The sequence below is a fragment of the Allomuricauda sp. d1 genome (assembly GCF_039592695.1).
In the GTDB taxonomy this organism is placed as follows: Bacteria; Bacteroidota; Bacteroidia; order Flavobacteriales; family Flavobacteriaceae; genus Flagellimonas_A.
The window spans coordinates 1035518-1093188 of the sequence record NZ_JBBUTK010000001.1 but is presented as its reverse complement, the minus strand read 5'-3'; the positions used below and the strand labels follow the sequence as shown (position 1 = coordinate 1093188).

The 57671-nt window shown below is 42.9% G+C and carries 52 protein-coding genes (2 of these 52 running past the window's edge); 26 read left to right on the top strand and 26 right to left on the bottom strand.

Annotated elements, in window-relative coordinates; all coding sequences use genetic code 11:
- Positions 1-1139, bottom strand: the 5' portion of a protein-coding gene (gene ggt / locus AAAH86_RS05095; protein ID WP_343486432.1) for a gamma-glutamyltransferase. It extends 559 nt beyond the left edge of the window; only the first 1139 of its 1698 coding nucleotides appear in the window; its start codon is at positions 1137-1139; the stop codon falls past the left edge of the window.
- Positions 1140-1286: 147 nt separating this feature from the next.
- Positions 1287-4436 carry a glycosyl hydrolase gene (locus tag AAAH86_RS05090; RefSeq protein WP_343486430.1) on the bottom strand — a complete coding sequence of 1050 codons (3150 nt, stop codon included), beginning with the start codon at positions 4434-4436 and terminating at the stop codon, positions 1287-1289.
- A 179-nt stretch (positions 4437-4615) separates the two neighbouring features.
- Between AAAH86_RS05090 and AAAH86_RS05085 the strand changes: the two genes are divergently transcribed.
- Complete coding sequence (locus tag AAAH86_RS05085; RefSeq protein WP_343486428.1) at positions 4616-7720, top strand: hypothetical protein; 3105 nt, start codon at positions 4616-4618, stop codon at positions 7718-7720.
- Positions 7721-7976: 256 nt separating this feature from the next.
- Positions 7977-8363 (top strand): hypothetical protein, encoded by a 387-nt coding sequence (locus tag AAAH86_RS05080; protein ID WP_343486426.1) that lies wholly within the window; start codon positions 7977-7979, stop codon positions 8361-8363.
- A gap of 4 nt (positions 8364-8367) precedes the next feature.
- Here AAAH86_RS05080 and AAAH86_RS05075 read toward each other — a convergent pair whose 3' ends face one another.
- The 12 genes from AAAH86_RS05075 to AAAH86_RS05020 form a co-directional block, all read right to left on the bottom strand.
- A complete protein-coding gene (locus AAAH86_RS05075; protein WP_343486424.1) occupies positions 8368-10578 on the bottom strand; it encodes a DUF5916 domain-containing protein in 2211 nt (736 codons plus the stop codon).
- Between the two features lies 1 nt (position 10579).
- A complete protein-coding gene (locus AAAH86_RS05070; RefSeq protein ID WP_343486423.1) occupies positions 10580-12010 on the bottom strand; it encodes a DUF3526 domain-containing protein in 1431 nt (476 codons plus the stop codon).
- Between the two features lie 2 nt (positions 12011-12012).
- Positions 12013-13419, bottom strand: coding sequence for a DUF3526 domain-containing protein (locus tag AAAH86_RS05065; protein WP_343486422.1), 1407 nt, complete (start codon positions 13417-13419; stop codon positions 12013-12015).
- On the bottom strand, positions 13416-14132 hold the full coding sequence (locus AAAH86_RS05060; RefSeq protein ID WP_343486421.1) for an ABC transporter ATP-binding protein: 717 nt from the start codon (positions 14130-14132) through the stop codon (positions 13416-13418). Before AAAH86_RS05060 ends, AAAH86_RS05065 begins: the two co-directional genes overlap by 4 nt.
- A 492-nt stretch (positions 14133-14624) precedes the next feature.
- The gene (locus AAAH86_RS05055) at positions 14625-15179 is read right to left on the bottom strand and encodes a type 1 periplasmic binding fold superfamily protein (RefSeq protein ID WP_343486419.1); all 555 of its coding nucleotides are present in this window, start codon (positions 15177-15179) and stop codon (positions 14625-14627) included.
- Between the two features lie 15 nt (positions 15180-15194).
- A complete protein-coding gene (locus AAAH86_RS05050; RefSeq protein ID WP_343486418.1) occupies positions 15195-17594 on the bottom strand; it encodes a TonB-dependent receptor in 2400 nt (799 codons plus the stop codon).
- Between the two features lie 435 nt (positions 17595-18029).
- The gene (locus AAAH86_RS05045; protein WP_343486417.1) at positions 18030-18548 is read right to left on the bottom strand and encodes a DUF6787 family protein; all 519 of its coding nucleotides are present in this window, start codon (positions 18546-18548) and stop codon (positions 18030-18032) included.
- 28 nt (positions 18549-18576) lie between these two features.
- Positions 18577-19065, bottom strand: coding sequence for a DUF6146 family protein (locus tag AAAH86_RS05040; protein WP_343486416.1), 489 nt, complete (start codon positions 19063-19065; stop codon positions 18577-18579).
- A gap of 106 nt (positions 19066-19171) precedes the next feature.
- Complete coding sequence (locus tag AAAH86_RS05035; RefSeq protein ID WP_343486415.1) at positions 19172-19798, bottom strand: DUF937 domain-containing protein; 627 nt, start codon at positions 19796-19798, stop codon at positions 19172-19174.
- A 77-nt stretch (positions 19799-19875) separates the two neighbouring features.
- Positions 19876-20826: a D-2-hydroxyacid dehydrogenase gene (locus AAAH86_RS05030; protein WP_343486414.1), complete on the bottom strand. Its 951-nt coding sequence runs from the start codon at positions 20824-20826 to the stop codon at positions 19876-19878.
- 69 nt (positions 20827-20895) lie between these two features.
- On the bottom strand, positions 20896-21960 hold the full coding sequence (gene serC / locus AAAH86_RS05025; RefSeq protein ID WP_343486413.1) for a 3-phosphoserine/phosphohydroxythreonine transaminase: 1065 nt from the start codon (positions 21958-21960) through the stop codon (positions 20896-20898).
- 84 nt (positions 21961-22044) lie between these two features.
- Positions 22045-23088, bottom strand: coding sequence for an acyl-CoA reductase (locus tag AAAH86_RS05020; RefSeq protein ID WP_343486411.1), 1044 nt, complete (start codon positions 23086-23088; stop codon positions 22045-22047).
- A 157-nt stretch (positions 23089-23245) separates the two neighbouring features.
- Here AAAH86_RS05020 and AAAH86_RS05015 point away from each other — a divergent pair, with 157 nt between their 5' ends.
- From AAAH86_RS05015 to AAAH86_RS04990, 6 genes are all read left to right on the top strand, one after another.
- Complete coding sequence (locus AAAH86_RS05015; protein ID WP_343486410.1) at positions 23246-23599, top strand: 4Fe-4S dicluster domain-containing protein; 354 nt, start codon at positions 23246-23248, stop codon at positions 23597-23599.
- Positions 23600-23650: 51 nt separating this feature from the next.
- On the top strand, positions 23651-23776 hold the full coding sequence (locus AAAH86_RS05010) for a hypothetical protein (protein WP_343486409.1): 126 nt from the start codon (positions 23651-23653) through the stop codon (positions 23774-23776).
- 149 nt (positions 23777-23925) lie between these two features.
- Complete coding sequence (gene ychF, locus AAAH86_RS05005; protein WP_343486408.1) at positions 23926-25020, top strand: redox-regulated ATPase YchF; 1095 nt, start codon at positions 23926-23928, stop codon at positions 25018-25020.
- A gap of 224 nt (positions 25021-25244) precedes the next feature.
- The gene (locus tag AAAH86_RS05000; RefSeq protein ID WP_343486407.1) at positions 25245-27104 is read left to right on the top strand and encodes a DNA topoisomerase IV subunit B; all 1860 of its coding nucleotides are present in this window, start codon (positions 25245-25247) and stop codon (positions 27102-27104) included.
- 21 nt (positions 27105-27125) lie between these two features.
- Positions 27126-29753, top strand: a complete 2628-nt coding sequence (locus AAAH86_RS04995; protein WP_343486406.1) for a DNA gyrase/topoisomerase IV subunit A — start codon at positions 27126-27128, stop codon at positions 29751-29753.
- 58 nt (positions 29754-29811) lie between these two features.
- The gene (locus tag AAAH86_RS04990; RefSeq protein ID WP_343486405.1) at positions 29812-30777 is read left to right on the top strand and encodes a sterol desaturase family protein; all 966 of its coding nucleotides are present in this window, start codon (positions 29812-29814) and stop codon (positions 30775-30777) included.
- Positions 30778-30779: 2 nt separating this feature from the next.
- Here the strand turns inward: AAAH86_RS04990 and AAAH86_RS04985 are convergent, their stop codons facing one another.
- From AAAH86_RS04985 to AAAH86_RS04975, 3 genes are read right to left on the bottom strand one after another with little or no spacing between them, the layout of a single operon-like run.
- A complete protein-coding gene (locus AAAH86_RS04985) occupies positions 30780-31595 on the bottom strand; it encodes a TerC family protein (protein ID WP_343486404.1) in 816 nt (271 codons plus the stop codon).
- Between the two features lie 2 nt (positions 31596-31597).
- Positions 31598-31969, bottom strand: coding sequence for a DNA topoisomerase IV (locus AAAH86_RS04980; protein WP_343486403.1), 372 nt, complete (start codon positions 31967-31969; stop codon positions 31598-31600).
- A gap of 45 nt (positions 31970-32014) precedes the next feature.
- Entirely contained in the window at positions 32015-32365 is a 351-nt protein-coding gene (locus AAAH86_RS04975) for a helix-turn-helix transcriptional regulator (protein WP_343486402.1), read from the bottom strand.
- Between the two features lie 520 nt (positions 32366-32885).
- Here AAAH86_RS04975 and AAAH86_RS04970 point away from each other — a divergent pair.
- Complete coding sequence (locus AAAH86_RS04970) at positions 32886-33368, top strand: winged helix-turn-helix transcriptional regulator (RefSeq protein ID WP_343486401.1); 483 nt, start codon at positions 32886-32888, stop codon at positions 33366-33368.
- The gene (locus AAAH86_RS04965) at positions 33365-33880 is read left to right on the top strand and encodes a DinB family protein (protein WP_343486399.1); all 516 of its coding nucleotides are present in this window, start codon (positions 33365-33367) and stop codon (positions 33878-33880) included. The genes AAAH86_RS04970 and AAAH86_RS04965 overlap by 4 nt, the downstream gene beginning before the upstream one ends.
- A 2-nt stretch (positions 33881-33882) precedes the next feature.
- Here AAAH86_RS04965 and AAAH86_RS04960 read toward each other — a convergent pair whose 3' ends face one another.
- Both AAAH86_RS04960 and aroB read right to left on the bottom strand, forming a co-directional pair.
- The gene (locus tag AAAH86_RS04960; RefSeq protein ID WP_343486398.1) at positions 33883-34218 is read right to left on the bottom strand and encodes a hypothetical protein; all 336 of its coding nucleotides are present in this window, start codon (positions 34216-34218) and stop codon (positions 33883-33885) included.
- A gap of 95 nt (positions 34219-34313) precedes the next feature.
- Complete coding sequence (gene aroB / locus AAAH86_RS04955) at positions 34314-35357, bottom strand: 3-dehydroquinate synthase (protein WP_343486396.1); 1044 nt, start codon at positions 35355-35357, stop codon at positions 34314-34316.
- A 105-nt stretch (positions 35358-35462) separates the two neighbouring features.
- Between aroB and AAAH86_RS04950 the strand changes: the two genes are divergently transcribed.
- Positions 35463-36632 carry a proline dehydrogenase family protein gene (locus AAAH86_RS04950; RefSeq protein WP_343486394.1) on the top strand — a complete coding sequence of 390 codons (1170 nt, stop codon included), beginning with the start codon at positions 35463-35465 and terminating at the stop codon, positions 36630-36632.
- Between the two features lies 1 nt (position 36633).
- On the opposite strand, the gene AAAH86_RS04945 is transcribed toward AAAH86_RS04950, so the two are convergent.
- The 5 genes from AAAH86_RS04945 to tsaE form a co-directional block, all read right to left on the bottom strand.
- Complete coding sequence (locus tag AAAH86_RS04945) at positions 36634-37017, bottom strand: DUF4258 domain-containing protein (RefSeq protein ID WP_343486393.1); 384 nt, start codon at positions 37015-37017, stop codon at positions 36634-36636.
- A 5-nt stretch (positions 37018-37022) separates the two neighbouring features.
- Positions 37023-38222, bottom strand: coding sequence for an alanine dehydrogenase (locus tag AAAH86_RS04940; protein ID WP_343486392.1), 1200 nt, complete (start codon positions 38220-38222; stop codon positions 37023-37025).
- A 155-nt stretch (positions 38223-38377) separates the two neighbouring features.
- Positions 38378-38980: a hypothetical protein gene (locus AAAH86_RS04935; RefSeq protein ID WP_343486391.1), complete on the bottom strand. Its 603-nt coding sequence runs from the start codon at positions 38978-38980 to the stop codon at positions 38378-38380.
- Between the two features lie 81 nt (positions 38981-39061).
- Positions 39062-39199 carry a hypothetical protein gene (locus AAAH86_RS04930; RefSeq protein WP_343486390.1) on the bottom strand — a complete coding sequence of 46 codons (138 nt, stop codon included), beginning with the start codon at positions 39197-39199 and terminating at the stop codon, positions 39062-39064.
- Between the two features lie 187 nt (positions 39200-39386).
- On the bottom strand, positions 39387-39797 hold the full coding sequence (gene tsaE, locus AAAH86_RS04925) for a tRNA (adenosine(37)-N6)-threonylcarbamoyltransferase complex ATPase subunit type 1 TsaE (protein ID WP_343486389.1): 411 nt from the start codon (positions 39795-39797) through the stop codon (positions 39387-39389).
- A 62-nt stretch (positions 39798-39859) separates the two neighbouring features.
- On the opposite strand from tsaE, the gene AAAH86_RS04920 reads away from it, so the two are divergent.
- Complete coding sequence (locus tag AAAH86_RS04920) at positions 39860-40882, top strand: hypothetical protein (protein WP_343486388.1); 1023 nt, start codon at positions 39860-39862, stop codon at positions 40880-40882.
- Here the strand turns inward: AAAH86_RS04920 and AAAH86_RS04915 are convergent.
- Positions 40872-41255: a hypothetical protein gene (locus tag AAAH86_RS04915; protein WP_343486387.1), complete on the bottom strand. Its 384-nt coding sequence runs from the start codon at positions 41253-41255 to the stop codon at positions 40872-40874. The genes AAAH86_RS04920 and AAAH86_RS04915 overlap by 11 nt on opposite strands.
- Before the next feature lie 177 nt (positions 41256-41432).
- On the opposite strand from AAAH86_RS04915, the gene AAAH86_RS04910 reads away from it, so the two are divergent.
- The 3 genes from AAAH86_RS04910 (at position 41433) to AAAH86_RS04900 (ending at position 44525) form a co-directional block, all read left to right on the top strand.
- Positions 41433-42815 carry a hypothetical protein gene (locus tag AAAH86_RS04910; RefSeq protein ID WP_343486386.1) on the top strand — a complete coding sequence of 461 codons (1383 nt, stop codon included), beginning with the start codon at positions 41433-41435 and terminating at the stop codon, positions 42813-42815.
- Positions 42766-43392 (top strand): hypothetical protein, encoded by a 627-nt coding sequence (locus AAAH86_RS04905; protein ID WP_343486385.1) that lies wholly within the window; start codon positions 42766-42768, stop codon positions 43390-43392. The genes AAAH86_RS04910 and AAAH86_RS04905 overlap by 50 nt, the downstream gene beginning before the upstream one ends.
- A 518-nt stretch (positions 43393-43910) precedes the next feature.
- Positions 43911-44525: a hypothetical protein gene (locus AAAH86_RS04900; RefSeq protein ID WP_343486384.1), complete on the top strand. Its 615-nt coding sequence runs from the start codon at positions 43911-43913 to the stop codon at positions 44523-44525.
- A 274-nt stretch (positions 44526-44799) separates the two neighbouring features.
- On the opposite strand, the gene AAAH86_RS04895 is transcribed toward AAAH86_RS04900, so the two are convergent.
- A complete protein-coding gene (locus tag AAAH86_RS04895) occupies positions 44800-46344 on the bottom strand; it encodes a response regulator (protein WP_343486383.1) in 1545 nt (514 codons plus the stop codon).
- 52 nt (positions 46345-46396) lie between these two features.
- Between AAAH86_RS04895 and AAAH86_RS04890 the strand changes: the two genes are divergently transcribed.
- From AAAH86_RS04890 to hisG, 11 genes are all read left to right on the top strand, one after another.
- Positions 46397-47641 (top strand): HD domain-containing protein, encoded by a 1245-nt coding sequence (locus AAAH86_RS04890; RefSeq protein WP_343486382.1) that lies wholly within the window; start codon positions 46397-46399, stop codon positions 47639-47641.
- A gap of 152 nt (positions 47642-47793) precedes the next feature.
- On the top strand, positions 47794-48825 hold the full coding sequence (gene lpxD, locus AAAH86_RS04885) for a UDP-3-O-(3-hydroxymyristoyl)glucosamine N-acyltransferase (protein WP_343486380.1): 1032 nt from the start codon (positions 47794-47796) through the stop codon (positions 48823-48825).
- Complete coding sequence (locus tag AAAH86_RS04880) at positions 48806-50227, top strand: bifunctional UDP-3-O-[3-hydroxymyristoyl] N-acetylglucosamine deacetylase/3-hydroxyacyl-ACP dehydratase (protein WP_343486835.1); 1422 nt, start codon at positions 48806-48808, stop codon at positions 50225-50227. The genes lpxD and AAAH86_RS04880 overlap by 20 nt, the downstream gene beginning before the upstream one ends.
- A complete protein-coding gene (gene lpxA, locus AAAH86_RS04875) occupies positions 50224-51009 on the top strand; it encodes an acyl-ACP--UDP-N-acetylglucosamine O-acyltransferase (RefSeq protein ID WP_343486379.1) in 786 nt (261 codons plus the stop codon). The genes AAAH86_RS04880 and lpxA overlap by 4 nt, the downstream gene beginning before the upstream one ends.
- A 2-nt stretch (positions 51010-51011) precedes the next feature.
- On the top strand, positions 51012-51578 hold the full coding sequence (gene efp / locus AAAH86_RS04870) for an elongation factor P (RefSeq protein ID WP_343486378.1): 567 nt from the start codon (positions 51012-51014) through the stop codon (positions 51576-51578).
- A gap of 84 nt (positions 51579-51662) precedes the next feature.
- Positions 51663-52598 carry a UDP-3-O-(3-hydroxymyristoyl)glucosamine N-acyltransferase gene (locus tag AAAH86_RS04865; protein WP_343486377.1) on the top strand — a complete coding sequence of 312 codons (936 nt, stop codon included), beginning with the start codon at positions 51663-51665 and terminating at the stop codon, positions 52596-52598.
- Positions 52599-52655: 57 nt separating this feature from the next.
- Positions 52656-53528, top strand: a complete 873-nt coding sequence (sucD, locus tag AAAH86_RS04860) for a succinate--CoA ligase subunit alpha (protein WP_343486376.1) — start codon at positions 52656-52658, stop codon at positions 53526-53528.
- Positions 53529-53624: 96 nt separating this feature from the next.
- Entirely contained in the window at positions 53625-54371 is a 747-nt protein-coding gene (gene fabG, locus AAAH86_RS04855) for a 3-oxoacyl-[acyl-carrier-protein] reductase (RefSeq protein WP_343486375.1), read from the top strand.
- A gap of 112 nt (positions 54372-54483) precedes the next feature.
- Entirely contained in the window at positions 54484-56520 is a 2037-nt protein-coding gene (locus tag AAAH86_RS04850) for a vWA domain-containing protein (protein ID WP_343486374.1), read from the top strand.
- A gap of 10 nt (positions 56521-56530) precedes the next feature.
- Entirely contained in the window at positions 56531-57346 is an 816-nt protein-coding gene (locus AAAH86_RS04845; RefSeq protein ID WP_343486373.1) for a prohibitin family protein, read from the top strand.
- Positions 57347-57558: 212 nt separating this feature from the next.
- Positions 57559-57671, top strand: the start of a protein-coding gene (gene hisG / locus AAAH86_RS04840) for an ATP phosphoribosyltransferase (protein WP_343486372.1). Its footprint extends 742 nt past the window's final position; the window shows 113 of its 855 coding nt (coding positions 1-113); it begins with the start codon at positions 57559-57561; the stop codon falls past the right edge of the window.

The following is a 57671-nucleotide window of genomic DNA, read 5'->3' as shown; positions in this document are numbered from 1 at the left end:
ACGGTCATGTAAATGGTTTCCCCAGCAGAAATTTCTCCTGCGGAATATTTTCCCGCACGTTCCCCGATTTGTTTCCTCCTGCTATCAGCGTAATCATCCGAAAGCAATTCTTCAACGGGAACATCAAAAAAGTCCATGTCGGCATAATATTTGGCACGGTCTTCAAAGGCCAATTTCTTGGTTTCGGTAAAGAGATGCAGGTGCTCTGCGCTTCCAAATTCGATGTTTGAAAAGTCGTATCCTTTGAGAATTTGTAGCATTTGCAGTGCGGCAATGCCCTGACCGTTTGGCGGAAGTTCCCAAACGTCATAACCACGATAGTTGACCGACACCGGTTCTACCCACTCCGATTTGTGGGCGGCCAAGTCTTTGGCAGATAGAAAACCACCTTGTTCTTTGATAAACGTTCCGATAGTTTTGGCGATATCACCTTTATAAAACGCATCACGCCCGCCTTCAGCAATTTTCCGATAGGTGTTTGCTAAATACGGATTTTTATAGATTTCTCCCTCGTTGGGCAATTGGCCACCATTCTGAGCGATGTAAGTGTCCTCGATGTTGGGAAACCCCTTGGATTCATAATAAGAAATGCTACGCTGCATATACCAAGCAATCAGTTCGGTCAGCGGAAAACCCTTTTCCGCATAATCAATAGCAGGAGCTAAAATTTCTGTCATGGGCTTGGAACCAAACTTGCTATGCAGTTTAAACCAACCATCCACAGCACCTGGGACACTAACTGGTAATGGCCCAAGCGATGGTATTTTCTCCATGCCCTCCTTTTCAAAATAGTCCAAGGTGAGTTTTTGGGGCGAACGACCACTGGCGTTCAATCCGTAAAGTTTTTCGGTTTTTCCATCCCAGACAATGGCAAAAAGGTCGCCCCCGATACCACAACCTGTAGGCTCCATAAGTCCGAGTGCTGCATTGGCTGCAATAGCTGCATCGATGGCATTGCCCCCGCTTTTGAGCATATCGAGTCCGATTTGCGTTGCCAAGGGGTGGCTTGTGGCGACCATTCCATTCTGCGCCAACACTACGGAGCGGGTCGCAAAAGGTTCCCCGGTAATTCGGTCTTGGGCGGTAGTAATTGAAACGGAAAAAAGAAAACAGAAAATAACTGAAATAGTGGTTCTCATTGTTAGTTTTTTATTCCATAAAAGATATTAGACATAATTTATTTAACACCTCCCTCAGTCCCTCCTTTTTAGGAGGGAAGCCTTTAAAAAAAGGGATTAAGGGTTTGTAATACCTATGATACAATAGATTAACTGGATTTCCAGTATTTATTCCTCTCCTATGGAAATCATCTCCATTCCATTTTCATAAACACGTCCATTAATTTTGGAAACATAGTCATCCATCAAACGCTTTAAGGCATTGATCTCCACATTCAACTCATTGGTGACTTCAGTAAAAAATTCTCGGGCCTGATCTGTTGGTGGATAATCACCACGTTGGGAATCGGCCATCAAAAAGGCAAGGCGATTGTTGATTCGAATACCATAATTCAAGGGATCTTGATAACTTTGGTTCTTGGTCATGTGGATGTTGTTTTCGATTACCTCCAACTTCGACTCAAATTCCGAGATCATGGCTGCCATGTCTTTTTTCAATGTCTTTTTTCCCTTGAGATAGTCCAAGTCTTTTTTGACGGTTCGTATATCAATGATGGCTTCATTGGCTCGACTCACTTGATCACAAACAGCTATAAGGAAATCGAATTGATCTCGATAGTCACTTTCGGTATTGGGTAGCCGAGGGTCTTTTACTAGGGTCAATGTTTGTTCTGAAGTATTTCCATTGTAGTTCATACGAATCTTGTACTCTCCAGGAACGGCCTTCGGACCGCGATTGGGTGAGGAATAAAACACCATACCCTCAAATTCTTTAAAGCCAGGATAACGCATATTCCATATCAGTCTATTGCCTCCAGAGGCAACTTCCAAAGGTATATCGGCTTTCGGGTTCAATTTATCTTCCTTCGCCACATTTGAAAAGCGTTGGATGACGGTCCCATCCATTTCCAAAATGGCAATGGAAACGGTATCGGTTTCTTGAAGGTTTTTAACATAGTAATTGATGATGGCCCCATCGGGGTGGTTTTCTCCCACTAATTTCATATTTGGTTTTCCCCGTCCCCCTTGTTGCATGCGATAGGCCTTGTCTGGCTTGTACAAGTAAAAGTCGGTACTGGCCACTTCGTCAGACAATTGGTGCAATGGCGTCAGGTCATCGATCATCCAAAAACTACGCCCGTGGGTCGCGGCAATCAAATCGTTGTCCCGAACGTGCAAGTCCCGAATGGAGGTGATGGGCAGGTTCAATTGAAAAGGCGACCAACTGTTGCCATTGTCAAAAGATACGTACATGCCCCATTCGGTACCTGCGTACAACAATCCCTCACGTACCTTATCGGAACGAATGGCTCTCGTATAATGATTGGTTTTAATCCCCTTGGTAATGACCCTCCATGTTTTTCCGTAATCAGTGGTCTTGTACAAATAGGGGGTATAATCGCCAAATTTGTAGGAGGTGGCCGCGACATAGGCCGCGCCTTTTTGGAACGGACTCGGATCAATGCAATTGACCATGTTCAGTTTTGGACTCATACCTTCTGGTGGCGTGATGTTTTCCCAGTTCTGGCCATTATCCCTAGAAACATGAATCAATCCATCGTCACTTCCTACCCAAATGACACCCTCTTCCAAGGGTGATTCGTTGATTACAAAAATGTTCGAATAGAATTCGGCCCCCGTGTTGTCTTGGGTAATCGGACCTCCTGATGATTTTATGGTTTCCGGTAATCCACGGGTAAGGTCTGGCGAAATGGTCTGCCAACTTTGCCCCCCATTGGTGGTGGCATGTAAAAAGTTGGAACCCACATATAATTTATTGTCATCGTGAATACTGAACTTCACGGGAAAATTCCAATTGAAGCGGTATTTCATGACTTCGGCTCCTGAACCTGCGGGATTGTCGGGCCAAACATTGATGGAGCGGTTTTGGTCCACTGAATGGTCGTAGCGCATCATGTACCCTTTGTAGGTGCCGCCGTAGACAATGTCGTTGTTTTTGGGGTCAGGAGCGAGATGGGCACTTTCACCACCTGCAGAAGGTTCCCAATCGCGTTCGGTTATGCCATTACCCGAGGTACGATGGGCGATGCGCACAGATGAATTGTCCTGTTGTGCGCCGTAAATTTGGTACGGAAAGGCATTGTCCGTTGTCACCCTATAAAACTGTGCCGTGGGTTGGTTGTGGTAGGTGGTCCAATTCTCACCACCATCATTGGAAACCTGAGCCCCACCATCATCGGCAATGACCATACGGTTATTGTTATTGGGGTCTATCCACAGATCATGATGATCGCCATGGGGGGCGTTCTTCAATTCGAAGGTCTTTCCGCCATCGGTGGAGACCCCATAACTTACGTTCATCACGTACACCTTATCCTTATTTTGGGTATCGGCATAAATGCGGCAGTAGTACCAGGCCCGTTGCAACAACGCCCGGTCTTCATTTATTTTCTTCCATGTATTTCCCGCATCATCAGACCGAAAAACGCCACCGTCCCCCGCTTCAATAATCGCCCAAACCCTGTTGGAATCCACAGGGGAAACCGTAATCCCCACAATGCCCCAAGGTCCTTCGGGAAGGCCCTTGTATTTAGAAATGTCTGTCCATGAATCCCCACCATCCGTACTTTTGTATAGTTTGCTGTCAGGCCCACCACTGTCCATTCGGTAGCCGTTTCGCTTCATTTCCCAAGTAGCAGCGTACATAATCCGTGGATTATTGGGATCAAGGATTAAGTCGCCCGCTCCGGCCTTATCACTTTCGTAGAGAATCTTTTCCCAGTTTTGTCCACCGTCCTTGGAGCGATAGACCCCACGGGTCTCGTTGGGCTTCCAAAGATTTCCTATGGCCGCTACATACACCAAATTGGGGTCGGTAGGGTGTATTCGAATTCTCGCAATGTGTTCCGAACCTTCAAGTCCGATAAATTGCCAGGTCTCCCCGGCATCCAAACTTTTCCAAAGACCGTTTCCTGAGGAAACGTTGCCCCGCAACGTCTGTTCCCCTTCACCGACATAAATCACATTGGGGTCAGATTCGGAAACGGCCACGGCACCGATGGAACCTCCAAAATAGCCATCGGAAATACAGCTCCAGGTATTGCCTGCATCAATGGTTTTCCAAACACCGCCTCCAGCGGTTCCCATATAATACAGGTTGGGATTGTCCAATACACCCGTCGCCGTACCGGCACGACCGCCCCTAAACGGGCCTACTAGACGCCACTCAATGGAGTTGTACAATGATTCAGGATAAGTTCCAGTAGTAACGTTTTTACTTTTTTTACGTTGGGCGTTCAAATCGCCTATGGGGTGTACAAAGAGTATTATAATTGGGAGAAGGAAAAAATGTTTCATAGAGTGTACAGTGTATGTTAGTCGTTTTAAAAATAACCAATTTTATGTTTAAATGAGATATTAAAACTGTATCGGAAAGGACAAGTAGACCAACTAGTTATCGTCAAACAATTTTCTTCCTTATTATTTGGATTTTGGGTATTTTGTTGGGAATTTTCTACCGACTAATTCTATCAACCATGCAAAAATCCATTTTTCTGGCCCTTGCTTGGGGGCTTTTTAGTATTTATCCTAGTTTCTCACAAACCGAAAGTTACTCCGATGCCCTGAAATCACTTGAGTGGAGGGCGATAGGGCCTGCCAATATGGGCGGTAGGGTGACCGACATCGACGGCATTCCCGGTGATCACAGTACTTTTTATGTATCTGGTGCTGACGGGGGCATCTTTAAGACCACGAATGGCGGGGTGAGTTTTGAGCCGATTTTCGAGGGACAACGAGCCTACTCTATTGGAGCGTTGACCATTGCCCCTTCAGACCATAACGTGCTTTGGGTAGGCACTGGGGAAGGTGACCCTAGAAATAGTGTCGGCTACGGATGGGGCGTATATCGGTCTGTTGACGCAGGAAAGAATTGGACCCATCTCGGCCTTAAGGAAACAGAACGGATAAAACGGATTGTCGTAGACCCCAATAATCCTGATGTGGCCTGTGTTTGTGCCCTGGGGAAGGAATGGGGTGCCAATCCCGAACGGGGAGTTTTCAAAACTACCGATGGTGGTGCAACTTGGAAAAAAATATTGTACATCGATGAAGATACTGGTTGCGCCGATATTGCTATGGATAGAAGCAACCCCCGTATCATGTATGCAGGCATGTGGACGTTCAGACGCAGGCCTTGGCGTTTTGATGACGGTGGCAAGGAAACTGCTATTTACCGCACTATGGATGGCGGTGAGACCTGGAAAAAAATCATGAAAGGCTTGCCTGAAACTCCAATGGCTCGACCAGGCATCCACATAGCACAAAGCGAACCGAACATTATCTATTTGATGACCGAATTTCAAGGTGGCGGTACCGCATTCCGTTCGGAAGACCGGGGCGATACTTGGACGATGGTCAATGACGACCCCAATATTAACTTTCGTCCGTTTTATTATAGTGATGTGCGGGTAGACCCGAACAATCCAGATATTCTCTTTTCCATCTCGGGTAGGTTGAGCCGTTCGGTGGATGGTGGAAAAACATGGGAACGCATTGCCACCACGGTTCATGGCGACCATCAGGCCCTTTGGATCGATCCGACCAACTCAGATTACATTCTGAACGGTAGCGATGGTGGCTATCAAATATCCCATGACGGCGGTGATACTTGGGAAATCATCAACAACGTGGAACTGTCGCAGTTCTATCAGATTTTCATAGACAATAAAGACCCCTACAATATATATGGCGGTTTGCAGGATAACGGCACCTGGGTCGGCCCAAGCAATTCTTTATATGAAGCGGGCATACTGAAACGGCATTGGAAAGGATTGGCGTATGGCGATGGATATTTTGCAGTGCCCATCCCCGGCAGTGAGCATGAAGTATATGCCAATTTGCAGGGTGGGGTGATCTTTCATGTGGATTCCAGATATGGTAATGTTAGGAATATCCATCCCTATCCGAAAATCATAGGGTCTGCCGGAGATGCCATCGAAAATCACAAATACCGCTTTAATTGGGATTCCCCGATTGTCATTTCGCCCCATGACCCCAATACGGTTTATTTTGGAGGGAACGTGGTTTTTAAATCGACAGATAGAGGCAATTCATGGGAAGAAATCAGTCCAGATCTGACCACCAATGATAAATCGAAGCAAAAGACCTCAGGGGGCGAAATCTATCAGGACAATACGGCGGCCGAATTTCACTGTTCCATTCTCTACATCGATGAATCTCCTGTGGAGAAAGGGGTCATTTGGGTGGGTACGGATGATGGAAATGTGCAATTGACCCGAGATGGCGGCGCCACATGGACGAATCTCAAAGACCGCATCAAAGGGCTGCCTACTTTTGCCTGGGTGGCCAAAATACATGCTTCGGAGCATGATGCAGGAACAGCTTTTGTCACCGTTGACCAGCACCGAATGGATGACTTCAGACCGTTTGCCTTTATGACCACCGATTACGGGAAAACGTGGACGAAAATCAGTGATGGGCTCCCCCAAGATGATTATGTCAAGGTAGTTAGGCAAGACCCCATCAATCCTGATTTGCTCTATACTGGAATGGAGCATGGGATCTTTGCCAGTTGGGACAAGGGAAAATCGTGGAGCAAAATCAATAGTAACCTGCCCAATGTATCCGTCAGGGACCTTCGTATCCAACCAAGGGACAGAGATTTGATTGTGGGAACCCACGGTAGGGGTGCTTGGATTTTGGATGACATCCGTCCCCTTCAGGAAATCGCAGATACCAAAGATAAATCCACCCATCTTTTTCCGGTGCGAAGAGCTACCCAGTGGCACATGTTTTGGCGGATTGAAAACTTGGGCGACCGCCATTACAAAGCAAAAAATCCAGAATACGGTGCCAATATCAATTTCTATATTGACAAGGGCGAAAAAGAGACAGCCACAGTCGAAATTCTCGATGCTTCTGGACAAGTTATACGAACATTGAAAGACACTACCGCAACCGCTGGCGTAAACCGAATGGTGTGGGATTTAGGCCATGATGCAGCCACTAAGATGATGGGTGACAGTGGTGGTGGATTCTTTTCGGGCCAGATGCATCCCTACGTATCACCAGGCACCTATACCGCTCGGTTAAAGGTCAATGGCGAAGTGCTGGAAACGTCCATTGAAGTTCGTGCGGACCCCCGAATGGACTTGTCCCCAGCAGATTACGAGGCCAAAACAACGATGCTTTTGGAACTTCGGGAATTAATGTCACAGACCAATGTGATAATCAACAATACCAATACCTACAAATCCCAATTGAACGAATTGAAGAGCAAACTGGAGCAAAATGAATCCGCTGATGCGTCATTGTTAGGTGATATTGATAAAGCCATGGAAAAGATTGCTGCCTTACAGGATGATATTTTGAAAAGGCCACCACCTTCCATGTCGTATCGCCAAAGACCAAGGCTGCGTGAAGAGATTCGTTCCTTGATGCGCGCTGTAAATGGTGCATGGGCCAAGCCTACACAACCACAGCTTGCCAGAATGGCGCAATTGAAAGGCGAAGTCAGTGATGCACAGGCCTCACTGAACCAGATTATTGCTGCTGAAATTAAACAGATCAACGAGCAGACGAAAAGCATTCCACAGATAACGGTAAGAACAAAGCGGTAAAATATGGTACGAGTTTTTTTTATAGTTGCAGTTCTCCGTTTTTTTTGGATTTCAGGCTGCGCATGTAGATAGAGAGAATGGTACTATTGAGGTTGAAACATATACTATTGAAGATTTAGAATATCCGAAAACAGCAGTGCATATTCCAGATTCCACCCAAAATGAATTCATTCAAAATTTCTTTTTGCCATGGAACCAAAGCCCTTAAGAACTATTGAATGCTCTCGATGCTTTCCCTGGCAAGGAATTGTCTTATTTGGAAAACTACTTGAATGATGACGAATGGTATGGAGAAAACAAAAAGCCCCATGCAATAAGGCAGCGAGAAGCAATCGTAAACAATATCGACACCGAAACGTTTCCCAATTTCTTGCGAAAAGGAATCATCGTTGCCCATACCAATTTGCGAAGAATCCCCACGAACAGACCAGGTTTTGATACCTATTCAAATGAGCAACTGGCCAGTTTTTTAAAAACGTGCCCCATAGAGGGCATCCACCAAGAAGAAGATCGAACCTTAAAAGGTAGGTACATCATTGGGGAAGCAGTGATTACTTCAGTCATGGCTGGAGGGGGGAATGATAGAATTACCGTCCCCTTAATTGATGAAATCTATGCAATGACCAACATTCTTGAGCACTGACATTTTAAAACTGTTTTAAAAAAGTGATTTTACTGATAAACTGTGTGCTACGTTGAACAGGGTCGAAAACATCGGTTTGGGTATCGTTAAAAACTAGGTAAATGAACGAAAGCGGCATGTATTCCCAACTAAAACGAACGTTCCATCGCCCTTGTTCGTCAAAGCTATTATACTGGTAAAAAGTTGACAATTGCACCCTTGGATTCAAAGCCAAGCGCACACTGGCCGTGTATAAATCTGTGTTTAGATCTTCAGAAAGTATACCCACGCCATTGATGTTGTTGTTCTCATAGTCGACATTCATGGCCACATGGGGTACAGGAGCATAGCGTAATCCTGCAATGACCGAGTTTCTAACCCCATTATAAAAATTACCAAAATCATATCGTATAGAACCAGAAAACTTTTTAGACCGGTCAGAATTGTAGCGAAGGGTATAACGGGTATAGCTATACCTTCCTTCTTCAATCTCAAGACCCAACGGCGCAAAATTAAAATTGATATTTTGCCATGTTGGAGTGAAGGAGGCCTCTAAAAAGCTATTGTCCTTAAACCAAGTATAAATAGGAAAAATATAAAGATTTGCCTGTTGAAAATTTCCAAAATCCTCAAAATCATGATAGTAATTTAGAAAGGCACCTGGATCCCAACGTCTGATAAAAGGCAATCCTTTAGGTCGTAAAATAGGGTATCCCCCAGGGCTGTGGTACATAAAATCTCGCTGTACAACGAACCCCATGTCTGGATTATAGCTCTCACTAACAAAAGCGTTCACATAACCGATATAATAATCGTTAGTTCGAGTTCCGGCAAAAATACGCCCTGCATACCCATTGTCATCAGTTGCACTATCTATGGATGTGGATAACAAATAAGAAAATGTAATCTCGCTTTTAGGGCGAATCAATCCATCAATTGAAATTGTGGTATTATTTTGACTAGAAAGGTCCAAACCACTTAGTGCGTCATCTCTGCGATAAGTGACCATGGCGCCAATGTTGTTTTCCTTTCCATAGTTTTGGATAAAGCGTGCTACACCAAAAGTGCTACCAGGACTATCATCGGTTTCCCGCTGTCGCACTGCGAGTGCAGCAATGGTTCGATTTTCATTTCTATCGGTATAGCGTGCCCCTGCATCCAGCGGGGCTGGGGCTGCGTTAAAGGTATTTGAAAGACCGATTGTACGGCTGAAGAAAGGGCGCACTTGAAAATTTCCGCCACCTGCCCAAATGCCTGAGTTTTCCAGAAAAAACTGCCTTCTTTCAGGGAAGAAGATGTTGAAACGTTCTAGGTTATTTACCGCTTGGTCTACATCCGCCTGTGCAAAATCGGTATTGATGGTTAAATCTAACACAGCATTGGGGCTAATGGCCCATTTAACATCCCCTCCAATTTTTGGGTTGTTCAATTTATCGACCAAAAAACTTCCTTCTTTATTTTCATCATACTGGTAAAGAGCGTAAGGTTCTATTCGGATATTGGCCGAAGGTGGAGGCACCTCTAAACCCATAAGTTTGGCGGCATACGTCATACGGTTTTCCGAAAACGACTGGGGTATGGCCGGAAAAACGGTTTTTTCATAGTCTTTACGAGCCAATCGAAAAAAGGTGATTCCCCATTCCACGGGTGCACCTTCCACTGGGCTATCATATCGAATCGATTTAAAGGGAATGGCAAATTCTGCATAGTATCCCTTGTCTGTCCGTTGGGTGCGCACACGCCAAAGAGCGTTCCAATCTTCATCCCTATTGTTATCATTAAAATTCTGAACATCCTGTTGATTCCCATAAGGGGTAGTTTGAAAGGAGACTGCGTATTGTTTTGTGTTTTGCGCGTCGATTTGAATGCCAAAGACATCATTTTCAAGTCCATTGAAATCTCTGCTTAAATCCTGCATCCGTATGCCTTTTTTGCCCAGGGAATCTCGGGCAAAAACTCCAAAATAAAGGTTCTTGTCATCAAACAGAATGCGCACTTCGGTAGGATTTTTAATAGTGCCACCTTGAACAGGCTCTACCCGAAAAAAGTCAGTAACCGGTTCCGCTACACTCCAATCGGATTCATCCAATCGGCCATCAACTGTTATAATACCTCTAGCCTTGTAAGCGGTAATGGTCACTGGTATCTCTGGTGGGGGAAAATTGTCGGTTTCTTTTTCCTGCGCCATCAGTAATCCGCTTCCCAAAAGAAAAAGGTATGTAATTCTTTGTGTCATATTATGAACTACCAATGATACTTTCCCTTCTTTCCTTACTAGAGGTCCAAAAACCCAATCCGAACAACCCGATTGAAATAATGAGAAGCAGTGGTATCACTCCCAAAGAACTATATGGTTTCTGTTCGAATTGAAATTTTGGGAGATTCGGATAATCGGTCTGCGAAAAATCGCGATTGTTGTACAAAAAAGGCATAAAATGCTCTCGCCATGTATTGGCAAATACGACGACTTGTTTTCTGAAATTTTCATAATCCTGAGTGGAGGTGCCCGCCATTTGGTTCAGTGATTCCTGAGTAATGATGGCTGGGGATATCCATTTGAATCGCCCCACCCAATTTTGTTGTCTTTGCAATTGTTCTTCATAAGCATTGACCACGGGAGCCAATTCTTTCTCAATCAGTTTTTTTGAAGCCATATAGCGATGGTAAAATCCTCGTGACTGTGTAGAATCATTTATTGCATATTCAGGATGGTCTCTTAGAAAATTATCAAGAATTTCATCTTGTCTTTTGGTCACTTCGGCTTTCATGCCCCGCATCTCGTTTACCATAAGCGTACGTGAGGGCATCGGATAAAGGGTTTCTCCCAGCTGGTTGAGCACTGAAGGAACCAAGAGCACAAAGAGCACCCAAAGCCCTAAAAGCAAAACCGCATTCTTTGCAGAACTGCCCGCCCAAAGGTTGACCAAGAAGGATATGGCAAACCAAAAGAGCATGTAGGCCAGAATCAGTGCCGCCATTTTTGCAACTGCCGTTCCCTGTGAAAAAATATCCAATCCAAATACAAGGAAGGTGATGACCAACGCCCCAATAACCAAGACCGATAGCCATAAAAACCGTAGCCCCAGCTTTTGTAGCACCCAATTTTGAATTCCTATGGGTTGTGCGGCCAATAGCCGTAGTGTACCACTCTCTTTCTCTGATGAGAGTACGTTATACGAAAAGGCAATGATGAGCAACGGCAGCAGGTAAATGATGACAAAGGCCAAATCAAAACTACCGAACAGCAACTGCACCGGGCTTGTCATTTCAGTAAAGTTCAATGCAAAGTCGTCTCCCGAAACGGTCGGTTTGACATAGTGGGTGAACAAATCTGCCTGCCCTGTGGCGATAAAGGCCAAGGGCAGTGGGTCCATGGCAGCTACCCGCGGATGGTAATTGCCAACGGCCATGGGGCTTGTGGGTATCGTCCATCGCGATGCACTTACTTCCATGCCACGTTCCACAGAATCCAATAGTTTGAGCATCATCACATCGTTTTCATTGACTTCGTCATGGGCCGCAGCGATAGCTGCCTTTCGCTTTTCGACTTTTTGCTTTCCGTTGTAGGCCGAAAACCCGAACAACAACAATAAAACGATGCTCAAAAGCTGTATCCATCGGCTGCGAAGCAGCAGTTTCAATTCATATTTGAAATTATAGTTGAACATGGTCAAACGGTTTTAACGGTGAAAAAAAGCAGTGTAAAAGACCCCAAGAGCCAGATACCCAAAATACCCAGATTGGAAGCATTTTTTGCCAAGACCGTACGCAGTTCGGGCGGGTCATATTCGAAAGCGGGCAATTGTTTCCAAAAACTGGCATCGGCCTGGTAGGCCCAATTGCCGTATTCAGAATTCTCGGCAAAATTGTCGTTCAAAAATTTTTGGGAGGCGATGCGGTAATTTTCGGCCGCATCGGCAAAATCCCAATGGGTGGTATAATCGGTATGGGCCAGTGCCATACTCATAAAGCGGGTGGGCAGGTAGGGCGATAGTGTTGCCAGTGTGCGGTACACCCTATTTTGGTTGGCAAATTGGTCCTTCAAATAGTTGTAGTGCTTAAAATAGACTTCTGCTTCGTGCTCCTCACCCTTTTGCATACGGTAGGCATCAAAGTTGAAGGGCAGTTGGTGCAGGCTATCCACCCCGTGTTCTTTCAGAACTTTCTCTTGCAGCAATTTGGCTTCCTTGCTCCACGGATTGTGACCGTCCAACCCTTCCTTTTTATCCTTCAGCACATTGGCTGCAAATTCCTGTCGGGTTGGGTAGGGGTAGCGGTCTTCGGCAATGTTGCTTGCAGCTTTCGGAATGGCCAAACAGGCCAAAATCCAGACAGACAGCGAGATAACCAATGCAATGCCCGACTTTTTCGCTTTCGCGGATATAAAAAGCACAAGATTGGTAAAGATGGCATAATAGGCCATGTAGACCAAGAACATTACTAAGAGCGTACCCCAATTGAACACCCCGAAATCCTCTAGATTAGAAAGTACGAGACCGGCCACCAAAAACAATGTTGCCGTAATCAATAGGATGGGAAAAAACAGGGCCGACCATTTGCCCCAGACCCATTTCCAAGTTGAAATTCCCTGGCTTTTAAGCAGGGTTAGTGTACCCATTTCACGCTCTTTGGTAAAACTGTTATAGCCCAATAAAACAATGAGTAGGGGAATGATGAACAACAGGATGAAATCGGGGGTCAAGTCTCCAAAACGGGCCAGTCCGGTCTGGTCAGCCGCTGCACTGAATTGTGCCTCGTTGCGCTTATGGGCTTCCAAGAAAATAGAAGTGCCCGCATATTTATCCACACCTTGATCCACCAGCGAGAGCGGGTATTTGGGCTTAAAGGCGTAAGTGCCATAGTGTGCTGCAGAATGTGGATTCTTTTCACCTTGATTGTCCCACACAGCACGTTCGGCTGTTTTTGCAGCTGCATATTGTTCGTTGATGTTTTTGTACTGACGAGCACTGATCCAAACGGCCACACCCAACAAAAAAAGTACAATAACCAATGCTGCACGAACACGCCCGTCGCGTAACAGTTCTTTGGTTTCCTTAAAAAAAGTCTTTGATATCATAATGCCAGTTCTTTGTATTCCATGGTGTTCAAATACGCTTTCTCAAGTTCAGAAAGGGAAATATCATCAGCCACAAACTGCTGTTTCAATTGGCCGTCTTTCATGATGCCGATATGTGTCGCCACTTCTTTGGCACGAAAAATATCATGGGTGGCCATGAGGGTCGCTACACCTTTTTTACGAAGTTTTTGTAACAAAAGGCCAAATTCATTACTGGCTTTTGGATCTAGTCCCGAGGTGGGTTCATCTAACAGCAATACCTTGGCATCTTTGGCCAAAGCAATGGCAATACCCACTTTTTGGCGCATGCCTTTCGAAAAAGTTGAGATGCGGTTGTCAAACGCTTCAGATTGTAGTCCGGCTTCCTCTAAAAATTTTTTCAATTGTTCTGTATTTAGTTTTTTGCCCGCAATTCCGGAAAAATAGTCGAGGTTTTCCACAGCGGTCAGGCTAGGGTAGAGCATCAAGTTTTCAGGAATGTAGGCCAGAAACCGTTTGATGGCCTTTGGGTTTTCTTGAACATTCAGTTGGTTGATAAACGCACTCCCCGAGGTTGGGCTGATAAAGCCCAATAACAGGTTGATGGCGGTGGTCTTTCCAGCACCGTTGGCACCAAGAAGGCAGTAGATTTCGCCTTCATTGACCTTGAGCTCCAAATGGTCAAGGGCAGTCTGGTCGCCATACGCTTTTGTAAGGTTGTTGGTAATGATCATCGTTGTGTTTTTAGATGGATATTGTTTTCACATGCTGCAATTCCATGAAAGTGCTGCATGGTGGATGTGCAAAAGCAAAGGGGTTATTCCCGTGTTCGTGAAAATGGGCTAGATGGAAAAAGGAGGACCTCGCCGAAAATGGAAAGAAAGCAGTCGGGGGCTACATAATAGCTCTTGCGATATTATAATTGAAAAAAGAGCGGCAAAGAATAAAAGAATGAGATGGCCAGTCCATATAAAAACTGTCTGGCTCAGCAATTTGGCACATAGTTCACAGTCAAAAGAAGTCTCTTGTACTTGAGTTTCCAGCGTGCTGTTCTCAATATATGCGTAAGACTCATGGGCGGTAAAGACATGCAAAGCATGGTATGACAACTGAAACAGTAGTAAAGTTGCCAATAAAATTCCAAATGGCTTTTTTGTCTTGTTGTTCTTCATAAAAAAAGGGAGCGGGACTATCCGCCCCCTTGAAAGGTTTAAAAAGTTAGACCCCTACTGAATGGTCAAATTAAATGTTTCTGTAATATCGGTTTCGCCACCCGCATCGGCCAAGGTGCCATCGTTGGGTTTTTTAGGCTCATGGCGTAACGTAATGGCTATGGATGCGTTGCCGGCATCACCAGTTGTGAGTGTAAATACGAGCCCAACTGGGTTGCCATCATCGTCTTGGTCACCGTAATCCACACTTGCGATATTTCCGGTAGTGACGAAAAAGAACTGATGCTCATCGTCTTCGTCTTCTACTTCTTCGGTAATATTCTCTGGAGGAGTTTCTGTTTCGTTCAACAAAACGATACCCCCGCCATAGGTGGTATTGGCGGCCAAATCACCAGAAACCGTAACTACAGGCGCATCGGGGCCGTCACCATCCAAATCTCTGGTTTGCAGGGTAATGGTATCACCACCTCCACCTGGAACCAGGGTCACGGTCATTGTGGTAATCACCTCCTCTTCATTTACTGGGTCGGGGTTTTCGTCATCGTCTGAACAGCCTGTAAAAAGAAGTCCTGCCAAGGCAAAAATTGATAAAAATTTGATTGTTTTCATGATAAAAAATTAGTGTTAATAATTAAATTTTAGTTGTACAATGAAGTTTCTGCCCAAATCGTCGGCAAAAAAACGCTGACGGTTCAGGTAGTCTCTATAATTGGTGTTGAGTATGTTGTTAATGGTCAATGAGGTGGTCAATCTTGTTTTTTTTCCCAATGGAAACTCCATCGTGCCAAATAGTCCCACTAGATGATAGGCCTCGGGCGGCGTATTGATTTCCAACAGCACTTCTTCTTGCTGCTCGGGTGAGAAAACCGTAATATTTGGTGGAAATTCATTTTGCCTGAACACATAGTCGCTTCGCAAAGACAATTCAAAGTTTTTCCATTCGGGTCTTGAATACGTCAACCGATTTCGCAAATTGGCACTTGGTATGTTGACGAGTGCTTGGTCGCGCTGGGTATCATTGCCCTTTACCAATGAAAATCGGTGGTCGGTCTGCCAACGCTCGGCCCAGTTGATATAGGCTGAAGCATCCACGCCTAGAATACGGGCATCGGTCTGACGATAGCTCCATACCGGAAAAGCTCCGCGAAGTGTCAACTCCACTCCAGAAGGCTCCAATAAAATGAAATCTGTGATAAAGTTGGCATGCGGCTCCAATGTGTAGCCCCAATTTTTAAACTGTCTATCGTATGTCAGCGAAAATTTATGGGAAGTTTCACTATCTACGCGCAAATCACCCAATTCTATTCGGGCTGCAGAGTGGTGCAGGCCGTCGCTAAAAATCTCAGAGGGATTGGGTGCCCGTTGCGCCAGTGCATAATTGAAACGGAACGTACGATTATTGTTCTGGGAAAACTGAATTCCCGCTGTGGCCGAAACATTGCCGTAATCAAAAACGGGATTGGTCAACAGTTGTGTGCCCAGATCATCGATGACAAATTGGGAAAAATCTTCATCGTAACCACGCTCTTCCCATCGGGAAGTCTGGTAAAATTTTTTTGCATCGATACGGGTAAAATCATATCGGATACCGCCATCAAGCTTCCAGTAGCCGTTCAGTCGATATTCTGAAATCAAAAATCCACCGAAATCAACTTTTTCATAATCGGGAATCAGACGGCGTACCCCTGTGTCTGGATTGGCAAAATTATCTTGATAGCGCCCCATAATCCCAAAATGCAGCTGAAAGTCACGGTTGGCATCCCATTTAAAATCTGTGTTCACCGTATGAGTAGTCAATTCAAGGTCGATAGAAGGTTTCCCACGGTCTTCACCTACCCGAATATCAAACTCAAATCTGCGGTTGTTCTGATAATCATATTGAAAGCTCCATTTGCCCAACCCCTCAAAACGTTTGTAGAATTCAAGCTTGCCCAAGTGATGCGTCACTTTCTGTCTTGGATTTTGTAAATCATAAGTAAAGGGTCTGACAATCTCAGGCTGGCCGCTGTTGATACTGCGGATCAAATCATCAACGTTGCCAATGTGGGAGGCTCGCAGAATGGCGATTTCAGCGTCATAATAGGAATAGCGAGCGTTGAACCCCCACTCAAATAGATTCTTTCCTGCTTCGAGCGAAGCCCCAGTTTCTTGAATACCAGTGTTTGAAAGTACATAATCTGGGGCCTCTTGGTCACCCAACCGTTTGTAAGACCCCTGTGCTTTCAAAAACCATCCCTTTTTATAGGTTTTGGCCAATTCTGAGGTCAGGACACCGCCCCTGCCGTTTGATATACCATTGACCAGGGTTTTGCCAAATAAGGTGTCTTTTGTAAAAATACGTCGCGGCTCCATGATGATGGTGCCTCCAATGGCATCGCCCCCATATCGAAGGGCAGAGGCTCCTTTGACCACTGTGATGGAACCCGCAGCATTGATGTCGATATTCGGTGCATGTTCATCGCCCCACTCCATATCTTGCATGCGCACCCCATCATTGAGTATCAGCACCCGGCTACCATTAAGCCCGTGAATTATCGGTTTGACAATATTTGCCCCTGTGTTCAGACTTGACACCCCCCCCACTTCTTTCAATGCCTCGCCAAGACTGCCCGCGCTATATTGTTCGAGCGTTTTTAAACTGAGTGAAGTTTCTTGGGCGGAATTGGTCTTGTCAAAAACGGCATCACCAATGACCTTGACCTCTTTGAGTTCTTCTAAATGGTGCTCCAATTTTATGTCAAGGGTCATATTTTGATCAATTGTAACGGGAATGAAGAGTGTGGCACATTCAGCATGTGATACCTCTAGTTCGTAGTTGCCCTTGCAAAGCCCATCGATGTGATAATTGCCGTCGATATCTGAAACCACTGCCTTTTCTGTGCCAAAAACCATAATGGTGGCCCCCGACAAAGGTGTGCTGTCATGGTAATCGATTACTTTTCCTCGAAGTGTGTTGTTACACTCTTGGGAGAAAGCGGAGGGAAATGTCATAATGCAGAACATTATGAAAAGCAATTTTTTCATTCAAAGGAATTTGTTGTACTTCAATCGAGTTTATTGAAGGTATGGATCGACTGTGTCCAGAGCTTAAATTGTAAACCTATGATAGCGAAGGTGGCGGCCTGGAACATAACTGAACGACCACAACAGTATTTGGAAGTACCGCTTTGTAATCCGCTGGGGGGGTAAAATCAAAGCAAATAGAAGTATTTGTAGCAATGCCTTGTACTAAAGGCGGAAGAAAGAGTTCGTTCTGTTGGTTTTCGATAGCCAGTTCGCAGAACGTACAATCATCCAAACAACTATCATCCATTTGATGGGAGTACACATGCAGTGTTGACACTTTTACCAGTAACAGCAAAAGGCATATAATAAGAGGGACGATTTTCTTGAGCTCCATCATCTTCCTACAAAGCTAAATGTTTTGCGGCCCAGGGTTATGTTAAGGAATTCACAATTTTAGGTGAAAAGAAAGCCTAACCCCATGTGTTTGAGCATCTTTTTTTCAAAGCTCCAGAAAAACTTGAATTGCCCAAAAAGCCAGCCAAAACATACCAACAACACCTGATAAATCGGGAAAATAAGAAGAATACGTACGGGCCAGTAAATCCACCCAGAAACAGTCGCTTTTTCAAGACCGATCAATTCTGTCAACGGAGCCGCAAGTTTGGCAGAAACGCTTCCTGTGATGGCAAAGACGATGAAAATGGCAATCATCTCCCAATCATGTTCTACCTTCCATCTGTTCTCCAGTTTTTTGAAACACCAAAGAAAAAAACGTACCATCAATACATACAAAACCGCTGTGATTCCTAATGTGAAGGGCCACTCATAAAAAGTGTTGTTGAGATCGAAGGTGTGCAAGAGTTTTCTGGCGAATGAGTATGCTGTCAACAAAACCAATAATACCCCCAAAAAAGGGAACACCAATTGCCAGTTCCTGTCAATGTTCCACCGTTGTTTTAGTTTTTCCATCATTGATAAAAAATGATGGCAAATATACCTCTTAAATCCTCGGAAGCCAAGGGCCCAAACGCTGATTGTATTTTCGCTGAAAGAAGATAAAGTAGTTGTACAATTTGTAATTCACCTCATAGCCATAATCAATGTTCGGACTGTAGTCGATAGGAAATAGATAAAGGTTTGCGTCAAATTGTAGGGGCAATGTGGCTCTTATATTCCAATTGGTGACCAAAATCTGGTTTCTGGTCTCAAGAAATGTTTTGGAATAGTACCCTTCGGGTCTTGCAATACTTTGCAGCCATGTGTAGAAACCCGGGTCGATGATAATGATTTCGTATTCGGTCTCATCATCTGAGATTTTTACGGCCTCATCTTCTTCCATTTCGAAGAACTTTTTTTCCTCAGGGGTAACTTCAACAAGCTCCTCTTTTTCTTGTGATGTCTGACCCGTGCTTTTTGCGCCGGTGCAACTTGCCAATGCTAAACTGATAGCGAATAACAATACTGATGAAATGAAGGTGTACTTTTTCATAATTTTCTTTTTATGTATGTCGAATACAAAAAATATGCCATAGAAAATACGAAAAAAGCCGTTGGTGAATTCCAACGGCTATGTTAAAACTTGTCTTTTTAAAGGATTATTTGCCAAAGAGACCACCCAAAAGGCCACCAATACCGCCTTTTTTCTTACCGCCCAGCACCATACCGGCAACATCATCAAGCACGCTGCCATCACCATCGGCATCAATTAGACTTTCTATCAAACTTTGATTGCGTTTTGGTTGCCCACCGAGCATGCTGCCCAGTAATGTGTTCATACCATTGGCATCATTGATATTGCCTTGGGCACGCTGCTGGCCCAGAAGTCCCATTAAAATTGGTGCCGCCACTTTTAAGATTTGAGCAATTGAACCAGCATCCATACCCGATTTTTGACTCAAAGCATTCTCAACCTGGGGTTGTTTGTTACCGAAGACGTGGCCTAAAATACCCGCACCATCGTTTACCACACTGTCGTCTACACCTCCATCAAAAAGGCCACCGAGATTGTCTAAAATCCCTCCTGTGTGTTTTGAGGAAAGCGCATTTAAGAGCCCATCGGCTCCACCTTGCGATACGTTTCTTTTCATCTGCCCCATGATCAAGGGCATGGCCATGCTCAGCACATCGGCCGTCTTATCTTCGGGTTGTCCGGTTTGGTTAGACAAACCATGTATCATTTGCTTGCCCATGGGGCTACTTAATAAATCGAGTAATCCTGACATTTCTTTAGCGTTTAGAATAGAATTTCAATGTAGCAAAAAAAGCGGCACGATGGGGTGCATTGCCCATTAAAAAAGAATTATTTCAGTCTTTGGATAATTTGTGAAGCCAATTCAAGTCCGATGCGGCCTTGGGCTTCTTTGGTCGCAGCACCGATATGAGGGGTCAACGAGATTTTTGGATGCATCAAAATCTGGATTTCGGGCCGTGGCTCTGATTCATAAACGTCAAGCCCGGCAAAGGCTATCTTACCGTCATCCAAGGCCTTTATGAGCGCAATTTCATCTACGACACCACCTCTTGAAGCATTGACCAAACCCACACCGTCTTTCATTTGATCAAATTCATTTTTCCCCAGCACATACTCTTTTTGCGCAGGCACATGAACGGTAATGAAATCAGATTGCTTTAATACATTTTCTATGGGTTCTGCCTTAAACGGGAATTTAATCGATTGCCCATCATAAAACGAAACTTCTATTTCAGCCGTTGCGGTAGTGTGATCGCTGTACATTACGTTCATGCCAAGGCCCAAGGCTATTTTTGCAACGGCTTGCCCAATCCTGCCAAAACCGATAACACCAATGGTCTTGCCGCGAAGTTCTTGACCAGCGGCGTAGCTTTTTTTGAGTTGCTTGAATTTGGTATCACCCTCTAAAGGCATGATACGGTTGGAATCGTGAAGAAAGCGTACACCGGTAAAAAGATGGGCAAATACCAATTCGGCGACAGATTCTGAAGATGCAGCAGGTGTGTTGATGACATGCAGGCCCTTTGATTTGGCATGATCAATATCGATATTGTCCATGCCGACCCCGCCACGACCGATGAGCTTTAGTGATGGACACGCATCGATAAGTGTTGCGGGTATTTGGGTGGCACTTCTTACCAATAGCACCGCAATTTCATTCTCGTTGATGTAGTTTTTTAGTTGCTCTTGGGCCACTTTTACAGTATGCACCTCAAAGCCATTCTTCTCTAATTCATTGATTCCAGATGCTGACAGACCGTCATTGGCAAGTACCTTCATAAATATTGTATCGATTTAATGTAATCATACATTTGGGTTAACCCCTCTCTTTTTGGGTAGGGGAGGGGTCTATCCCTTTTTCTCCAATTCACTCATAATGTCGACAAGAACCCCGACACTCTCTAATGTCAATGCGTTGTACATTGAGGCCCTATACCCACCTACGGAGCGGTGGCCGTTGATACCGTTGATACCAGCTTCTTTGCACATGGTGTCAAAGGTTTCTTTCAATGCATCATCAGTGATATTGAAGGTCGCATTCATGTACGAGCGGTCTTCTTTGGCGGCAAAACCTGCAAACACAGGGTTCAAATCAATCTCAGAATAAATCAAGTTGGCTTTTTTCTCATTGATCTCCTCAATGGCGGCAATACCTCCCAAATCTTTCAGCCATTGCAGGGTCAGCATAGAGACGTAGACCGCAAAAACCGGGGGGGTGTTGAACATACTGTCTTTGCCAATATGCACTTTGTAGTTCAGCATGGATGGAATCTCTCGGAATACCTTCCCCAAAATAGCCTCCTTCACTACAACCAATGTTGTGCCAGCCGGACCCATATTTTTCTGTGCACCAGCATAAATCAGGTCGAATTGTGAGAAATCCATTTGACGTGAAAAAATGTCGGAACTCATATCACAGACCAGTGGCACCTTGGTTTTTGGAAATTCTTTGATTTGGGTACCAAAGATGGTGTTGTTCGAAGTCAAATGAAGGTAATCCAGTCCATTAGGTATTGTATATCCTTTGGGGATGTAATTAAAGTTTTGGTCTTGCGAGGAGGCCACTTCGACCACATCGCCAAAAAGTTTGGCCTCTTTGATGGCCTTGAGGCTCCACGTGCCCGTATTTACATACCCCGCTTTCTTTTCAAGCAAGTTGTAGGCCGCCATCAAAAACTGGGTGCTGGCCCCACCTTGTAGAAAGAGCGCCGAATAGCCCTTTCCTTCAAGTCCCAGCAATTCCAAAGCCAGGGCACGGGCTTTTTCCATGATGGAGACAAATGCTGCACTGCGGTGTGATATTTCGATAAGTGAGAGGCCACTATCATCTAATTCGATGACCGCTTGTGAAGCTTTTTGCATGACTTCCTTCGGAAGAATACACGGCCCTGCACTAAAATTATGCTTTTTCATAGTTCTGTCTTCTGTCTGATTTACCAAAGGTTAAAGGTCTTAAAATTTTCACGGATGTAGAAACGGGCAACAAACAAATAATGACTACAATGTCAACAAGAAATCAACAGTGTCGACACCATCAGCATAATCAGCAAGCCCAGGTCGTTGGGTATGGCCAAAAGGAATTTCATTGGATATTTCTAAATTGCCCACTATGCACTGTAATTGCTCTTTTTCAGCTTCCAGATGTGTTCTTAGGTTATTGTGGCTATCATATTTCTCGAAAAACAGTGCTGCAATGGGCGAATGAAGGTTTTTATCCTCTTTCAGAATGAGAAAACCGTTATCGAGAATCTTAAAGTCGCTCATGAGATAGACCGCCTTATTGTAATCGTAGTTGTTGGCATATTTGTGATGCTCAATGATTGATTTGTATTCAAAAAGGGCATTGAACAAGGGGTCAAGATCATAATCGTGCGGAACAAAAATCTTTGATACGTTACGGCAACCCAATCCAAAATACCTGAAAATATCATTTCCCAGATTTTTTAGCTGTTCTTCGGTTTCATTACCAGTAAGTACAGCGACCGAAGTTCTGTTCTTTCTGATAATATTGGGGTATTTGCCAAAGTAGTATTCAAAATAACGGGAAGTGTTGTTACTGCCCGTGGCGATAATGGCATCAAAATTTTCTAGACGGTTCTCTGTAAATGCTATACAGCTTTTCAGTGATGGTTCAAACGCAATTAATTGCTCGGCCAAGGTGGGCAGCAATACAGCATCATTTGATGAAAGTTTACAGAGTGCCCTGTTGCCAGTCACCAACACGCTCAAAAAATCATGAAAGCCGACCAGGGGGATGTTTCCGGCCATGATGATACCAATGGTCTTGGCCCCATTGTCTTTGGATATTTGGTAGGTGGAAAGCCAATTTTTAAGGTTTTCTTCCGTCAAGATATCGCCCCACTGCTGCAATGCAAAGTGAATATTTTCTGAAGTGAACCAAGCATTTTGCTGTTGGGCGAGGTGGATTGTTTTTTTTAGATTTGAGAAGTGGCCGTCATCGTTATCACGATTTTCACAAAAATCCCTGAGAAAACGCCCAAGTTTAACAAAAGCTTTCCAATAATCCGTTTGTTCGGCCATTATATTTGTGCACTAATTTAGTAGGGTATAACTTTGCGCAAAAGTACATATCCTATATTAAAATTTTGCTAGAAGATTTGGCTTTAGATAGCAGTCAGATTTGACAGATACCCAGCCATCCCGATAGTTATCGGGAGGGCATAAAAAAAAGAAAATTATGGCAATTATCATCACTGACGAGTGCATCAATTGCGGTGCCTGCGAGCCTGAGTGCCCCAACACGGCCATTTACGAAGGAGCAGACGAATGGCGTTATAGCGACGGCACCTCTTTGACCGGTGACGTTGTTTTACCTGACGGTAAAGCTGTGAATGCAGAAGAAGTGCAAGAGCCCGTCAGCGATGAGATTTACTACATAGCTCCCGATAAGTGCACCGAATGTATGGGCTTTCACGAAGAGCCACAGTGTGCGGCCGTTTGTCCTGTAGATTGTTGTGTACCTGATGAAGATAGGGTAGAGACTGAAGAAGAGCTGTTGGGCAAGCAACGGTTTATGCATCCTGATGGATGAGATAAATAGAGAATAAAGTATCTTGGCCGAGTCAATTGACTCGGTTTTTTTATGGCTGAAAACAAAGACTACAATGGTTTTTGGAAACAAGCAGGTTGCACACTGGCGGCAATAGCTGTTATCGGTTTTGTCGGTCTCATTGTCATGGTATTCTATTTTTTGTTCAAGGGGATGTAGTACTGATGCAAGATGCTTGAAGCACGATGTTTTTTCTTTGAGAACCTCAAGTAAGCTCCTGAAAAATCTATATTTGCACCCCAATTAAAATTTTTCACACAAAATATTGACATCATCAAACATCAAGCATCCATCATCAAACATACACTATGAAAGCCGGAATTGTAGGATTGCCCAACGTGGGCAAATCAACACTTTTCAATTGTCTCTCGAATGCCAAGGCACAGAGTGCCAATTTTCCCTTCTGTACCATTGAACCCAATATCGGCGTGGTGAACGTTCCCGATGCACGGCTTGAAAAGTTGGAAGCATTGGTGAATCCACAACAGGTGATTCCCGCAACGGTCGAAATTGTTGATATAGCGGGTTTGGTAAAAGGTGCCAGTAAGGGCGAGGGACTGGGCAACCAGTTTTTGGGAAACATCCGCGAGACTGATGCGATACTTCATGTATTGCGCTGTTTTGACAATGACAATGTGGTGCATGTTGATGGTTCCGTAGATCCTATCCGAGATAAGGAAACCATTGATATGGAACTTCAGTTGAAGGATTTGGAAAGCGTTGAAAAAAAGCTCGATAAAGTCGCCCGTGCTGCAAAGACCGGAAACAAAGAGGCCCAAAAGGAAGCTGCAGTTTTGACCCAACTCAAAGCCGGACTCGAATCGGGCACTTCGGTCAGGGCGATACCGATTTCAGACGATGTGTATCGTGATTTTGTAAAACCGTTGCAATTGATTACCGACAAACCCGTCATGTATGTCTGCAATGTGGATGAGGCTGCTGCTGTTGATGGCAATGCCTATGTTGAGCAGGTAAAAGAAGCGGTCAAAGATGAAAACGCCGAAGTCATTTATCTTGCTGTGGGCACCGAGGCCGATATCACTGAGTTAGACACCTACGAAGAACGGCAATTATTTTTAGAAGATTTGGGGCTATCAGAACCCGGTTCTGCAAAATTGATACAAGGAGCCTACAAGCTACTGAATTTGGAAACTTATTTTACTGCTGGAGAGAAGGAAGTACGGGCTTGGACCATCAAAAAAGGATTTACCGCACCACAAGCCGCAGGGGTCATCCACACTGATTTTGAAAAAGGGTTTATTCGGGCTGAAGTGATTTCGTATAACGATTTTGTGCAATACGGCAGTGAAGCCAAGGTCAAAGAGGCCGGTAAGATGCGGGTTGAGGGCAAAGACTATGTCGTTAAAGATGGTGATGTGATGCATTTTAGGTTTAATGTCTAAATTTTACTGCCTCTCGTAGCAAGTTATCAAAAAAGGATGTTGATTACTTTCCAAAGCCCACATTTTGATTTTTCACCCATAATTATATATTAGCATTGATGAAGCTGTCGCTTTGGTTAATAGTTGTTGGGTTAATTGGAATGGATAACTTACCAATTTTCTTGAGCATCTTTAAAGCATAACCCAATAGCAGGTAACTTTATAACTTAATAACCCAACACACCGTGTCAAACACTCAGTATACAGAAGATAACATCCGCTCTCTTGACTGGAAAGAGCATATCAGGATGCGTCCCGGTATGTACATCGGCAAATTGGGTGATGGTTCTTCCGCCGATGATGGCATCTATATTCTACTGAAAGAGGTCATCGACAACTGTATCGACGAATTTGTCATGGGGGCCGGTAAGACCATCGAGATTTCCATCCGCGAGAATACCGTCATCGTTCGTGATTATGGTCGTGGCATTCCGTTGGGCAAAGTGGTCGATGTGGTCTCCAAAATGAACACGGGTGGCAAGTATGATACCCGTGCCTTTAAAAAGTCCGTAGGCCTCAACGGGGTCGGTACAAAGGCGGTCAATGCGCTTTCCACTTATTTCAAGGTGGAGTCCACACGTGATGGAAAGTCAAAATCTGCCGAGTTTGAGACTGGCGAGCTCAAAAACGAAGAGTTGTTGGATGAAACCTCTCGGCGCAAGGGCACAAAAGTGACCTTTGTTCCCGACGAATCCATTTTTAAAAAATATAAGTATCGCAGCGAGTACGTTGAGCGCATGCTCAAGAACTATGTCTACCTAAACCCAGGCCTCACGATTGTTTTCAACGGAGAAAAATTTTACTCTGAAAACGGTCTCAAAGATCTGTTGCAAGACAATACCAATGCTGACGATATGCTGTATCCGATAATTCACCTGAAGGGCAACGATATCGAGGTCGCAATGACACACAGCAAGACCCAATACAGCGAGGAGTACCATTCATTCGTAAACGGTCAAAATACCACCCAAGGCGGTACACACCAAGCCGCTTTTCGAGAGGCGATTGTAAAGACTGTCCGTGATTTTTACAAAAAGAACTATGACGCTTCCGATATTCGAAAATCAATCATCTCGGCCATTTCGATCAAGGTGATGGAGCCTGTGTTCGAAAGTCAGACCAAGACCAAGCTGGGGTCTACCGATATGGGCGGTGATTTGCCTACGGTGCGCACCTACATCAACGATTTTATCGGCAAGCAACTTGACAATTATCTTCATAAGAACGAGGAGACAGCACAGGCACTTCAGAAGAAAATTGTTCAGGCCGAAAAAGAGCGCAAGGAGCTTTCCGGCATACGGAAACTGGCCCGTGAGCGCGCCAAAAAAGCCAGTTTGCACAATAAAAAACTGCGTGATTGCAGGGTGCACCTTGGGGACATGAAAAACGACCGACGATTAGAGTCCACCCTTTTCATCACCGAGGGCGACTCCGCTTCGGGCTCCATTACAAAATCACGCGATGTCAATACCCAAGCGGTCTTCAGCCTTCGTGGTAAGCCTTTGAATTCTTACGGAATGTCAAAAAAGGTGGTCTACGAGAACGAGGAATTCAATCTTTTGCAAGCGGCTCTCAATATTGAGGAATCCCTTGAAGATCTGCGTTATAACAATATAGTAATCGCCACGGATGCCGATGTCGACGGTATGCACATCCGATTGTTGTTGATTACTTTCTTTCTACAGTTCTTTCCAGAATTGATCAAAGAAAACCACCTGTATATTTTGCAGACCCCACTGTTTCGGGTGCGCAATAAAAAAGAAACCATCTACTGTTACAGTGAAGAAGAGAAACGTGAGGCCATTGAAAAATTGAAGGGCAAGCCCGAAATTACCCGTTTTAAGGGGTTGGGCGAAATTTCCCCCGATGAGTTCAAACATTTCATTGGCGATGACATCCGATTGGAACCCGTAATGTTGGACAAGGCCATGAGCATCGACCAGCTATTGCAATTTTACATGGGCAAAAATACACCAGACCGACAAGAATTTATTATCAATAACCTTAAAGTAGAGCTTGATTTGGTTGATGAAAACCAACTATAAGAAAGCACATTGCTGTTTTGAATGGAAGAGAATGGAGAATTGAATGAGGGGCAATTAGAATCTCAAGATGAAAATCAAGAGACCCTGACCCGGGTCACGGGCATGTACAAAGATTGGTTTCTTGATTATGCTTCTTACGTCATCCTTGAGAGAGCCGTTCCTGCCATAGAAGATGGTTTCAAGCCTGTACAGCGGCGCATCATGCATTCCCTGAAAGAATTGGATGACGGCCGGTACAACAAGGTGGCCAATGTTGTGGGGCACACCATGCAGTATCACCCCCATGGTGATGCAAGTATCGGTGATGCCATGGTTCAAATTGGGCAAAAAGATTTGCTCATCGACACCCAGGGCAACTGGGGCAATATCTTGACGGGTGATGGCGCAGCGGCACCAAGGTATATTGAGGCGCGCCTATCAAAGTTCGCTCTAGATGTGGTGTACAGCCCTAAAATCACCGAGTGGCAGCTTTCGTATGATGGCAGGAAAAAAGAACCGATCAATCTTCCCGTTAAGTTTCCGTTGTTGTTGGCACAGGGTGCCGAGGGCATTGCGGTCGGACTTTCCACCAAAATCCTTCCCCACAACTTCAATGAATTGATAGATGCATCCATCAAACATTTAAAGGGACAACGGTTCAAATTGTTTCCCGATTTTCCCACGGCAGGCATTATTGATGTGACCAATTACAACGAAGGTATGCGCGGGGGCAAGGTGCGCGTACGTGCCAAAATATCCCAACACGATAAAAATACGCTGGTCATAAATGACATACCCTATGGCACCAATACCTCATCTTTGATTGACTCCATTTTAAAGGCGAATGACAAGGGAAAGATAAAAATCAAGAAAATTGAGGACAATACCGCTGCCGAGGTAGAAATTCTCATCCATTTGCCGAGCGGAATCTCTCCAGATAAGACCATTGATGCTTTGTATGCCTTTACGGCCTGCGAATCTTCCATATCGCCCTTGGGATGCATCATCGAAGACAACAAACCCGTTTTTATGGGGGTCAAAGAGATGTTGGAGCGTTCTACCGATAACACGGTCGAACTCTTAAAATCAGAGCTGGAAATACAGCTTTCAGAACTCGAGGAACAATGGCACTTTGCTTCTTTGGAGCGCATTTTCATTGAAAACCGTATCTATCGAGACATTGAAGAAGAAGAAACATGGGAAGGTGTCATTACCGCCATTGACAAAGGCTTGAAACCGCATACCAAAATGCTAAAGCGGGCGGTGACAGAAGAAGATATTACCCGCCTCACCGAGATACGCATCAAAAGAATCTCAAAGTTTGATTTAGACAAGGCACAGCAAAATATCGAAAGCCTTGACGAAAAAATTGCCCAGACCAAACACCATTTGGCACATTTGACCGACTTTGCCATTGATTATTTCAAAACGCTAAAAAAGAATTATGGGGCAGGGCGTGAGCGCAAGTCTGAAATCAAGATTTTCGACGACATCGAGGCCACCAAAGTGGTCATTCGCAATACCAAGCTCTATGTGAATCGTGCCGAAGGTTTTGTGGGCACTTCCATGCGGCGTGATGAATATGTCACCGATTGCAGTGATATCGATGATATCATTGTCTTTACCAAGAAAGGGGAAATGATGGTGACCAAAGTGGACTCAAAGACATTTGTGGGCAAAAATATCATTCATGTTGCTGTTTTCAAAAAGAAGGACAAGCGTACGACGTACAACATGATTTACAAAGATGGTAGGGGAGGCCCCAGCTACATCAAACGGTTCAATGTGACCAGTGTCACTAGAGACAGGCTTTACGACTTGACGACTGGCAAGTCAAGCTCTGAGGTATTATATTTTTCAGCCAATCCGAATGGTGAGGCCGAGGTGGTCACGGTGCACTTGCGTCAAACTGGAAGCATCAAGAAATTGAAATGGGACCTTGATTTTGCCGATGTGCTCATCAAGGGCCGGGCGTCAAAGGGCAATCTGGTCACAAAATATGCGGTAAAGCGCATCGAACTCAAAGAAAAAGGCCTTTCAACATTGAAACCCAGAAAGCTTTGGTTTGATGATACCGTACAACGCCTCAACGTTGATGAGCGGGGTGAACTGTTGGGCGAGTTTACAAGCGAAGACCGCTTGTTGCTCATCAATCAAAAGGGGGTGGTGAAGACCGTGATTCCTGAACTGACCTTGCGTTTTGATGATGATCTGGTGGTGTTGGAAAAGTGGGATCCGAACAAACCAATCACTGCCATCTATTGGGAAGGTGAAAAAGAGCTTTTTTATGTCAAACGATTTTTGGTAGAGAGTCCCGATAAGGAAGAAACCATCATCACCGAACATCCCAAATCATATCTTGAAAAAGTATTTGTCGATTACCGGCCGAGGGCCGAGGTCGTCTTTGTGAAAAAGCGGGGCGAAGAGCGAAAAGACAACCTAGAGGTAGACTTAGAAGCGTTTATTGCAGTGAAGGGTATCACCGCCATGGGCAACCAATTGACCAAAGAAAAAGTGTTGGAAATCAATGAATTGGAGTCGCTCCCATATACGCCACCAGAGCCAAAAAAGCCCGAAGAAATTGAAGTTGTAGATGAAGAAAATGTCGCCCCAGAAGATGAAAGCAATCCAAAAAAAGAGTCGGATTCAGACCAGCCAACATTGTTTTAATATTTTATTCTGTGTACTTTGCATGTTTTATACTAAACCACTAACATAATCCCACATAATGGATTTCACCAACCCTCTGGTGTACGGGGTTCCCGTATTTATTGCATTTATTTTATTTGAATTGACATACAGTAAGACGCACGGCGACGACCATCTTTATGAGTGGAAAGATTTAGCGGCCAGTGGTTTTTTGGGGGTGGGCTCGGCACTCATTGGTCCGTTGTTCAAGGTCATCTTTGCCGTTGTGCTCTTTGAGGGGGTCTATGAATTGTGCAACCCTGAGATTAACGGGGTACGGCAGAATTTTTTGGGGTACGAATCTTTTGGTTATATATGGTACGTTTGGTTGCTGTGTATGCTGGCCGACGACTTCACGTATTACTGGTTTCATCGCGCAAACCATGAAATACGTCTCTTATGGGCCGCACATATTGTGCACCATTCTTCCGACAATTATAATTTGGGCACCGCAGTGCGCAATGGCTGGTTCACCATTTTGTACAAGCCCTTGTTTTACGCGTGGATGCCTGCCGTGGGCTTTCCGCCTGAAATGGTAGTGGTATGTTTGGGCATTGAGGCTTTATGGCAATTTCAGTTGCATTCGGTCTATGTTCCCAAATTGGGTTTTCTGGAAAAAATCTTCAACACCCACACCATGCACCAAGTGCACCACGCCCAAAATGTGGAGTATTTGGATAAAAACCATGGAGGATTTTTGAACATCTTTGATAAACTATTCGGTACATGGAAAGAGTTGGACGATGATATCGAAGTGAAGTATGGCGTGATACATTCCCCAGAATCGTACAATCCTGCGGTGATTTTGACCCATGAGTTCAAAGACATCTGGAACGACATGAAAAAAACCAAGAATTGGCGCCACAAACTGATGTATGTTTTTGGGCCACCTGGGTGGAGTCACGACGGAAGCACCCTGACCGTTAAACAGCAGCAGCATCAATTCAAAAAATTCAAGGAAGCAAAAAAATCAAATCCTGATTTGATTTTTAGCAGGCCCAATTAAAACTATTCGTCGACCACTTCTTCCTGCTTCTTTTTTCTGTTCCTCATCATCCGCATGTCGAAAAACTCGACCATCAAAGAAAAGGCAATGGCAAAATAGAGGTAGCCTTTGGGTATCGCACCCACTTCACTGTCAAACACCACCAAGTGCGATAAGTGTGCTGCCTCGGCGATAAGCATAAATCCGATTAAAATCAAAAAAGACAGTCCCAGCACTTGAATCGAGGGATGGCGGTTCACAAAATTACCGACCGGATTTGCAAATAGCATCATAATCAGCACAGAAACGACTACCGCAATGATCATCAATACAAGTGCATCATTCGGGTCGGGCGAAATGCCGTTGGTCATGCCAATTGCCGTCAAAATCGAATCAAAGGAGAAAACGATATTGATAACGGTAATTTGAACTATGGCATTGGTCAATGAGTTTGAACGCCCCTTCTTTACCTCGCGCTCATCATGCCCGCGGTCTTCAATTTTTTCATGAATTTCTTTGGTGCTTTTATACAACAAAAACAAACCACCCAAAAAAAGAATCAAGGCCTGCCAGCTTATTCCACCTGAAATCCAAGAAGCATCTAAAATCAAAAAAGGCTTTTTTAAGCTTACCAACCACGTGATACCAAAAAGTAAGACGATTCTCATGGCCATGGCCAACACCAAACCGATGTTTGTTGCTTTTTTACGGTCTTTTTGCTCAAGTTTTCCTGCGGCAATCGATATAAAAATGATGTTGTCAATACCGAGAATGATTTCTAAAAAGGTGAGGGTCAGTAATGCCATCCAGGCATCTGGGCTTGCAAAAATATCGAACATGGTCAGTGTATTTTAACGGCTTCGCCTTTAAACTTTCTTTTATCGCCTATGGCGTTGTACTCAAATGTATAAGAAGAATCTGAGGTTGTCAAAATTTTTATGTGGATGGATTTTTCTTCAGCCCGGTTTTGAGGGGAAACTTTCTTGAGCACATACTCACAGTCATTGATCCACCTGATGGATGCCGTGTCTTTCTTGCCTTTGAATTCTTCAATCTCTATGGTGGGTTTGCGAACAAAGGTTGTGGTCTGTTCACTGCCTTCAATGGTGGTGGTAAATTGAAAAGTGCCCGTTCTGAAATCGGTGCAATTTCGTTCAGGGATTGAATTGCAAGAAACGATGAAAATTAGAAATAGGAATGTTGTTCTGTACATACGTGCAAAATACGGCAAAGCATATTTTTGCGCTATAAGCGGGTACTATTTTTTTGGTTCGAACGATTCAAAGGTCCCATCATCATAGAAAACGGCAATTTTTGTTATGCCCTTTTTAGACTTTTCAATGTAGTTCTTAGGATTTGGGGGCGGTGGTGGGGAGGAGGTTTCGTCGGTAAGTAGTAAACTACCTTTACCGTTGAGCAACCAATAAATGTTCACTTCAGGAAAAGTCTGGATCACTTTCATGATAAAATCAAGGCTTGGCCGGTTTCTGCCATTTAGTATATGTGAGACACTAGAACGCTGCACCCCAATTTTATCGGCGAATAGGGAAGGTGACACTCCGTAGTGCTCCATAAGTGCGTTCAGACGTTTGATGAAATTATCATTCACAATTATAAATTCCTATACAGCAAAAGTACCATTTTGGGCATTTAATTTGAGTCATCAGCTGTGTATAAAAGTGAAAATAGTTAAACTTTATAATTAGATAAATTAGTTTAAAATATTGATATTTAATATTTTAAACTAATTAATTTATTATTTGTTAAAAATACGCAGCACTAGTTTACAATTCTAACCAAAATCGAAACATTGGGAGTCGTAAAAAATTTACAATTGTAAACTTGACTATTTTTACATCTTGATAGAGAAGCTCGAAACGTTCTGGTATCTTTATTCTTCCCTTCCCTTAAAACATGAAGAAAGAAGTACATTCTCCAAGTCAGTATAAATTGCACAACGGGTACTATTTAAATTTTCGTGATGCGCTGACATTTCATTAGTGTTCAACGTTGTAGGCTTAATTACGATTGTTAAATTTTTTATGCTTTCTTGAGTTATCTTTAAAAAAAGTGACTTTTTTTTATATTTAATTTCTTGATTTATTATTTTCGTTGAAAATTTTTAGACTATGGGCAAGGTTAAACTAGACGAAATTGATCACCAAATACTGGATATGTTGATTGACAACACCAGGACACCATTTACTGATATCGCCAAAAAGCTATTGATATCTGCTGGTACAGTGCATGTACGGGTCAAAAAGATGGAAGAGGCCGGTATTATACGGGGCTCTTCGTTGACGTTGGATTATGTAAAGCTGGGATATTCTTTTATCGCCTACGTGGGCATTTTTCTGGAAAAAACACATCAAACGAAATTTGTGCTCGAGCGATTGACTCAGATACCCTATGTGACCGTCGCCCACATCACAACCGGAAAATTCAATATTTTCTGTAAAATACGGGCCCGCGATACCACACATGCCAAGAATATCATTTTTAAGATTGATGATATTGATGGCATCAGCAGAACGGAGACCATGATTTCTTTAGAAGAGAGCATCAATGACAAAAAACGACTGATGCATACCATTTTCAACGAGCTCGGATGACCATACATGACTTGGGGACAGATGAGTATGGGGCCTATTATGAATCGTACATCCAAAGCAATCCAAATTTAGGGTTGCTCAAATGCCTGGCTTCCACTAAGGAAGAGTTTCTCGAACTTCTAAACTCCATATCCGAAGAAAAATTTAGATTCAGCTATGCTGAGGGAAAGTGGAGCCTCGCAGAGCTATTTCAGCACGTTATCGATGCCGAACGGGTATTTCAGTACAGGGCAATGCGGTTTGCAAGAAATGACAAAACGCCTTTACCTGGCTTTGAGCAAGATGGCTATGTGACCGCATCGAGGGCCAACGAAAAGAGTATTGAAAATTTAAGGTTTGAGTTTACTTCGGTTCGTGATGCGACGATTGCACTTTTCAGCACTTTGAACGAAGAAGAATTACAGCGAATTGGTATTGCCAGCGACACCAATTTCAGTGTCAGGGCATTGGGTTTTATTATCAGTGGGCACCAACTGCACCACCAAAAGATAGTTCGGGAAAGGTACCTCTAAAATCAGTCCAAATCTTCCAAGTCATTGTCAATGTCCCCATCCTTTTCTTCAAGGGTATCGTAGCCCTCCTCGGTTATGGCCTCCTTTTCACTTGGGGTACTTTCAAGCTCACGCTCAATAGTTTCCTCAAAGTTTGAAATAAAATTGGCAAGGCTTTTACTGATTTTGACCAAATAGATGGTATCCTCGGTTTTTACTTCAACGGTTTCAATGATTTCGCCATTTGGTTTTTTGAGAATGATGATGTCGTCATCACCATAACCATGGGGGTAGAGGTCAATCAAAAGTGCAGCCACTTGATGGTCGAGCTTTTTATAGTCAATCAGCACACGTTTCATAGTAGGTCGTTTGTTTTGGTTATCAGACCTAAACTATTCAATTTTTGGTTTCTAAAATGTAAAGAGTTGTCAATGCCAAGAATCAGTATATGAAACTATGGTAAGCTGTAGTATTGAAATGCCTCTTCAAAAAGACTTGAAGGTACTTTGATGTCGATAACAGCCTTTCCTATGGTCTTTAGCAATACAAAATTGACATCGCCATGCGTATTCTTCTTGTCGTGTTTCAGCAAATCGATACAAGATGTAATGTCCTCATTGTTAAACTGTACCTTTGGGTAGATATGGTCAATGGCCCTTTTTATTTCATCCAATTCAATTTTGGAAAGCCCCGACAGTTTATGTGACAGGTAGGCCTCTAAAACCATACCTACGGCAATGGCTTCACCGTGCAAAAGAACACTTTTGTCTTGGGCGATAAGAAAATGTGATTCAATGGCATGGCCCAGGGTATGGCCGAAGTTTAGAATTTTGCGCAATCCTTTTTCATCAACATCCTCATGTACCACATGGCTTTTAATTTCAACGGATTTTTGAATTTTATCCCCGATAGTATCAAGATTTTTCAATGCTTTCAGCTCTTGCCAATAGTCAAAGTCACTGATGAGCCCATGTTTTAGCATCTCGGCAAAACCGCTTTTGATTTGGCGCTTTTCGAGCGTGTTCAAAAATTCAGGAAATACCGCAATAAGCTCAGGTTGGTTGATGACACCAATTTGGTTTTTCAACGACTGAAAATCGACTCCCGTTTTACCACCGATGGCTGCATCGACCATGGCCAGAAGTGTGGTGGGCACATTGATGAAATCAATACCTCTTTTGAATGTCGAAGCAACAAACCCCCCCAAATCGGTAACGACACCACCCCCCAGGTTGATAAGCAAGCTTTGCCGATCACCACCTTCTGTTGAGAGCGTATCCCAAACGGCCTTGCATGAATCAAGGTTTTTGTGTTCTTCACCAGCCTTGATTTCTATTACTGAACTGTCTACCGCCTTTATCATATTTTTCAAAATGGGCAAACAATGTGTTCTTGTATTGGTATCTACCAAGACAAAAACTTTTGAATACCCCTTGTTTTCAAGCGATTGCAGTAAAGCTGCCTGTGCCAGCTCATCAAAATATACCAAATGCTGCACCAATGTTACGGTTCTAAAATTTTGTTTCAGATGCTAAATAAAGATTATTTTTAATGATGTGCATGAGTCAATGCTGTTTATCTTTGAATCTTTAAAAAATTGGCAATGACGAGGCCTGATTTTGAGAATACCGCAATTGCATTTCGCTTAAAAACTGATTCAGAACTAGAAAGGGCCTATTTTCTATTCAAAATGATTGCCAACGAACCCCTCGTGCGTATCGGTACTGCGGTGACCAACTTTGCCGTCAAGGCCCATCTGCCGGTCGAAGGATTGATTCGCGCTACCGTTTTTGACCATTTTTGTGGCGGAGTCAACGAGCAAGATTGTTTGCCAAAAATTGACCAGATGTTTGAGCACGGGGTCTGCTCCATTTTGGATTATTCTGTGGAAGGAAAGGAAATCGAAAATCAATTCGATACGGCCATGCAGAAAATTTTGCATGTGCTTGATTTTGTCAAAGAGAAAGAGGCCATTCCGTTTGCGGTTTTCAAGCCCACGGCATTCGGCAGGTTCAAATTGTATGAAAAAGTCGGTGCAGGATTGAATTTGACGGAAGAAGAAACAGCCGAATGGCAGCGTATTGTCAATCGTTTTGACCTTGCATGTAAAAAAGCCCATGATCTCGATGTGGCGCTATTGATTGATGCGGAAGAAAGCTGGATGCAAGATGCCGCCGACAATCTGGCCGAGCAGATGATGCGAAAATACAATACTGAGAGGGCGGTCATTTTCAATACCGCCCAAATGTACCGCTGGGACCGTATGGATTATTTGAAATCATTGGTCGAAACCGCAAAAAATGAAAACTTCAAGGTGGGCATCAAAGTGGTTCGCGGCGCATACATGGAAAAGGAAAACAATCGTGCTGAGGAAAAGGGATACAAATCACCCATCTGTACTTCTAAAAAGGAAACGGACGATAATTTTGACACTGCGGTGAAATTCATGGTGAACCATTTGGATGTCTTTTCCATCTTTTCAGGAACCCACAATGAAATAAGTACTTATCGTTTGCTGGGTTTGATGCATTACAACGGAATATCAAAAAGCGACCCTCGAATTTGGTTCGGGCAGTTGTACGGTATGAGCGACCATATTTCGTTCAATCTAGCTGAAGCGGGGTATCGCGTAGCCAAATATTTACCCTATGGCCCTGTTCGTGATGTAATGCCGTATCTTATCCGAAGAGCGGAAGAGAACACATCGGTGGCCGGACAAACCACCCGAGAGCTGTCACTTTTGAAAAAAGAAAAAGAAAGAAGAAAGATTTAGGCTATTCTTTGGCAAGGCCTTTGAGAATAGCTCTTTCGTTGCAATTTTCTACATCCAGAGTAAATCGCCTCCCATCAAAATCCTTGTTGATTTTGTACAGTTTACATGGATTCGCCTTGGCGTCACTTTCTGCAAAATCGATATCGCCATCCTTTAAAAAGGAAACAATGGTCATACTGTCCATTTGCACAGATTCCATTTTCGCCAGAACTTCTTCTGAAAATGATAACGGTTTTGAGCGTATGTCTTTCAAAACCCGACAATTGGGCAGGTAGCAAAATTCAACTCCGGTTTCCTCAGATTTTTTTTTGAGGAAGAACATCAAGAACACCAATCCGATGGATAGCCCGACCAGATACCAGCCAATGCGTTTCAACAGCACCATTCTGTTTAAAAAATTAAAAAGTTGATATCACTTGAATTCAGGTCAAACCAATCGCCAACGGTTTTGTTGGTCAAGATGCCGTGGTACATGTAGAGTCCGTTCCGGAGGCCTTTGTCGAACCGCAGGGAATGCTCTAATCCGCCATCCTCACCAATTTTCAATAGATAGGGGGTGAAAATATTGCTGATGGATATTGTAGACGTTCTGGGGTAGCGCGCCGGAATATTGGGCACGCCATAATGCAATACCCCAAATTTTTCAATTACAGGTTTGACATGTGTGGTGACCTCAGTGGTTTCGAAACAACCACCCATATCAATGCTCACATCAATGATGACCGCCCCAGTTTTCATGTTTTCGACCATGGTTTTTGATACTACCACGGGAGCCCTGTCTTTTCCCCGTACCGCACCTATGGCCACATCACAGCGTTTCAAGGCCTTGACCAGATTCTTGGGTTGTAGCGTAGAGGTGTAAATCGTCTCTTTAAGGTTAGTCTGAATGTTTCTCAGTTTGGTGATAGAGTTATCAAATACCTTCACATTGGCCCCAAGCCCCAGCGAAGAGCGCGCCGCATACTCGCCGACGGTGCCCGCGCCCAAGATGACCACCTCCACAGGCGGTACACCGCTGATGTTGCCAAACATAAGACCATTGCCATCATTGGCCACGGACATCAGTTCTGAGGCAATCAACACGGCGGCGGTACCTGCAATCTCACTCAACGAACGTACTGCGGGGAATTTACCATCTTCATCGCGAATGTATTCAAAGGCAATGGCTGTCAACCGCCGTTTGGCCATTTCTTCAAAATAGTTTTTTGACTGCGTTTTTATTTGAAGTGCTGAAATGACAATGGTTTGGGGGTTCAACAGTTCAATCTCCTGCAAACTGGGCGGCTCAACCTTAAGAATGAGGGGGCATGAAAACACCTTTTTGGTATCTCGGGTGATTTCGGCCCCAGCATTGGTATATTCAACATCGGTATAATTGGCTCCCTCACCAGCCCCTGACTCAATCATGACGCGGTGCCCATGGGCCGTTATCGCATTCACAGCATCGGGTGTGAGGCAGATACGTTTTTCTTGGTACTGGTTTTCTTTGGGGATGCCGATAAAAAGCTCGCCTTTTTGCTTGATGACCTCAAGGGTCTCTTCTTGCGGCAACAATTCTTGTTTGCTGAACGGGGAAGAAGGTTGGTTCATAGGTTGTAATGTAAACTACCTTGGGTCAAGCCCACGAGACGTTAAAAGGAAACGAATCTTGGGTTTCGACGCAAGTGTCAGAGCATTATAAATCTCGATTATCGAGTAAAGGCCACAAGCGTTGGCCTTATTCTTAAAAACGAAGTTACAATTTTTTAAAGTACCTCTTTGTGGGCTTTGAAATTGTCAGAGTGAAGTTCAGATGCTTTGGGCGTTTTGTCTTTAAGCTGCTCGAGTTTCTCGCGCTCTTTGCGCAATTCTTCTTTTTCTTTAAGAATGCTCAGTTCGGTGTCCATGGCTTTGAGGTCGATGCCGTGCACATGTTTGTCATAGAGTTTGACACGGATAAAATAGACAAAAGGAATGACCACCATACAAACTGGCAATAGCCAAAGAATATTTTCACTATCTATTGTTCCACTTTCCAAGTAATAACCTTCAAATAATTGAAAAGTGAACATTAGAAGTGGAATCAATATAATATGGTACCACCAGTGTTTGCAAGTTAAAAACCAGATTAAAAGGAGATAAAGCGGAACAACCTTAGAAACAAAAAACCATCCACTCATTTCAATAGAAGGAAACCCGCTTTTACCAATTTCAAACCATAAAAACTTTACCGTTTCGACAGAAGAATTTTCCGGAAGATATTCGTGGCTCTTATAAATAAATGGAGAAACTATTATTAATAGAGCAACAAAGGACTCTATAAAAATTCGTTTTCTAGCTAATTTTTTTGAAGTATTGTTTTTCGCCATGAAGGGTGTAATAATTCATATAACGAAAAAAGGGCAATATTTAGTATTGCCCTTTCACTTTTGTGGAAATTTCAATCAGACCTATCTTTTAGGCTTCATAAATTGATCTTTCCTAACTCCTAGCTCTTGATTGTCATCAATGGTGACAGTTGTCGAAAGTGACACCGCCATCAAAACAACCATAGCTAGCATACCAAAAAATACTTTTCTAGTGTTCATCGTACATTTTTTTTGGTTACTTAAATATGAATGCATTCATTCAGGTGCGAATGTAAGAAAAATAGCATAAACAAAAACGGTTTATCGATAAAATCTGCTTTTTATCCAATAAATCAATCTTTTCATCGATCCTGAGGGAACTTCATCGAAAATAGTAAAAAAAACCAATTAACAAAATCTTAGGAAGTTAAAACTCGATACTACGGGTGTTTTCATCGATAAACTGTAAGAAAATCCTTTGATGTGCTGATGGAATCAGACGTTCCACTTTTTCAGGCCATTCGATAAAGATCCATGCTCCTGAAGCCAAATAATCTTCCAATCCCAAATCGTAAGCTTCCTCTTCATTTTCAATTCGGTAAAAATCAAAATGGTAGGCCAGAAGTTTGCCTTTGGCATCATGATATTCATTGACCAGGCCAAAGGTTGGGCTGTTTCCTGCATCGATACCCCCCAATACTTTGATCATTGCTTTGACCAAAGTGGTCTTACCGGCACCCATTTCGCCATAAAGACAAAGTATATTAGATTGCTTTTTATGTAGCAGTTGGCCCGCAATTTGGGGCAGTTCATCTTTTTTATAGATTATTTTCTCCATATTACTTGTTGGGTCAGAAAAAACGTGTTATTTTCAAATCATTAAATACCTGAACACTGATCATGTTTGTTGCAAAATATGTAAAACGAGATAGATTTTTAAAAGAGCTGTCACTAGGGGTGTTAATTTTCTTCAGCCCATTTCTTGTCCAGTTTCATTTACTTTTCAGTGAAACAGATACTACATTTAATCTTTATTCTTGGGAATATAGCCATGGATATGACAGTAATCTCGCTTACGCATGGATGGTTTTACTTCATATCATCCCGACTCTTCTTATCGTAGTGTATTATTTTCACACTATAAAAATACATAGGTATGCGATTTTAGTTTGCTTGTACTGGTTGTCTTATGATTTTTTGAAGCAAGGAACCAATCTAGAAAATCATTGGTTAATACCTCTAGTAATACTTCTAATCCCGCTATTTAGTTTTAAAAATAAAACAAGCAACTTTTTTAACAATTTTAAAATAGCTCGAGATAGTGGCTTGAGAAATACCTTTTTTTGTTTGTTATTGGTATTATCACCAATTATCGGTACAATTTCCAGCAATATAAGCTTTGAAATGAAAAGCGTCGATTTTCATCTTTTTGAATTAGGGAATTTCGGATTTCCCAATTTTGCCACTTTCTTATGGTATTTAGCTCTGAAATTGCTTGTCTTGACTCCTATGGTGGTATTTTTTCTTTCTGAAAAAAAATGGTGGCGATACGCCTTGCTAAGTCCAATTTTAGTTACAATGTATCAACTTCGCACGGGTTTAAAACCTGAAATTGACGTTATCGATGAACACGAAATTTTTGAAGCCATGCCCTTACTGTTAGGCATATTATTGATTTTGTTATTCCTAGCCAAACCTGCCTATTATCAAAACAAGCTAAAAACAATTTACCAAAAAAACCATACTAGGGCAGAGGAGCTGTTATCGAAAAAATACGGAAATAAAAGCGGTGAGTTTGAAAATCTTAAAAATCGTTTTCTATCATTCAAAGAAGACAGGGATAAAAATGCGATTCTCGAAGAAGAGCTTTTGTCGTTAAAATCCCAACTCGAAAACGAACTTCAAAAATCCACTACTTCTTAGGTTTCTTTTGACGGCGTTCAATTTCGTCAGTCACTTCTTTTAACAACGCTTGGAGCTCCTGTTCATGGCGCTCTTTTAGTTTTGCCTCAACCAACCGCTCAATTTCTTTTTGTTGCTCCAAGGGCAATTCACCTGTTCGTAATACCTCCTTATCGGGATTCAACATTTCGCCCTCACCGGTCATCAACCACACCAAATTCAATTCAGGGTATTTTTTGATAATGGCCTCGATTACATCACTGCCGATAGAGGCACTGTTCTTTTTCATCCGTAAAGTATAGCCATTGCTGGCACCTATCGATAGGTCAAATTGGCGCGCGCTCATTCCGGCATAATCAATAAACTGCATCAGGCGATCAATGGTTTTGAGCATATAAGTCAAATTTCTAACAAAGATACTTTTTTCTATACAACCACTACCAAAACGCTCTTTTTATCGAAATACTGAGAAAATTAGTTCTTTTATATAGAAAATATTCTATATTTGATATTGTATTCATCAAACGACTTTTTCAAATTATTCAACCCAACTTTTAAATTGAGACCCATTATGAAAAAACTAAAATTTTATTTCCTTATTTTTCTTGTCATAAACTTAGCTTGCGAGCAAGAAGAGACAATATCACCCGATGAGGGCATACATGACATAGCGACTTCAAGTTCAAAGGTTATTTTTCTTTCAGCAGATACTGAACTGCAAAACTCTGTCAAAAAGTTGTCGAATAAAGTCATAGAAACCAATAAGGGTGCCTCGATGTTGGATGATGTTGATTTTGACAGGGCATTGAAAAGATATGATGCAGCTTTAAAAATCACCTACTATACTTTTTCAATGAAACCTGATGAGTTGACAACGCGAAAGTTTGTTTTGAGGCAGAGCGACAATGGTAATATTTTAGGGCACGCCTTTGAATTTGAGGTAGATGCTGATTGGCTAAACGAGCAAGAGGTTTTTCCTGGTTGGCATCAATATACAGGGTGGTTGCGAATATTAGAGCTCGATGGCAATGTACTTTCTGAAAACCGCGTAGAAAATGGCCAAGTAGCAGGTACTAAGAACGGTAAACAACAAGCTTCTCGTAGTGGGCCTGTATGTGAAAGAACCTATACAAATTGGTACAGCTGCAGCAGATTCGCCTCAGATCCGAATTGGCACTGCGAAAGTGAGCCTTACCGTACCACGGTCTCGACCGAATGTACATGGGAGAGCATGAGCCATGACGGCATGTTGCCGGGAGGCGGGCATAATAAAGTGGGTCTTGAATCAATTGATTTCAGCGAATGGGAGCAGACGCAACTCAATGCAGTTGAAGATAATGTCATTAACAATTTAACTGGTGTGCCTCTTTGTGTTTACAATAAACTAAAATCTTTAAACGGAAATCTGTTTAAAAAGACAATAGGAGCATTTATTGATGACCCGCAATACGATTTGACATTGAGAACTGGTGAATGTGTACGTACAGATGAAGCCTGTACCGATGGCACTGACCCAAAGAATATTATCATAACCATAGAAAATGTTAACCAGAGTTCGCTAGGTTTGGCTTCGTTAATTTTACATGAAGGCTTACACGCTGAAATGCACCGCTACGTCAGTAGATATGAATCTGGCGTTGATCCAAATAATAGGGCGAGACTACTACAATTGTATGCATGGTATAAAAAATGGGCGCTAAAGTATCAAGATAAAGACTATAACTGGAAAAACGATGCTCATCATGCATATATGGTAGAAAACTATGTTAAGAAGGTAGCGTCAGCCCTCAGACAGTTGGATGGAAATCAATTCGCATTAGATTACTATATGTCGTATGCATGGGATGGCCTAAGAGATTCTGGTTACGCCGCAAAAAAACTGAGCAAAGAAAAAAACACATATTATGACAATCTTAGAAGAACTACAGAAGCTAATTCTGAAATTTGTAAGTAAGTTCAAGTTGGTATGCATTTTTTTGGTGATTTTTTCATTACCAATTCGATGCCATTTACAAGAACTCGCTAAAGAGGACAAACAAATAATATCATTAATCGTTGATAAACTAAGTTTCCCGTTAGCGCCACCTCCACCCTTAAAAAGCACTAATACCGATACTGCGGAAGTAGAGATAGATTCATTGCTCAATACTAAAATGGTTATAGCAATTTATCCATTTATGAGAAGCACTTTTGATGAATCAGGAAAAAACAAATTGCCGGAAGCTTTCAAAAAAATAATAGACATGTCTCTTCCAACAAAACCAATTAAAAGTTTAGATGGAATTTTAAGTACAAAAGGACACACCATAATATTGGCTGATACAGTCGAGCTAAAGAGCAGAGATTATTTTGAAAAATTTAACTTACTTTATGATTTTTCTAGAATATGGTATAATAAAAATAGGACAAAGGCTGTTGTTGAAGTTGGGCTTAGCCGAAGTAAATTGAATGGATTTTCAACAATATTTTGTTTTGACAAGTACAACGATGAATGGTCAGTTACCGAATCAATTGCAACGACTACATGGTAGCTTAAGTCTTTAATAATGTATTTTCTGTAAGGAATATTTGTCTGATTTTAAATTATTGAATTTATAAAGATTGTTTTCCACAAATAGTAAACGAACTGCTCAAGTTGATGTTTGGCATATAAGTGGTACACGGATTTTATGTTGACAGTAGATTTTATTTTTATAGCTAAGGCCGTAGCCAGTCTTATAGAGTTTGTTGAGGGCGGTATCACAATTGCCAATGACTTTTGAATGCTTTTTGCCAAGCATGGAACTAATAAATGTAGTAATACATAATTTTGACCAACCATGAGTTTTATGGGACAGTTTGTTGAAGGTTTATCACACACTTTCTTGGTTTTGGGACAGGAATGTCCATAATCAGGATTATTATCAAAATCTTGCTTGGTCGGGGGGCTTTTAAGCACAGATGCTTTTAACAGTCTTTCTTCAGAGAGAAAAACGGCAATTCGAAATGCCAATAGAGCCGAAGGTGATGCAAATAATAGAGCAACAAATAATGCGAAAGGGCAAAAATAATGAAAGTAAAGTTTAAAATAATTCTATCTCTATTAAGCGTAGTAAGCATCGGGTGTAAAGCTCAAAACGTTGAGCCACAAAACATGAAAGATGTGTACAAGATTGTCAATGCGCAATTAGAAATACTAGACACTTATGATTTTTACAAGAAGTCATACATAGTTAACAAATCGAGGTTTTATTTTTCAAATGATATTTTCAAATGCCAATTGAATTACGCCAATTTCAATTTAGCACGTAAAAAGACGGATTCTATAAAAAAGCTAAGTATTCCAATTAAAAAAAAGGAAACTTTGCTTAAGGATATTGAAAAAACATTCATTCAGGTCGATATTGGTGAGTACATATCAGAAGATGATTTCAACACAATGAGAAATAATCTAAGCGATAAAAGTATAAAGTGGAATAAAAGTTTAATTGATAGAGAACTGACAAAAAAAAATGACAAACAGACTATTAAGCTTTCTGTTCCGGTATTCACTGATAAAGGAAACTATGCCATTATGTTTGTTGAGTTTTTCGATTCGCTTCAGGCTCATATATTCAAAAAAGATGATGATGGTTGGTCATTCTACTGTCTTTATCCCAAGACATTTTATAATAATATTGAATAGTAATGGTGGGGTTGCTTAATACTTAGCTAATAATTCTTTGTTGATCAAAAAAAGAAGAATCCATGGTAGGATTATGGCAAATTTTTCTCGCTTTATTGGCAATTTTAATAGTTTGGTTGGTAATCAGATTTTTTAGAAAAAACCAAATAAAACAAGTTAGGTTAAAAAAGACAATTCGTATAAGGCATTAATCACTTAAAAAATCTTACACGAATTGTCTTTTGTATCCAAACTTCTTGCTTTTCAATGGAAAGTCATCTAAAAATACTGAGACTTATTTCGCATCCAAAACTACAAAAGGCACGATCATTTCTTCCAACGAAACCCCGCCATGTTGGTAGGTATTGCGGTAATAGCCCACATAATGGTTGTAATTGTTTGGGTAGGCAAAAAACAAATCGTTTTTGGCAAAGATGAACGAACTGCTCAGGTTGATGTTGGGCAGATGAATCGTATGCGGGTTTTTGGCCGCCAGCACATCTTTGTTTTCATAAGTCAGACTGCGGCCCGTTTTATAGCGTAGGTTCAGGCTGGTATCACGGTCGCCGATTACTTTTGAAGGCTGCTTGACATTGATGGTGCCATGGTCTGTAGTAATGATCAGTTTCATGTCCAAGGCCTGGGCCTGTTGAATGATTTCCAACAATGGGGAGTTCTTGAACCAGCTCAGGGTCAATGAACGGTAGGCCTTGTCATTGCTGGCCAGCTCTTTGATGACTTCCATCTCGGTCTTGGCATGTGAGAGCATGTCCACAAAATTGTAGACAATGACCGTTAGGTCGTTGTTCTTCTGGGTCTTAAAGTTTTGGGAAAGTTGCTTACCCTGTTTTAAGCTGCTGATTTTATGGTATTCCCATTTTAAGTCCATACCCAGACGTTTCAGTTGTGCTCCCATAAAATCCGCTTCATAAAGATTTTTGCCCCCTTCATCGGTATCGTTCTTCCACCAATTGGGGTGACGCTTTTCCATATCCAGCGGAGTCAATCCAGAGAAAATGGCATTACGGGCATACTGGGTGGCCGTGGGCAGAATGCTGCAATAGGCCTGTTCTTTTTTCTTCCGGTAAAAACTTGATAGTGCATCTTCAAAAGCCAACCACTGGTCGTACCGCAGGTTATCGACCACGACCAAAAGGGTAGGGGTATCTTCAATTTCGGGTTTGATCCAATTTTTGAACAGTGTATGTGACATGACAGGTCCGTCAGCATCCTCAAACCAATCGGGATAATTTTTATCGACAAACTTGCCGAATTGTGCATTGGCTTCCGACTTTTGGGATTCCAAAATTTCGAACATGCCCGAATCCTCGATATCCTCCAAGCGTAATTCCCAATACATCAACTTTTTATAGAGTTCGACCCATTCCTCCCACGAGTTGACCATAGAAAGGTCCATTGCAATTTTTCGAAACTCCTGTTGGTAATTGGCCGTAGTGCGCTCTGACACCAAACGGGAGTTGTCTAAACTCTTTTTGAGCGACAACAAAATCTGGTTGGGGTTCACGGGCTTGATAAGGTAATCGGCAATTTTAGAGCCAATGGCCTCATCCATGATATACTCTTCCTCACTTTTGGTGATCATGACCACGGGCAGGGTGGCATCCAACTGTTTGATTTCACTCAATGTTTCAAGACCGGAAATGCCGGGCATGTTTTCATCCAAAAAAACAATATCAAAAGTGGTGTGCTCGATTTCATCCAAAGCTTCTTGTCCGCTTTGACATGTCGTAACGGTGTAATCTTTCTGTTCTAGAAAAAGGATGTGCGGCTTCAACAGGTCAATCTCGTCATCGACCCATAGAATGGATATTTTACTCATATAGTGTTTATCTTTACGAACTTGATACTTTGAACCTAAACTCGAAACTTTTTTGGCGCAGACCAACAAGCTCAAAATATTCAACGATCCAATTTACGGTTTTATTGGCACGCCCAATGAATTCATCTACAATCTGATCGGCCATCCTTATTTTCAACGTTTGCGCAGGATTTCCCAAATGGGGATGTCGTATCTGGTATATCCCGGTGCGCACCACACCCGGTTTCACCACGCTTTGGGCAGTATGCACCTGATGCGCCAGGCCATCGAGGTATTGCGCTATAAAAAGGTTGCCATTTCTTCAGAGGAAGAAAACGCACTTCTCTGTGCCATTTTATTGCACGATATAGGCCACGGGCCTTTCTCGCATGCCCTGGAAGAAAAAATTTATTTGGGAAACAGCCATGAAAAGATTTCATTGGGTTTTATGAAATCGCTCAATGATTCTTTGGGAGGTGGAATGGACATGGCCATCGCCATTTTTGAGGGCAATTACCGAAAACCCTTCATGAACGAACTGATCTCAAGCCAGTTGGATATGGACCGTCTCGATTACCTCAAAAGGGATAGTTTTTATACGGGAGTAACCGAAGGTAATATCAATTCTGAAAGGCTCATCACCATGCTGAATGTGGCCGATGGCCATTTAGTGGTCGAAGAGAAAGGCATCTATGCCGTCGAGAAGTTCTTGATGGCCCGCCGCTTCATGTACTGGCAAGTGTATTTGCATAAAACCAGTTTGGTGGCCGAATTATTGCTGATAAAAGTTGTAGAACGCGTGAAAAGTTTATTGAAGGCAGGAAGCGATATTTCTTGTAGTGAGCCTTTGTTGTATTTTCTGAAGCAGGATGGACCTGTTCCATTGAACGAAGATTTACTGAAGAAATTTGCTTTTCTTGATGATGTCGATGTGCTTTCGGCCATCAAGCGTTGGCAGTTTCATGACGACGAAGTACTGTCAAGGCTGTGCAAAATGCTGCTCAATAGAAAACTGCTGAAAATCAAGATCAGAAATAAGCCAGCTAAGGAGGGGAAGGTAGCTGAGAAGCAAAAATGGGTCGCTGAGAATTATGGGGTAAGTGATGAAGAGAGTGGTTATTTTGTGTTTTCAGGTAAGATAGACAACAAGACCTACGATTTAGAACATCAGAACATCAACATTTTGAAAAAAAATAGTACAATTATCGATGTTGCGAAGGCTTCTGACCATCTGGCGTTGCAAGCTTTTTCAAAAACGACCACGAAATATTATCTCTGTTACCCCAAGGCAAGCGTTAGTGAACTGAACCTAAGGTAAGCACACCGAACACTGAAATAGAAACTGACCGCAAATTTTGGCACAAGCGGAGCGTCTTGACATCCAATCTCGATTATCGAGTTAAATTTTCTTACTTTTGCGGCTGAGAAAAACCCATTAGGTTTTTTTTCAAAACCAAAGCTTAAGAGTGAATGAAATTTACGGCCACCCAGATCGCGGGAATTTTAGAGGGTGAAGTTCATGGCAACCCAGACACGGCCGTACATAAGCTGTCAAAAATAGAGGAGGGTGAAAAGGGATCTTTGACCTTTTTGGCCAACCCAAAATACACTCCGTACATTTATTCTACCAAGGCTTCGATTACGATTGTCAACAAAGATTTTGAACCAGAACAGTCGCTTTCAACAACATTGATTAAGGTTGAAGACGCGTACAAATCGTTCTCAAAATTGTTGGAGTACTACAATCAAGTCAAGAACAATAAAATAGGCATTGAAAGTCCATCGTATATCTCAGAGACTGCCCAATATGGTGAGGGATTTTACCTCGGGGCGTTCTCGTATTTGGGCGATAACATAAAAATCGGTGACAACGTAAAGGTGTTTCCGAATGTGTATATAGGTGACAATGTCATTATCGGCAATGATGTGTTGATCTATGCGGGGGCAAAAATTTATTCCGAAACTATTGTCGGCAACAATTGTGTCATACATAGTGGTGCGATTATCGGTGCAGACGGATTCGGATTTACTCCGAATAAAAACGGAGAATACAGCAAAGTGCCACAGACCGGTAACGTCATTTTAGAAGACAATGTTGATGTAGGGGCTGGTACCACAATTGACCGCGCCACCTTGGGCTCTACCATTTTGAGAAAAGGGGTTAAACTCGACAACCAAATACAGATTGCCCACAACGTAGAAATCGGTGAACACACTGCAATAGCAGCCCAAACGGGCATTGCAGGATCGACCAAGATTGGAAAAAACTGTCTGATAGGCGGTCAAGTAGGTATCGTGGGCCATATTACCATTGGTGACCGTGTGAAGATACAGGCCCAATCCGGTATCGGTCGAAATGTCAAAGATGATGAAGTATTGCAAGGGTCACCGGCACTGAATTATGGCGATTACAATAAATCGTATGTACACTTTAAGAACTTACCCAGAATTGTAAATCAAATTGCTGATCTAGAAAAAAAGACTGACGGTGATAACAACTAGTGTAAAGCAAAAAACCATCAAAAAATCGGTTACGTTAAAAGGTGTTGGTCTTCATACAGGTGAAGATGTGAACATGACCTTTATGCCAGCGGCTGTGAATCACGGCTTTGCTTTCAAGCGGGTCGATTTAGAGGGAGAACCCATTATAGAAGCCGATGTCAACTATGTGGTCAATACCCAGCGTGGCACAAACTTAGAGAAGAACGGTGTCAAGATCCAGACCTCAGAACATGTTTTGGCGGCCTTGATAGGGATGGATATTGACAATGTGTTGATTGAACTTGATGCTCCCGAACCTCCGATTATGGATGGTTCCTCAAAGTTTTTTGTCGAGGCCTTAGAGGAGGCTGGCATTGAAGAACAAGATGCAGACCGTGAAGAGTATGTTGTCAAAGATGTGGTTTCCTATAAAGATGAGGCCTCGGGTAGTGAGATAACAATCATTCCTGCGGATGAATATCAGGTGACCACCATGGTCGATTTCGGCACCAAGGTTTTAGGAACCCAGAACGCCACGTTACAACATATTTCCGATTTTAAGACTGAAATCTCCGCTGCGCGCACCTTCAGTTTTTTGCATGAGCTGGAAATGCTTCTCGAACATGGTCTCATAAAAGGTGGAGATTTGAACAATGCCATTGTTTATGTGGATAAGGAAATCTCTGAAACTACCATGAAAAAGCTGGAGAAGGCCTTCAACAAGAAAAAACTATCCGTAAAACCCAATGGCATACTGGACAATCTCACGCTGCACCATCCCAACGAAGCAGCGCGCCACAAACTGTTGGATGTTATTGGTGACTTGGCCCTGACCGGCACCCGCATCAGGGGAAAAGTGATTGCGAACAAACCAGGCCACTATGTAAACACGCAATTTGCCAAGAAGCTGGCAAAAATCATCAAGATTGAAAAGCGAAACAACGTTCCCCAATATGATTTGAACCAAGCACCGTTGATGGATGTTACCCAAATCATGAACATGCTGCCCCATCGACCTCCCTTTTTATTGGTCGACAAGATTTTGGAGCTTTCGGACAACCATGTGGTCGGTGTAAAAAATGTGACCATGAACGAGCCATTTTTTGTGGGCCACTTTCCGGGCGCACCGGTGATGCCTGGGGTACTGCAAATTGAGGCGATGGCCCAGACAGGCGGGATTTTGGTGCTCAGCACCGTGCCAGACCCTGAAAACTACCTGACGTATTTTATGAAAATAGACAATGTAAAGTTCAAGCAACAGGTAGTGCCTGGCGATACCCTGATTTTTAAATGTGACCTCATATCGCCAATACGCCGCGGTATTTGCCATATGCAGGCCTATGCTTATGCCAATGGTAAGTTGGCCTCTGAAGCAGAACTCATGGCACAAATTGTCAAAACAAAAGGCGACGAAAAGAAATGAACCAACCCTTAGCATACGTACATCCCGGGGCCAAGATTGCCAAGAATGTGGTCATCGAGCCCTTTACCACCATTCACAATAATGTAGTTATTGGCGAGGGAACTTGGATAGGCTCAAACGTGACCATCATGGAAGGAGCCAGAATCGGAAAAAACTGCAACATATTTCCTGGGGCGATTATTTCTGCAATTCCGCAAGACCTAAAATATAAAGGCGAAGAGACCACGGTGCATATTGGTAACAATACGACCATACGCGAGTGCGCCACCATCAACAAGGGTACCGAGGACAGAATGAAAACGGTCATCGGCAAAAATTGTTTGATCATGGCCTATTGCCATGTGGCACATGACTGTTTCATTGGCGACAATTGCATTTTTTCCAATAACTCTACCCTAGCAGGCCATGTCACCATTGGCAATGATGTGGTATTGGCGGGTATGGTGGCCGTGCACCAGTTTGTTTCCATTGGCAACCATGCTTTCGTGACCGGTGGTTCTTTGGTGCGCAAAGACGTTCCCCCCTATGTAAAGGCTGCTCGCGAACCGCTGTCATACGTGGGTATCAACTCAGTCGGATTGAGAAGGAGGGGTTTTGAGGCCGATAAAATCCGTGAGATTCAGAATATCTATAGAATACTGTATCAAAAGCATTATAACAATTCGCAAGCCACAGAAATTATCGAGGCTGAAGTAGAGGCTACTCCCGAACGGGATGAAATCCTTCAGTTTATAAGAGATTCGCAACGTGGCATCATGAAAGGCTATTTTAGTACAAATTAATTATGGCAAATACCTCTGACATACGTAAAGGATTGTGCATCCGCTACAATAACGACATCTATAAAATTGTTGAATTTCTTCACGTAAAACCGGGTAAAGGCCCTGCTTTCGTGCGTACAAAGCTGAAAAGCGTGACTACAGGAAAAGTGATTGACAATACATTTTCGGCAGGCCATAAAATTGAGGATGTACGAGTGGAAACCCGTTCGTACCAATTTTTATATGCTGATGGGCAGACCTATCACTTCATGAATACCGATGATTACAACCAAATCGCATTGCAGGAAGATGCGTTGGATACTCCAGACTTACTGAAGGAAGGTGAGGTGGTGACCATTATTTTCAATGCTGAGGACAGCATGCCGCTCTCTGTTGACATGCCCGCCAGTGTGGTTTTAGAAGTAACGCATGCCGAACCCGGAGTAAAGGGCAACACGGCAACAAACGCCACCAAACCTGCCACTTTAGAGACAGGTGCAAGAGTGAACGTACCCTTGTTCATCAATGAAGGTGACAAAATCAAAATCGATACTTCAAACGGCTCGTATATGGAAAGGGCGAAAGAATAAAAAAGTTATATGTGTAAATGTTTAAGAGTTTAAGTTGAAGTGACAAATAACACCTAAACTCATAAACCTTTAAACTTCAAAAGATTGAAATTTCTAAAAGCACATACTCTACGACAAATCGCAGACATTATCGATTGCGAGTATGTAGGCCCAGATGATTTTCCAGTATTGGGAATGAATGAAATCCACATAGTGGAAGAAGGGGATATTGTTTTTGTTGACCATCCGAAGTATTATGACAAAGCATTGCAATCTGCCGCGACGATTGTACTTATCAACAAAGAAGTGGATTGCCCCGAAGGAAAAGCACTTTTGATTTCAGAAGATCCTTTTCGTGATTTCAATACCCTCACATTACATTTCAATCCGTTTCAAAAAGCCGTATCCAATATTGCAAGTTCTGCCAAGATAGGAGAAGGCACGGTGATTCAACCGAACGTTTTTGTTGGCAATAATGTAACTATTGGCGAAAACTGTTTGATTCATCCCAACGTCACCATTTATGATGACTGTACCATCGGAAGTAATGTAACCATTCACGCAGGAACTGTCTTGGGTGCCGATGCCTTCTATTACAAAAATCGCCCTGAAGGATTTGATAAGTTGGTTTCAGGCGGAAATGTCGTCATAGAAGACAATGTAGATATCGGTGCGGGTTGTACCATCGACAGGGGAGTAACCGGAAGCACCACCATCAAGGAGGGTTCAAAATTGGACAACCAGATTCAAGTGGGCCATGACACAGTAATTGGCCGAAAATGCTTGATTGCCTCTCAAGTGGGCATCGCGGGTTGTGTGGTCGTTGAAGATGAAGTCACTATGTGGGGGCAAGTAGGTATTATCAGCGGCATAACCATTGGTAAAAAGGCGGTGATTCTGGCCCAGGCTGGGGTTTCAAAATCATTGGGGGGCGGTAAAACCTATTTTGGTAGCCCAGCAGAAGAGTCACGTGAAAGGTTGAAGCAATTGGCCAGTATTCGGCAGATTCCTTCAATTATTGAGCAATTGAAAAAGAAATGAGAATTGCCATGGCACATTGAAGGCCAACGTATATTTTTGCACAAACTAATTTGAAAAATGAGCGTTTTAGTCAATAAAGATTCAAAAATTATTGTTCAGGGCTTTACGGGTAGCGAAGGAACTTTTCATGCCGAGCAAATGATTGAATACGGTACCAATATCGTGGGTGGTGTTACTCCCGGTAAAGGAGGGCAAGAACATCTGGGCAAGCCAGTGTTCAATACCGTTGAAGAAGCCGTTGAGAAGGCAGGGGCAGATACTTCAATAATTTTTGTTCCGCCAGCTTTTGCAGCAGACGCCATTATGGAAGCGGCCAACGCTGGTATCAAAGTGATTATCACGATTACAGAAGGTATACCAGTGGCCGATATGGTAAAAGCAAATGACTATATCAAAGAAAAAGACTGTGTGCTTATAGGCCCAAATTGCCCCGGGGTCATCACACCGGGTGAGGCCAAAGTAGGCATCATGCCAGGATTCGTCTTTGAAAAAGGAAACATCGGAATTGTCTCTAAATCAGGTACATTGACCTATGAGGCGGCCGACCAAGTGGTACGTCAAGGTTTGGGCATCACCACAGCCATCGGAATCGGTGGAGACCCCATCATCGGAACAACCACAAAAAATGCTGTTGAAATGCTCATCAATGACCCTGAAACCGAATGTGTGGTCATGATTGGTGAAATCGGTGGCCAGCTTGAAGCAGACGCTGCCCGTTGGTACAAAGAAAGTGGAAGCAAAAAACCAGTCGTTGGTTTTATTGCTGGCGTGACCGCTCCTGCAGGCCGAACCATGGGCCATGCAGGTGCTATAGTGGGTGGTAGTGATGATACGGCCCAGGCCAAGAAAAAAATCATGCGTGATTGTGGCATTCATGTGGTGGACTCACCTGCTGAGATTGGCAAAAAGGTGAAAGAAGTAGTGGGCTGACACCACAGTTAAAACTATACTAAATCCTGTATTGCTGCAGGATTTTTTTATGCCCAACCCTTTTCATCCTGTATATTTGGAAAAACAACGACCAAAATGAAATTACTTGAAGGAAGCAATGTAATCGTTACCGGAGCCAGCCGCGGCATCGGTCGTGGTATTGCCAAGACTCTTGCCGAACATGGTGCCAATGTGGCATTCACCTACAGTTCGAGTGAAGCCCCGGCTATGGAATTGGAGAAAGAACTAACCGCTCTCGGGGTAAAAGCCAAGGCATATAAAAGCAATGCGGCCAGTTTTGAAGAATCACAAGAATTGGTCAATAAAATTCTTGAAGATTTTGATGGAATCGATGTGCTCATCAACAATGCCGGTATCACTAAAGACAATCTTTTGATGCGTATGAAAGAAGAAGACTTTGATGCTGTCATTGAAGTCAACCTGAAATCGGTCTTCAATATGACGAAGGCTGTTCAGCGTACCCTGTTGAAGCAACGAAAAGGCTCCATCATCAATATGAGCAGCGTGGTCGGGGTCAAGGGCAATGCAGGCCAGACCAATTATGCAGCTTCAAAAGCGGGTATGATCGGTTTTACCAAATCTGTCGCACTAGAACTTGGTTCGCGTAATATTCGATGCAATGCCATCGCTCCCGGATTCATAGAAACAGAGATGACAGAGAAACTTGATGAAAAAATGGTTCAAGAATGGCGTGATGCGATTCCGTTGAAGCGCGGTGGCACTCCTGAAGATATTGCTAACGCCTGTTTATTTTTGGCGAGTGATTTGTCCGCTTATGTAACAGGACAGGTATTGAATGTCGACGGAGGTATGCTGACCTAATTGTAGAAAACAACTTTAGGCAAGCCCATGATGAACAGTTAGGAATGACAATTACAAATTTCGACGCAAGCGTCGGAACATTTAAAATCTCAATTATTGAGTTAATTCCTGAATGGATACAAAAACGGTTTTACTGATTATTTTGGCGGCTATTGTTTCAATAGCCGTTGTTCTTTTTCAATACTTCTACGGAAACAAAAGAAGCGGTCGTTTTAGAATCGCACTTTCCTTTTTGCGCTTTGTTGCCATTTTTAGTGGACTGCTCTTATTGATAAACCCAAAGTTTGTAAAGAATAATTTTTACGTTGAAAAGCTGAAACTGCTGGTACTTGTCGATAATTCTTCTTCAATGGGGGAAGCCGATAAAGCTGAAAAAGTACAGCAACATGCTAGAGAACTCGCAAACAATTCAACCATCAATGGTCGCTTTGATGTTTTTCAGTATGGTTTTGACACAGATTTTCGTCCGTTAGACTCCCTGACCTTATCGGGCAAGGGCACAAACATCAATCGGGCACTGCAAAAGGCTGTCGAATTAAATGGAAATAGTGACGCTGTAGCGGTCTTATTTTCAGACGGCAACCAAACCGTGGGAAATGACTACCAATTTTTCAAAACCCCAATATCGATGCAGTTGAATACGGTAGTGCTGGGTGATACCACCAAATATCAAGACTTGGCTGTACGTAGGGTGACTTTGAACAAATATGCGTTTTTGGGAAATCGATTTCCTATAGAGGCAACCATCAACTATCAAGGCAATCAGTCTATTTCAACTTCAGTTCGTGTGCTGTTGAATGGTACCCAAGTACATCGTGAAAACCTGACTTTTTCCAAAAATCAGAACGGTAAGACAGTGTCAGCTTTGGTCACGGCCCAAAGTGTTGGCGTCAAATCAGTAGAGGTAACGGTAGGTCAATTGCAGAATGAAAGAAACACTGCCAACAACAGTAAAGAAACAGCAATTGAAGTCATTGATGAAAAAAGCAGGATAGCGCTCATTTCTGATTTCTTGCACCCTGACATCGGAGCGCTAAAAAAATCAATCGAAGCTAATGAACAACGTTCCGTAGCAATAGTCAATCCAAGATTGGACACCAATTTTTTTGATGATATTGATGTTGCAATCCTGTACCAGCCGACTTCCAGTTTTGATAAGGCATACCAAGAAATTCAGGCAAGAGCTATCTCAACAATCACGATTACCGGCACAAAAACAGATTTGAATTTTGTGAACAGAAAGAATGAAAATCGCTTTTCTTTAGAAACAGGATATCCTGAACAAGAGGTTTTTGGGGTCACAAACCAAGTTTTTCCACATTTTGACATCTCTGGATTTGATTCGAACGGATTTCCCCCTCTTTTAAGTGATGCAGGCCCGTTGACCTTTGTGAGCGAAGCCGATGTTTTGATGAACATGAAAATCAAAGGGGCAGTGATGGAGAGTCCACTCATGGCTATCTGGAATGGACAGCAAACTAAAAACGTCGTACTTTTTGGCGAAAACATTTGGCAATGGCGGGCACAAAGCTTCAGGGACCAAGGCAATTTTGAGCAGTTTGACAATTTTATGGGCAAACTTTTGGTGTATCTTTCCCAATCCGGCAAACGTGAACGATTACAGTTGGACTATGAAAAGGTCTATGAAGGTGTTGGCAGAGCAAGAATCAGGGCTTCCTTTTTCGATAAAACCTATGTGTTGGATGACAGCGCAAACCTGGTGTTACGGGTCAAGAATGAAGAAACAGGGGCATTGAACGAAATACCGATGCTGTACAAAAGCGGTTACCATGAAGCTGTGCTTGAGAACCTTCCCGATGGTTCGTATAGTTTCACTGTGACCGAAACAAAAGAAAACATTTCAAAATCCGGAACCTTCAAAATACTTGAATTTGATGCTGAAAAACAGTTGTATTCGTCCGATCATGAACGACTATTTCGCCTTGCTGAAAACAATGGCGGCAGTGTGTACCATCCAAATGAAATAGACACTTTGCTTCAAGATCTTCAAACAGGTGACCGCTACGTTCCCATCCAAAAGAACAGACAAAAAGTCGTATCTTTAATAGATTTCAAGGTCTTATTGGGCTTAATGGCCTTGGCCTTGGCTACCGAATGGCTCATCAGAAAATATAACGGATTACTATAAACTATATAAAATGGATAGATTACCAAAAATTGCATTGCCAGCGGTATTTGCAATTATTTTGCTCATTATTTTAATTTCAAAATCCGCAGTGAACATCAGCGCGGGTGAAGCCGGAGTGTTATGGAAACGTTTTGGGGGCGGTGTTGTCACCGATGAGCCACCCCTTGGCGAGGGCTTTCATTTGGTGGCACCGTGGAACAAGGTATACGTTTATGAAGTGCGCCGACAAGAGATATTCGAGAAGATGAAGGTGCTCTCATCCAATGGGTTGGATATTCAGTTGGATGCCTCAGCGTGGTACAAACCAAACTACGAAGAGCTCGGAAAGCTGCACCAACAGATTGGTGAAAATTATTTGGATCGGATCATTCTGCCAACGATTCGTTCAGCAGCGAGAAGTGTGGTGGGGCGTTATACTCCCGAACAGCTATATTCAAGCAAACGCGACGCCATTCAACGGGAAATTTATGAAGAGACCCAAAAAATTGTGGGCCAACAGTTCATAACGTTGGATGAGGTCTTGGTGCGCGACGTTACCCTGCCACCCACCATTAAGGAAGCCATAGAGCGGAAATTACGTCAAGAACAAGAGTCATTGGAATATGAATTTCGCTTGGAAAAAGCGGATAAAGAAGCCCAGCGGCAGCGTATCGAGGCACAGGGCAAGGCAGACGCCAACCGAATTTTAAGCGCTTCATTGACCGACAAGATTCTGCAAGACAAAGGTATTGAGGCCACGCTCATGCTATCGCAATCACCCAACGCCAAAGTAGTGGTGGTGGGATCGGGTGATGATGGATTGCCAATAATTTTAGGGAATAACTAATTTTCATTTTTTTGTAAAAAAATTATATTCTATTTTTGAAACCGAAATGAGAAACAATCACACACATCACCACATGACTATTTTCGCTCAGGCGAGGTAGCTGTGTTTTGTGTGCATCAAAATAACGGACCCGTTTGAGCAATCAAACGGGTTTTTGCATTTCAATAACGGTCATTCCCGCCTTCGCGGGAATGAAAAAAGTATATTAATTCATGAAACTAAGAATCGCCATCCAGAAAAGCGGAAGATTATTAGAAGATTCCCTCAAAATATTGAAAGAATGCGGTATTTCCATTGACAATGGCAAAGACCAGTTGAAAGCCAA

What these genes read in the sequence shown, in the direction of transcription:
- AAAH86_RS05040 (WP_343486416.1), bottom strand. Translation starts at nt 19,065, where the DNA reads ATGAAAAAGTACACCTTCATTTCATCAGTATTGTTATTCGCTATCAGT.
- AAAH86_RS04980 (WP_343486403.1), bottom strand. Translation starts at nt 31,969, where the DNA reads ATGTACAGAACAACATTCCTATTTCTAATTTTCATCGTTTCTTGCAAT.
- tsaE (WP_343486389.1), bottom strand. Translation starts at nt 39,797, where the DNA reads ATGGAGAAAATAATCTATAAAAAAGATGAACTGCCCCAAATTGCGGGC.
- AAAH86_RS05055 (WP_343486419.1), bottom strand. Translation starts at nt 15,179, where the DNA reads ATGAAAACAATCAAATTTTTATCAATTTTTGCCTTGGCAGGACTTCTT.
- AAAH86_RS05075 (WP_343486424.1), bottom strand. Translation starts at nt 10,578, where the DNA reads ATGACACAAAGAATTACATACCTTTTTCTTTTGGGAAGCGGATTACTG.
- AAAH86_RS05060 (WP_343486421.1), bottom strand. Translation starts at nt 14,132, where the DNA reads ATGATCATTACCAACAACCTTACAAAAGCGTATGGCGACCAGACTGCC.
- lpxA (WP_343486379.1), top strand. Translation starts at nt 50,224, where the DNA reads ATGAACCAACCCTTAGCATACGTACATCCCGGGGCCAAGATTGCCAAG.
- AAAH86_RS04970 (WP_343486401.1), top strand. Translation starts at nt 32,886, where the DNA reads ATGGGCAAGGTTAAACTAGACGAAATTGATCACCAAATACTGGATATG.
- ychF (WP_343486408.1), top strand. Translation starts at nt 23,926, where the DNA reads ATGAAAGCCGGAATTGTAGGATTGCCCAACGTGGGCAAATCAACACTT.
- AAAH86_RS04940 (WP_343486392.1), bottom strand. Translation starts at nt 38,222, where the DNA reads ATGAACCAACCTTCTTCCCCGTTCAGCAAACAAGAATTGTTGCCGCAA.
- AAAH86_RS04910 (WP_343486386.1), top strand. Translation starts at nt 41,433, where the DNA reads ATGAAAAAACTAAAATTTTATTTCCTTATTTTTCTTGTCATAAACTTA.
- AAAH86_RS04985 (WP_343486404.1), bottom strand. Translation starts at nt 31,595, where the DNA reads ATGTTCGATATTTTTGCAAGCCCAGATGCCTGGATGGCATTACTGACC.
- AAAH86_RS04900 (WP_343486384.1), top strand. Translation starts at nt 43,911, where the DNA reads ATGAAAGTAAAGTTTAAAATAATTCTATCTCTATTAAGCGTAGTAAGC.
- AAAH86_RS05090 (WP_343486430.1), bottom strand. Translation starts at nt 4,436, where the DNA reads ATGAAACATTTTTTCCTTCTCCCAATTATAATACTCTTTGTACACCCC.
- AAAH86_RS05045 (WP_343486417.1), bottom strand. Translation starts at nt 18,548, where the DNA reads ATGATGGAAAAACTAAAACAACGGTGGAACATTGACAGGAACTGGCAA.
- AAAH86_RS04960 (WP_343486398.1), bottom strand. Translation starts at nt 34,218, where the DNA reads ATGAAACGTGTGCTGATTGACTATAAAAAGCTCGACCATCAAGTGGCT.
- AAAH86_RS05020 (WP_343486411.1), bottom strand. Translation starts at nt 23,088, where the DNA reads ATGGCCGAACAAACGGATTATTGGAAAGCTTTTGTTAAACTTGGGCGT.
- AAAH86_RS04950 (WP_343486394.1), top strand. Translation starts at nt 35,463, where the DNA reads ATGACGAGGCCTGATTTTGAGAATACCGCAATTGCATTTCGCTTAAAA.
- AAAH86_RS04995 (WP_343486406.1), top strand. Translation starts at nt 27,126, where the DNA reads ATGGAAGAGAATGGAGAATTGAATGAGGGGCAATTAGAATCTCAAGAT.
- serC (WP_343486413.1), bottom strand. Translation starts at nt 21,960, where the DNA reads ATGAAAAAGCATAATTTTAGTGCAGGGCCGTGTATTCTTCCGAAGGAA.
- AAAH86_RS05015 (WP_343486410.1), top strand. Translation starts at nt 23,246, where the DNA reads ATGGCAATTATCATCACTGACGAGTGCATCAATTGCGGTGCCTGCGAG.
- AAAH86_RS04930 (WP_343486390.1), bottom strand. Translation starts at nt 39,199, where the DNA reads ATGAACACTAGAAAAGTATTTTTTGGTATGCTAGCTATGGTTGTTTTG.
- efp (WP_343486378.1), top strand. Translation starts at nt 51,012, where the DNA reads ATGGCAAATACCTCTGACATACGTAAAGGATTGTGCATCCGCTACAAT.
- lpxD (WP_343486380.1), top strand. Translation starts at nt 47,794, where the DNA reads ATGAAATTTACGGCCACCCAGATCGCGGGAATTTTAGAGGGTGAAGTT.
- AAAH86_RS04905 (WP_343486385.1), top strand. Translation starts at nt 42,766, where the DNA reads ATGACAATCTTAGAAGAACTACAGAAGCTAATTCTGAAATTTGTAAGT.
- AAAH86_RS04990 (WP_343486405.1), top strand. Translation starts at nt 29,812, where the DNA reads ATGGATTTCACCAACCCTCTGGTGTACGGGGTTCCCGTATTTATTGCA.
- fabG (WP_343486375.1), top strand. Translation starts at nt 53,625, where the DNA reads ATGAAATTACTTGAAGGAAGCAATGTAATCGTTACCGGAGCCAGCCGC.
- AAAH86_RS05010 (WP_343486409.1), top strand. Translation starts at nt 23,651, where the DNA reads ATGGCTGAAAACAAAGACTACAATGGTTTTTGGAAACAAGCAGGTTGC.
- sucD (WP_343486376.1), top strand. Translation starts at nt 52,656, where the DNA reads ATGAGCGTTTTAGTCAATAAAGATTCAAAAATTATTGTTCAGGGCTTT.
- AAAH86_RS05030 (WP_343486414.1), bottom strand. Translation starts at nt 20,826, where the DNA reads ATGAAGGTACTTGCCAATGACGGTCTGTCAGCATCTGGAATCAATGAA.
- AAAH86_RS05085 (WP_343486428.1), top strand. Translation starts at nt 4,616, where the DNA reads ATGCAAAAATCCATTTTTCTGGCCCTTGCTTGGGGGCTTTTTAGTATT.
- AAAH86_RS04845 (WP_343486373.1), top strand. Translation starts at nt 56,531, where the DNA reads ATGGATAGATTACCAAAAATTGCATTGCCAGCGGTATTTGCAATTATT.
- AAAH86_RS05065 (WP_343486422.1), bottom strand. Translation starts at nt 13,419, where the DNA reads ATGATATCAAAGACTTTTTTTAAGGAAACCAAAGAACTGTTACGCGAC.
- AAAH86_RS05035 (WP_343486415.1), bottom strand. Translation starts at nt 19,798, where the DNA reads ATGTCAGGATTACTCGATTTATTAAGTAGCCCCATGGGCAAGCAAATG.
- AAAH86_RS04965 (WP_343486399.1), top strand. Translation starts at nt 33,365, where the DNA reads ATGACCATACATGACTTGGGGACAGATGAGTATGGGGCCTATTATGAA.
- AAAH86_RS04895 (WP_343486383.1), bottom strand. Translation starts at nt 46,344, where the DNA reads ATGAGTAAAATATCCATTCTATGGGTCGATGACGAGATTGACCTGTTG.
- AAAH86_RS04915 (WP_343486387.1), bottom strand. Translation starts at nt 41,255, where the DNA reads ATGCTCAAAACCATTGATCGCCTGATGCAGTTTATTGATTATGCCGGA.
- AAAH86_RS04935 (WP_343486391.1), bottom strand. Translation starts at nt 38,980, where the DNA reads ATGGCGAAAAACAATACTTCAAAAAAATTAGCTAGAAAACGAATTTTT.
- AAAH86_RS05070 (WP_343486423.1), bottom strand. Translation starts at nt 12,010, where the DNA reads ATGTTCAACTATAATTTCAAATATGAATTGAAACTGCTGCTTCGCAGC.
- AAAH86_RS05050 (WP_343486418.1), bottom strand. Translation starts at nt 17,594, where the DNA reads ATGAAAAAATTGCTTTTCATAATGTTCTGCATTATGACATTTCCCTCC.
- AAAH86_RS04850 (WP_343486374.1), top strand. Translation starts at nt 54,484, where the DNA reads ATGGATACAAAAACGGTTTTACTGATTATTTTGGCGGCTATTGTTTCA.
- AAAH86_RS04920 (WP_343486388.1), top strand. Translation starts at nt 39,860, where the DNA reads ATGTTTGTTGCAAAATATGTAAAACGAGATAGATTTTTAAAAGAGCTG.
- AAAH86_RS04945 (WP_343486393.1), bottom strand. Translation starts at nt 37,017, where the DNA reads ATGGTGCTGTTGAAACGCATTGGCTGGTATCTGGTCGGGCTATCCATC.